Genomic DNA, 55,026 nt, shown 5'->3' with positions numbered 1-55,026 from the left:
CCCGGGGCGACGGCCCGTCGCTCGGCGACGCCTGGCTCACGCGACCCGTCGCGGTCGCCGAACTCGCCGCCGTCGAGGCGCTCGCCGACCACGACCTCGACCGCGCGACGCGCGTCGCCGCCGCCGGTCCACTCCGACTGTTCCTCGACGAGTGCCCGGCGTGCGGCGGCGACGTCGTGGAGACCACGACCGTCGAGTGCTGCGGCGGCACCGCCGGCGCCGGCGCCAGCCCCGACCACGTCCTCGCGTGCAGCGACTGCGACAGCAGGCTGTTCACGCTCCCTGACCCCGAGTGACGGAGGCGCGGAGCGCTCCCCCTGCCGGCAGTCATCGCGTCCGCTCGTGCGGTCGTCGTGCCCGTGCGCGCTCGACGCATCGCCGACCCAACACTTTTGACGTGTAGGGTGAGCTACTGGTATGTCAACGCACACGACACCGGACGGCTCGACGCTCGAGTACGGACCAACCGCGGTCGCCGGCCGAACCGCCCTCGTCGGCGTCCTCGCCGGGCTCGCGTTCGGCGCACTCATCCAGTTCCAGCTCGGTCGGATGACCGCCATCGGCGCGATGTACACGCTCGGCGACCCCTCACTCACCGTCGGCTGGGTCGCACACCTCTTCCACGCGGCGCTCTTCGGCGCGTTCTTCGGCGTCCTCGTCGACACCGGCGTCCTCCGCGAGCACGCCACCGAACTCGCGCCGAGCGTCGCCCTCGGCGCGGCCTACGCGACCGCGCTCTGGCTCGTCAACGTCGGGCTCGTCTGGCCGCTCTGGCTGAACGCCGTCAGCTTCGGGACCGACCTCCCCGTGCCGAACGTCGCCGTCATGCCGCTCGTCGGCCACCTCGTCTGGGGCGTCCTGCTCGGCGCCGGCACCGCCGTCGCGCTCGCGCGCTGAGGAAAAACCGGTTCAGGAGAGGAGTTCGACGAGCAGCGCCTTCTGGACGTGCAGGCGGTTCTCGGCCTGCTGCCAGACGAGCGACCGCTCGCTCTCGATGGCGGCGTCGGTGACCTCCTCGCCGCGGTTCGCGGGCAGACAGTGCATGAACTTCGCGTCCGCGGCCTCGAGGACGTCCTCGGTGACGGTCCAGCCGTCGAAGGCCTCGCGCTTCTCGTCGGCCTCGCCCATGCTCACCCAGACGTCCGTCTCGACGACGTCCACGTCCGAGATCGCTGCCTCGAAGTCCGTCGTCACCGTCGGCGCGGAACCGACTGCGGCCGCACGCTCCAGGACCGAGTCCGGGAGCCCGTGGCCGTCCGGCGTCGCTATCGTGCAGTCGACGCCCGCCATCGCGCACGCGACCGCGAACGACGCGGCGACGTTGTTCCCGTCGCCGACCCACGCCACGGAGACGTCCGCGAGGTCGTCGAACGTCTGCTTCAGCGTCAGGACGTCCGCGAGCGCCTGGCACGGATGCGCGTCGTCCGTGAGCGCGTTCACCACCGGGACGTCCGCGTACGCCGCGATCGTCTCCAGGGACGCGTGGTCGAACGTCCGGATGGCGAGCGCGTCTGCGTACCCCGAGAGCGCTCGCGCCGTGTCCTTGAGGGGTTCGCCGTGCCCGAGGTGCGTCGCGTCCGGCCCGAGGAACACCGCGTGCCCGCCGAGCTGGGTCATCCCGGTCTCGAAGCTCATCCGCGTTCGCGTCGAGGGCTTCTCGAACAGCATCCCGAGCGTGTGCTCGGGGAGGTCCCGGTGGGGGTTCCCGGCGGCGAGCATGTGCTCGTAGTTCGCGGCCTCGTCGAGGACGTCGTGGAACGTCTCCACGCTGAGGTCGTCCACGTCGAGGACGTGGCGTGGTGGCTCTGGACTCGATCCGTTCGGCGCGTCTGGCGTCGGTGTACTCATGATAGTGTGGTCGTCCGCTGGTGGTTACTGGAGGTCGCTGGCGACGGATTCGAGGACCGCGACGGCGCGGTCGTAGTCGGCGAGCACGAGGTGTTCGTCGGGCGAGTGGTCGAGCGTGGAGTCGCCGGGGCCGTACGTGGCCACGGGACAGTTCCACGCCGCGTCGTAGAGGTTCGCGTCCGCGGTCCCGGTCTTCCGGAGGAGGCTCGGGTCGCCGCCAGCCTGCCTGATGGCGGTCCGGAACACGCGGCCGAGCTCGGAGCGCGGGCTCGCGACGTGCGGCGGGATGGCGTCGCCGAACTCGACGACGCCGCGCTTGGTCACCTTGTCGACTGTCGCCTCGATGTCGTCCGCGTCGACCCCCGGGGGGATGCGGAACTGGCAGTCGACGGTCGCGGTGACCGCGTTCCCGCCGGGTTCCGTGCCGGCGTCCACCATCACGGGCTTGACCGTCACGGACTCGAACACGCTCGCGTCGTCGCCCGCACTGGCACCGGGGCCGAGCGGGCTCTCGAAGGCGTCCTTGACGTCCTCGACCCACGCGGTCGCGTGCTCGACGGCGTTCAGGTCGGGGAGCGACGAGTGCGCGGCCTCGGTCGCGACCTCGTACGTCGCCGCGACGAACCCGCGGTAGCCGAGCGTGAGCGCCGACCACCCGGAGGGCTCGCCGTTGATGACGACGTCGGGGGCGTCCCGGTCGGCGACGAGGTGGTGCGCGCCACGGCTCGTGGTCTCCTCGCCGACGACGCCGACGAACGACACGCCCGTCTCGACGGCCGCCACGGCCATCGCGGCGAGCGGCCCGGTCGCGTCGACGCTCCCGCGCCCCCACAGCAGCGCGTCGTCGTCGACGAGCGCGGTGCCGTCCGTGGGCAGCGTCACGTCGTCGCCGCCGGCGTCGTTCACGACCGCTTCGGCGTCCGTGAGGTTCGCGTCGGCGTTCGTGAGACAGGTCGGGACGTCGCCGGGGACGGTGTCGACGTGACTCGTGAGGAGCACCGAGTCGTCCGCGGGCGCGCGGACGTTCCCGACGTCGTCGAGCCACACCTCGCGGCCGTGGGACTCGAAGAACGCCGCGAGGCGCTCGGCGGCCGCGGCCTCCTCGCCCGTGGGCGAGGGCGTGGCGACGAGGTCCGCGACGAGTTCGCGCGCTTCGGCCGCGGAGACGTCCGCGGTCGCGACGCCGCCGTCAGCCGCGTCGGCGGTAGCGCCGGTCGCGTCCGCGTTCGCCATCAGGCGGACACCCCCGCTTGACTCGGCATCAGGCGGACACCTCCGCGAGCACGTTCGCGAGCGCGTCGACGACCTCGTCGGCGTGCGCTTCGGTCGCGGTCAGCGGCGGGAGCAGGCGCACGACGGTGCGGCCCGCGGGGAGCGCGAGCACGCCCTCCTGGATGGCGAGGCCCTTCAGGAGGCGGTTCGCGCCGCGCTTGACCTCGACGCCGACCATGAGGCCCTCGCCGCGGACGTCGCGGACGGGGAGCTCCGACAGTTCGTCCTGGAGGTGCCCGCCGACGTCGGCTGCGTTCGCGGCGAGGTCCTCGTTCTCGACGACGTCGAGCGTCGCGGTCGCCGCCGCGGCCACGAGCGGGTTCCCGGAGAACGTCGACCCGTGGCTCGCGGCGCCGTCGGCGACCCAGTCCGCGCACACGGTCGCGCCGAGGGGCAGGCCGCTCGCGAGGCCTTTCGCCGCCGTCAGGATGTCCGGCGTCACGTCCCTGGACTGGCACGCCCAGTGCGTGCCGGTGCGGCCGACGCCCGTCTGGATCTCGTCCAGGACGAGTGCGGCGCCGGCGTCGTCCGTGACGTCCTGTGCGGCCTGCAGGTAGCCCTCGGGCGCGGGATGCACGCCACCCTCGCCCTGGACGGGTTCGAGGATGACCGCCGCGGTCTCCTCGTCCACCGCGTCGGCGAGCGCGTCCTCGTCGCCGTAGTCGACGAACTCGACGCCCGGCATCACGGGCTCGTACGGCGCCTTGTACTTCGCCTTCCACGTCGCCGCGAGCGCGCCCATCGTGCGGCCGTGGAACGCGCGCTTCGCGGCGACGACCTTCTCGCGGCCCGTCGCCGAGCGCGCGAACTTCAACGCCGCCTCGTTCGCTTCCGTCCCCGAATTGCAGAGCCAGACGTTGTCGAGGCCACCGGGCGCGAACTCGGCGAGGCGCTCGTAGAGCACGTCGCGCGTCGCGTTCCCGTAGCTCGCCTGCGCGTACAGCAACTCGCCGGCCTGGGACTTGACGGCGTCCACGACCTCGGGGTGACAGTGCCCGGCGGGCGTGCACGCGTAGCTCGCGCCGAAGTCGAGGTACTCGGTCCCCGAATCGTCGTAGAGGTGGACGTCCTCGCCGCGCTCGATGCTGATGGGTTTCTCCGAGAACACGAACCCGCTCATTGCGCCGACACCTCCGCGTCAGCGTCGTCCTCGGCCGTGTCGTCCGACTGCAGCGCACTGGGGAGTATCGTCGTCGCGTCGCCGTCGAGCGCGCTCGTTACGGGTGCGTCCGCGTTCGCGGTCGCGACCGCGACGCTCGCCGCACCGCCCTCGAGCGCCTCCTCGGCCGCCATGACCTTCTTCGTCATGAACCCTTCAGCGGCGTCCTCGAGGTCGCTCCAGTCTTCGGGTGTCGCGACCTCGTCGATGCGCGTGCTCGCGTCGTCGGGGTCCGCGTAGACCCCGGAGACGTCCGTGAGGACGACGAGGTCCGCGCCGAGCGCGCCAGCGATGGCCGCGGCGGCACGGTCCGCGTCCGCGTTCACGGGCAGCCACTTCGCTCGCGGCTCCTCGTCGTCGCCGCTCGCGCTGTCCGAGGCGCTCCGCGCCTCGCGGTCGCCGTCCTTCCCCGCCATGGGGACGGTCGCGACCGGGGTGTATCCGCCCGCGAGCAGCGTCTCGAGGAGGTCCGCGTTCACTTGCTTGATGGTCCCGGAATGGTCGCCGCGACGGATCTTCTTCTTGCCGTCCTCCTGGACGCGGACCGCGGACTTCCGCGGGCCGGCGAGGAGCTTCCCGTCGACGCCGGACAGTCCGACCGCGTCCACGCCCTCGTTCAGGAGGCCAGCGGTGAGGTCGGTGTTCAGTTTGCCGGGGAGCACCATCTCGAAGACCTCCATCGTGCGCTCGTCCGTGAACCGCCCGACGACCCCACTGGGGGTCTCCACGTACTCGGGCTCCTCGCCGAGCGCCTCCAGAGTCTCGTCCACCGCGGTCGAGCCGCCGTGAACGACGACGACTTGCTCTCCACTGGCGACCAGTTCGGCCACGTCAGCGAGCGCCCCATCCGGGTCGACGGCGCGCGCGCCACCGATCTTGACGACCGTGGTCATCTCAGGGACTCCCCACGGGGTGCAGGCCCGCGAACTCGAGGCCGGCGGTCTCCTCGAACCCGAGCGCGACGTTCGCCGCGTGCACCGCCTGACCGGCGGAGCCCTTGACGACGTTGTCGATGGCGGAGAACACGACGATACGCTCGTTCGACGCGTCCAGTTCGAACCCGACCTCGGCGTGGTTCGTGCCCGCGACCGCCTTCGGTTCCGGGTAGCGGTACGTCCCGGAACCGCCGGCTTGCATGCGGACGAACGGTTCGTCGTCGTACTCGCCGCGGTACGCTCCCCAGAGGTCGCCGTTGCTCACCGGGCCGTCGGGGAAGACGTGACAGGTCGCGCTCGCGCCGCGAACCATGTCCACGGCGTGGCAGGTGAACGAGACGCTCGTGCCGAGCCACTGCTCGATCTCGGCCTCGTGCCGGTGGCCGGTGGGCGCGTACGGGCGGACGACGCCCGAGCGCTCGGCGTGACTGGAGGCTGCGCCGCCGCCGGCGCCGCCCTCGCTGGACCCGACCTTCACGTCCACGACGACGTCCGCGCCGTCGAGGATGCCCGCTTCCGCGAGCGGGTAGAGCCCGAGGATGGTCGCGGTCGCGTTACAGCCACCCGACGCGATGACGTCCGCGCCCGCGAGGTTCTCGCGATTGACCTCGGGGAGCGCGTACTGCGCGACGTCGAGCTTCCCCGGGCAACTGTGGCCGTCGTACCACTCGTCGTACTGCGCCTCGGTGTCGAGACGGAAGTCCGCGGAGAGGTCGACGACGAGTTCCGCGGCGTCCTGGTACTCGTCGATGTGCTCCATCGTGACGCCGTGGGGCGTCGCCGTGAACAGCACGTCCACGCTCTCGAGGTCGCCGGGCTGCGAGAAGCGCAGGTCCGTCCCGCGCAGGGGCGGGTGGACGCTCCCCACGCTCTTCCCGGCGTACTCGCGGCTCGTCGCCTGCGAGAGCTCGAACTCGGGATGCCCGGCGAGCAGGCGCAGGAGCTCGCCGCCCGCGAACCCGCTCGCGCCGACGATACTCGCCGACACCGCCTCGCTGTCGACGTCGACGTCGCCCGTGGGCGTTGCAGCCATCAGTCCGACACCTCCGCGACCGCGTCCTCGACGTCGGCGTCGCCTCCAGCGGCGTCGGCCTTCGCCTCGAGCCAGTCGACGACCTTCGAGGGAACGTCAGTGTCGACGGCCTCGTTCAGGGCCTTGAACTCGACGGTGTGGTTGACCTCGTGGACCGTATAGTTCCAATCGGTCTGGTCGCCGTCGGTTTCCATCAGATCCACGCCCAGCAGGCCGCCGCCGACCGCGTCGCTCGCCATCTCGACGAGCTCCAGAGCCTCGTCGTCGAGCTCGAACGGTTCGGTGTCCGCGCCCTTCGCGGCGTTCGTCAGCCAGTGGTCGCCCGAGCGCGCCATCGCCGCGATGGGCTCGCCGTCGACGGCGAGCACGCGGACGTCGCGACCGGGTTTCTCGACGAACTCCTGGACGTAGAAGACCTTGTGCTCGTAGTGCCCGAGCGTCGCCTTGTGCTCGAGGATGGCCTCCGCGGCGCTCTTCGAGTCGATCTTCGCCATCAGGCGCCCCCACGAGCCCATCACGGGCTTCAGGACGCAGGGGTAGCCGAACTCGTCGATTATCTCCATCGCCGCGTCCGTCGTGAACGCCGTCTTCGTCGTCGGCGTCGGGACGCCCGCGGCCGCGAGCGCGAGCGAGTTCTCGACCTTGTCCGCGCACGTCTCCGCGGTCGCCGCGGAGTTCACGACGGGGACGCCGTACTGCTCGCAGAACTTCGTCGCGTACAGGCTCCGCGAGGTCGCCATGCAGCGGTCGACGACGAGGTCGAGGTCGTCGAACGCCTCAGGGGCCTCGGTGAGGTCGAACGTCTGCTTGCGGACGTCGATCTTCGTGACGTCGTGCCCGCGGTCGCGCAGCTCCGAGAGCAGGAGCTTCTCGTCCTGCCGGATGCGCGAGTAGAGGACGCCGACGTTCACGTCGTCCACCTCGCGTTCGCGGTCTGCGTGGTATCGTCGTCGAGCATCGTCTGGTGCGTGGTCGTCTTGGGGTGTATGGTGGCTGTCGTCTGCACGCTCACTCCCCCCAGTCCTCTTCCAGCTCGGGGGCCTTCTCGAGGACCGGCGGGGAGACGTCTATCACTTCGAGCTCTGCGCCGCAGGTGGTGCAGTCGACGATCTCTCCGGCTTCCGCGTCGTCGTGCAGCGCCACGTCGGCGCCGCACTCGGTGCATGTCGTCATCGTACCCGGTACTCCCGGCGCGAAGAACATAAACCTTCCGAACTTACCAAATATATTATACTACGTAGAGACCACTCTAACGGTGCTGAGAAAGCAAAATTCGCCATCGAACCCGAACCACATATCAGGTTACTTTGAATAGCTGCCCCGTGGTGGGGCTGGTGGCAGTCGGCCTCGCACGCCTCGCAGGTCGACCACGTCCGTCGTCGCCGCCACTCCTGTGACGAGCGCCGTCTCAGACATAGTCGGACACCTCGTCCTGGAGCGTCTCGTGCGCCAGCGCGAGCGCGTCGCGCTTCCCCGTGACGGCCTCCTCGTCCGCAGCGAGCGCGTCCGCCGCGTTCGCGACCTGGGACGCCACCGCCTCGGGGGCCGGGCCGCCGACCGAATCGCGCATCGCGACGTTCGCCGCGGGGTCGAGCGCGTCCGCGACCGTCGCTTCGTCCACGTACGTCTCCATGGACTCGCCGAGGACGTCCTCGACGACCGCCGCGATAGTGTCGACGCTCGGCGCCGACCCATCCGCCTGCTCGCTCGCCGTCGCCAGGACCTCGTGGGCCTGCCGGAACGGCACGTCAGCCATCGCGAGCACGTCAGCGACCGCCGTCGCCGTCGAGAACCCTTCGCCAGCAGCCTCGGCGAGCGCCTCGCTCGGCCACTCGGCGGTCGCCACCGCACCCGCCGCGACCGACGTCGCCTCGGTGACCGCATCCACGGTCGACCACACGTGCGGCGTCGCCGACTGGAGGTCGCGGTTGTACGCACGCGGCAGGCCCTTCAGCGTCGACAGCAAGCCATTGAGTCCGGCGCTCGCGTCGCCCGCGGTCGCGCGAACGAGCTCGAGCGTGTCCGGGTTCTTCTTCTGGGGCATGATCGACGAGGTCGACGAGTACGCGTCGTCGAGCTCGACGAACCCGCGGTTCGCGAAGATCACGAGGTCCTCCGCGAGCCCCGACAGGTGCGTCGCGACGCTCGCGAGCGCCGACGCGACCTCCACGAGGTGGTCGCGGGCCGCGACCGCGTCCGTCGCGTTCTCGACGAGTCCCGCGAACCCGAGCAGTTCCGCGGTACGGTCGCGGTCCACGTCGAACGGCGTCCCCGCGAACGCCGCCGCACCCAGCGGGGACTCGTTCACGCGCTCGTACGCGTCCAGCAAGCGGTCGGCGTCGCGAGCGAGCGCGCCAGCGTACGAGAGCGCCCAGTGCCCGACCGTCGTCGGCTGCGCCGACTGCAGGTGCGTATAGCCCGGCATCAGCGTCTCGCCCTCCGCGTCCGCGACCTCGACGAGCGCCGCACGCGCGTCGTTCACCGCGTCGAGCGCAGCGAGCACGTCCTCGCGCAGGCGATAGCGGATGCACGTCGCGACCTCGTCGTTCCGCGACCGCGCGGTATGCATCTTCCCGCCGACGTCGCCAGCGATGGCGATGACCTTCGACTCGATCGCCTCGTGGACGTCCTCGCCATCGGGCAATTCCTTGTGCTCCTCGACCTCCACGACGTTCAACGCCTGCAGTATCTGGCCGGCCTCGTCGTCGCCGACGATACCCTGTTCCGCGAGCATCACGACGTGCGCGCGGTCGACCGCCAGGTCCGCCTCGAAGATGCGTTCGTCCGCCGCCATCGACGACAGGAACCCGCGCGCCGGCCCGCCACTGAAGCGCTCGCCGCGGACCGCCGTCCCGCCGTCCGTCGCACCCGAGCCAGTCCCGCCGACAGCGTCGCCGTCGGCGCCCTCGCCGAGCGCGTCCCCGGTGCTATCGCTGGCGTCACCGGTCGTCTTCGCCGTGCGGTTGTCGCGGAACTCCGTCATCAGTCGTCAGCAGTGAGCGTCGTCTCCTCGGTCGACTCCTCGGACTCGGTCGCCGAGCCAGCCGAGTTCGCGAGACGGTCCTGGAACCCGTGGTACTTCGCGACGCCCGTCGCGTCCGCCTGCTCGATACCGTCCACGGTCGACGTGTCGAACGACGCCGCCGACTCCGAGTACACCGCGTGCTCGCTGTCGCGACCGACCGCGCGCGCCTGGCCCGCCGCGAGCTTCACCGTCACCGTCCCCTCCGTCTTCTCGCTCACGACGTCGAGGAACCCACCGAGCGCCTGCGAGAGCGGCGAATGCACGAGGCCCTCGTAGGCCTTCTGCCCCCACTCGTCGTCCACGGTCGCCTTGAAGTCGCGCTCGTCCTTCGTCAATACGAGACCCTCCAGGGACTCGTGCGCGGCGTGCAGCACGGTCGCGGCGGGGTGCTCGTAGTTCTCGCGCACTTTGAGGCCGAGCATGCGGTCCTCCATCATGTCCGTGCGGCCGACGCCGTACGCGCCGGCGAGCGCGTTCAGGTACTCGATGACCGCGACCGGCTCCCCGGTCGCGATGGCGCTCTTCGCCTCGTCCGCGTCAGCGGCCGCCGTCACCGCGTCCGCGGCCGTCTCCTGCACGGACTCGGGGCCCTCGAGCACCGAGACGCCCGTCGGGAGCCCGTTCGCGAACCCGATCTGGACGAGCGTCGGCGCCGTCACCTTGCCGGGCTCGGTCGTCCAATCGTAGATGTCCTCCGGCGGCACGTACGCCGGGTCCTCGAGATCCTTGCCCTCGACCGAGCGACTCCAGAGGTTCGTGTCGATACTCCAGTCGCCCTCGTTCCCGCCCTCCACCGGGAGGTCGAGTTCCGCCGCGTACGCCTGCTCGAACTCGCGCGTCAACCCGAGCTCGCGAACCGGTGCGATGACCGCCATGTCCGTGTCGCGCCACACCGCCTCGAAACGCAACTGGTCGTTACCCTTCCCCGTGCAACCGTGCGCGACCGCGTCCGCGCCGACATCCTGGGCGACCTCGGCGATCGCCTCCGCGATGACCGGGCGCGCGAGCGCCGTCCCGAGCGGGTACCCCTGGTAGGTCGCGTTCGCCGTCACGGACTCGAAGCAGAGGTCCGCGAACTCGGCCTTCGCGTCGACCACGTAGTGCTCGAGGTCGAGCGCCTCGGCGGTCTCCTCCGCCTCCACGAACTCCGCGTGAGGCTGGCCGACGTCGACCGTGACGCCCACGACCTCGTCGTACCCGTAGAGGTCCTCGAGGAGGGGGACGCAGACCGTCGTGTCGAGGCCGCCCGAGAACGCGAGCGCGACCGTGCCCCCGTCTACCTTCTCTACGTGCGTCGTGTCGAGGTTGTCTTCCGCGTACTGTGCGCCGGTGGCTGCCGTGTCGTCGTGCGTGGTATCGTCGTGTGTCATGTGGTGTCGATGTTCGTGACGGCGGAACCCCCGCCGTCGAAGTGGTCGAAGTGCAATGCGCCGCGAGTCGAGAAAGTAGTGTAAGTGGCCCTAACGGGCCGGTCGCGGCGTTCGAAGGGACACGGCAGCACCGCTCGCGGAGACCGCGAACGCAGACGTACGGTGCTGAACCATCGTGAAGATACATACTGGGTACATACTACTAAAGCTTGGCGGGCCGGCAAGGCTTGACCGCCACACGTGCACGATAACTCGTCACACACTACCGTGACTTTGCCGGGTCTTTAAGCCGATAGCCCCAGTGAGACCGCATATGCTCGATAATCGCGCCGGAATCGAGGTCGAGGACCTCCTCAAGATCGTCCTCGTCCTCGTCGTCGTCTGGATCGTCCTCGAGATACTCGGGATGATACTCGGCACCATCGGCTGGCTGCTCGGCCCCCTCCAGCCGCTCCTCGGTGTCGTCATCCTCATCCTCATCGTCCTCTGGCTGCTCGACCGGCTCTGAAACCACACGACATTAGGCCGCACCGACGCAACGAACGCACGTGTACAGCCTGAACGTCCCCGTCCCGGGACGCGTCCGCCGGCTCGCGAGCGACCTCCACCCCCAGCTCGTCGAGTTCGCACACCACCCCAGCGACCACACGCTCCTCGCGAAACGCCTCGACGCCAGCACGCCCAGCGACCGCCACCGCGTCCAACGCCAGGTACGGAACGCACTCGGCGGCCTCCCGCCGTTCGCCGTCCGCATCGACGGCATCGACTACTTCGCGAACCCGACCTCCGGCACCGGCCCCGTCGTCTACCTCACCGTCGACTCCCCCGGCCTCCAGGACGCCCACGACCGCCTCGTCGACGAACTCGGGAGCCTCCCAGGTCTCGGCGGCGACGACTACGTCCCCCACGTCACCCTCGCCCGCGACGGCCCCACCGACGCCGCCGAACGCGCCGCCAGCATCGACGTCGAATCAATCGAATGGACCGTCGAACGCCTCGAATTCTACGACGCCCACCTCGAGGAACCAGCCGGCGAGATACGCCTCCCCGCCTGAAGCACCCAAGCCACCGTAGATTATGCCACTCGACACCGTTCGCCCGGTATGGCAATCGTCGCAGAGATCCTGCTCGCCGACCCCACGCTCCCCCTGGTCGACCTCGCGCGAGCGCTCCCGAGCCCCGAGATATCGGTCGCCAACACCGTGCCACTCGAAGACGGAACGCATCTCGTCACCGTCAGCGTCGACGACGAGTCCAGAGCGGTCTTCGAGCGAGAGCTGGACGCACAACCCGAACTCACCGACGTCGCGCCCATCGGCCAGACCGCAGACGGCTGGTTCTACCAGGTGACCATCGACGGCGCGTCCGACCTGTTCGCCTCCCACAATCCCTCGGAGTTCGAAGGCGTGCTCCTGGAGGCCGCGGTCACCGGTGAGGGACTGCGAGAACTGAAGGTGTTCTCGAACTACGAGGCGTTCAGCACGCTCCGAGACAGATGCGAGGTGCACGGGATCCCCTTCGAGCTGTTGAACATCGCATCCGACCCCGAGAACCCCGGCGAACGCGACAGGTTCGGACTCACCGAGAAGCAGTACCGGGCGCTCTCCATCGCATTCGCGGGCGGCTACTACGACTCCCCGCGCGGGATGTCGACCCAGGAACTCGCCGCCGAACTCGACATCACCGCTCCCTCCGCGTCGGACCTCATCCGTCGCGCCGAACAGCAACTCATCAGTCAGACCCTCGGCCCCGAACAGTATTTAAACGAACTTACAGTCTAGCGTGGTTCTCTCCTCGGTGCAGCCAGTACTCTCGGGTGATGTCAGAGATAGCCGACGACGTCGCGATCGTCACCGGTGCGTCCTCCGGAATCGGTGAAGCAACCGCCGAAGCGCTCGCAGCCGAAGGCGCAACGGTCGTCCTCGCCGCTCGCCGCGAAGACGAACTGCACGCGCTCGCCGACCGCATCGAGTCGAACGGCGGCGACGCCCTCGTCGTCCCCACCGACGTCACCGACGAGGACGACATCGACTCCCTCGTCGAGACGACCACGGACGAGTACGGTCGCATCGACATCCTCGTCAACAACGCCGGCGTGATGCTCGTCGAACCGCTCGAACGCGCCCAGCGGTCGAACCTCCGGCAGATGGTCGAGGTCAACCTCCTCGGACTGATGAACCTCACCCACGCTGCGCTGCCGGTCATGCAGGACCAGGAGACGGGGCACGTCGTCAACGTCTCCTCGGTCGCCGGTCGCTTCGCCTCCGAGAACTTCAGCGGGTACAACGGGACGAAGTTCGGCGTCAACGGATTCACCGAAGCACTCCGGAAGGAGGTCACGACCCAGCACATCCGGACGACGGTCGTGGAACCCGGCGCGGTCGAGACGGAACTCCCGACGCACATCACCGACGACCAGATACTCGAAGAGCTCGCCGACATAGAGATGCCCACGCTCGACCCCGAGGACATCGCACGCGGCATCGTGTACGCCACGACCCAGCCCGAGCACGTCGACGTGAACGAACTCCTCATCCGGCCGACCGGACAGACGTAGTCCGAGGGTACCGGCACGCCATCCACCGCCACCCCTCACGCGCCACCACCCCTCTCTCCAGCACGCTACTCGCTTCCGCGCCACGAACCGGACCGGCCGCTGCGTTGGATACTACGCGACCAGCTTCGACTCGACGTCGAACGCGACGCCCGTCATCTCCTCGGAGACCGTCCACAGTCGGTGTGCCGTCTCGTGGTCGTACGACTTCGCGTTCGACGTGACCCGAGTCGGACTTCCTCGCATCTCCATGAAGCCGTCCGGGCCGAAGTAGTGACCGCCATCGACGTTCTCGGCGGTTGCGGCGTAGAGCGTCGGCAGCGCACCCTCCGCGGCCGACTGCCCGAAGATAGCGTTCCCGATGCGACCGAGTACCCGCCGAGCGAACGAGGTCCCCATCTCGGAGTCACCGGCCTGGAGTCCGGTCGCCGACCAGCCCGGGTGTGCCGCGACGGCAATCGTATCGAGGTCACCCGCACGGAGTCGACGGTCGAGCTCGTAGGTGAACAGCAGGTTCGCGAGCTTGCTCCGGCCGTACGCCTCGAATCGACTGTACGACTCTCTGCGATCGAGGTCGTCGAAATCGACGTCGCCGTTCCGGTGAGCCCCACTGCTCACGGTGACGACCCGCGTCTCCCCGTTCGTCTCCACGATGCGATCCAGGAGCAACCCGGTGAGCGCGAAGTGCCCGAGGTGGTTCACGCCGAACTGGCGTTCGAACCCGTCCTCGGTCGTCGAATACGGCGGAAACATGACGCCCGCGTTGTTGACGAGCACGTCGAGACGGTCGAACGCTGCCTCGAACTCGGACGCGAACGAGCGAATCGAATCCAGACTACCCAGGTCGAGCTCGAGGACGGTCACCGACGCGTCGTCGACGGCCGACTCGATCTCTCGCCGCGCCCGACTCGCCCTGTCGAGGCTTCGACAGGCCATGACGACGTGCGCGCCCTTCCGGGCGAACGCGCTGGCGTTCTCGAACCCGAGTCCGCTGTTCGCGCCGGTGACGACGACCGTGCGACCCGACTGGTCGGGCATCGCTTCCGCGGTCCACTCTCCTGATGGTCTCTCCGACGTCATTACGACGTCCAATGCCGAGCGAAGCGGAGAAACTGATGCTAACCTGAAAGCCCATTTTTATGCTCTCGGGCTTGCGACAGCCCCCGCCGCGGGCGACGGTCGACGCGGGACTTCATCGAGGCGAACGCGACGACGCCACGCTACCAGAGGTGCTCGCGGAGGAACTCGCGCTGCCGTCGCTCGTAGCGGTCGCCCCAGTCGCCAGCGTACGGCGTCACGTGCGCACCGCCCTCGCCCGTCACGAGCGACACCGGCATCCCCGCGTCCTCGGCCGCCGCGACGTACCGCTCGGCCTGCCGGTACGGGACGACGCGGTCCGCCGTCCCGTGATACAGGAGCGCCGGCGCGTCGCTCGCGTCCAGGTGCGTGACCGGCGACGCCTGCGTCCGCTGAGGCTCGCACGCCTGGTCTTCGCAGCCGAGGAACCGGCGGACGAGCGTCCCGCCGACCCCACCGTCCTCGACCCCGAAGTCGTACACGCCACTCACCGACACCACGCACGACGCGCGCGCCGCGCGAGCGCTCACGCCCGCCGGCCGCAAGTTCGAGACGTCCGGAGCCGCCGCAACCAGCGTCGACAGGTGCCCGCCCGCCGACTCCCCCGTCAACCCGACCGCATCCGGGTCCACGCCCAGCGCGTCCGCGTGCTCGCGGCACCACGCCATCGCCGCCACCACGTCCCGAACCGGGCCCGGGAACGACGCCTCGTCACTCAACCGATACCCGACCGACGCGAACGCAGCCCCCTCCGAGAGCGGCACGCGCCTGAACCGCCCACCGCCCTTCGATCCGAACGCCCACGCCCCACCGTGGACGTGCACCACGAGCGGCACCGGCCCCTCCACGTCCCGCGGCCGATAGTAATCCAACAACAACCGCCCGTCCTCCGTGTCGCGGAACTGCACGTCCCGGTACACCGTCGCCAACTCCGTCTCCGCATCCGGGTCCCCGAGCAGCTCCGACTCCGCCGTCGCGGTCTCCGTCAGCGTCTCCGTCACCGACGTCGCCCGCGTCGTCGACCCACCGTCGGTCGCCGTCCCCGTCGTCCCAGTACCACGCCCCGCACACCCGGCCACGCCAGTCGCCCCAGCGACCCCGAGCGCCCGCAGCCAACGCCGTCGCTCCCAACCCATCGTTCCACCATACCGCCGACTCGAACAAAGACGCACCGGTCGCAGAAACGCAGATCGCGGGCGAGTGGTCCGGGCCGTACGCGCCACAACCACCTTTTGTCGACCCGCTCCCTGCGGCTCACGGACTCCGTCTGTTCACCATCGAGGCGACTCCGTCGCCTCGCTTCGCTCGCGGGTCGCAAAACGCGGGCGAAAAGCCAACGCGGAAGCTCAGGGCGCGGGCGGGCCGTCGGGCCCGTACGCGTCCATGTCTTGATAGAAGTTCAGCATCGCGAACTTGAGTTTCGTCGGGCCGATGTCGACCATCTCCTCGCGCTCGTGGCTCGGGAACGTATCGTGGACGCTGTACTTCCCCATCTCGTGCTCGCTCTTCGCCGTGTAGCGTTCGTCCAGCAGCACGCGCACGCCGAAGTCCTCCGGCGACCGGATGACGCGGCCGAGCGCCTGCCGGGTCTTCCGGACCGTCGGGATCTCCACCGCGTACCGCCAGCCGTCCTGCTCCGGGTCACGGTTCCCGAACGCCTCCCCGTACGCGCGCTGGACCGCCTCAGCCCGGTCGTCGAGATGCGGGTACGGCACGCCGACGACCACGACCGACCGCGCGTCGTCACCGTCGAAACTCACGCCCTCCGCCAAGGTCCCCCAGAGCGACGTCAACAAGACTGCATCGTCGTCGTTCGTGAACGCCGTCCGCGCATCCTCCGCACTCACACCCGCCTCGTCCAGGTACACCGTCGAATCGACCTTCGGGTGCTCGCGGAGCCGCTGCGCGTACCGCTCCGCCTCCGCGTAGTTCGGGAAGAACGCCAGCGTGTTCCCCGGCGTGAACCGCACCACGTCCGCGAGCGTCTCCCCGTACCGCTCCTGCACGGGAACCTTGTCGCGCTTACTCGCGAACAACGCCGGCGTCCCCACCGCGAACGTCCGCCGACGCTCCTGCGGGAACGACAACCCGTACTCCATCTCCACCGGCGACTGCAGCCCCAGGACCTCGCCCGCGACGCCGAACGGCTGCAAGGTCGCACTCATCAGGACGTTCGCGTGCGTCTCCCCGAACAACTCGCTCGTCACGTCCTGCGGGATGCACGTGTACAACTCCACGCGCCCGTACACGTCGTCGGTTCCCTGGTCGCGCCGCACCGCCGACACCGGGTACTTCCCCTGCTCGGTCGACTCCTGCATCCACGACCCCACGAACCGCGCCGCCTGCAAGGTCTGGCACTCCTGGCGCGTCGTCGCCTCCCCGCGCTTGTACGCCTCCTCGTACTCGTCGTCCAACTCCTGGCCGAACTGCACCGCCGCCTCCAAGTCCTGCTGGTAGCCCTGGCCCGTGTACCCCTGGAGGAACGCCATCGTGAGGTCGTCGCGGCCGTCGTCGTTCGCGATAGTGACGTCCTCCCAGTCCTCGCCCACGCGCTCGCGCTCCCCGAACCCCATCGCGTCCTCGTACGTCTCCACGAGCGCATCCCGGAACGCCCCGAGGACGTTCGACGCACGGTCCGCACGCGGGTCGTCGCTGTCCGCGGACTCCTCCAGTGCACTGTCGAGCGTCTGCTCCGTGAGCGTCCGCGTCGCGTGGTCTCGCGCAGCGTCCTCGACGTTGTGCGCCTCGTCGAACACCGTGATGACCTCCCCGGGGTCGCGGCCGAGCCACCGGAAGAACTGCTCGCGGATCATCGGATCCAGGAGATGATGATAGTTCGCGACGACGAGGTCAACGCCCTCGATGCCCTCCTTCAATAGCTCGTACCCACAGAACCCCTGCGCGCCCGCGTGCTCGAAGATCTCCTCGGGCGTCCGCACGTCCGAGAACAACCACTCGTAGAACCCGTCCGTGTCCGCAGTGAGATTCTGGAGGTAGTGATCGCAGACGTTCGCGTCGTCCACGTCCTCGATCGCACCCTGGAGGGACTGGATCTCGTTCACGACCGCCGCCCGTGCCTCCTGGGCCTCCTGCGCGGCCTGCGAGCCGTCGTCGCCCTCGCGGACCTCCTCCAGCAGCTCCTCCTGGCGCTCCTCCAACTGCTCGACGTCCTCGCGCTTGTCCACGAGGTCACGCGTCGTATCCCGTAACGCCTGGCACTCCTCGTACCCGACGTCGATGTGGCACATCGACGCCTTCCCCTTGAACACGACCGCGCGAATCGCCTCCTCGCGCGTTATCTCGCTCGCCTCCGTCACGAACTGACGCATCTGCTGGTGGACGTCCGTCGTGATGACCACCGTCTTCCCCGCCTCCCGCGCGTACTCGAGCGCCGGCACGAGCGCCGACAGCGTCTTCCCCGTCCCACACGCCCCCTCGAAGAGGACGTCCTGGCCACGCGAGAGCGCGTTGTAGATGCGGTCCATCGCCTCCCGCTGGTTCGCGTACGGCTCGTCGTACGGGAAGAACCGCATGTACGCGTCCGTGTCCGCAGTCACACCAACGCGTTGCGCGCAATCAGGCAAAAGGGTTCGCCCGACTGCTCGCACGAGCATCCGGCGGCCTCCAGGCCGCCGGTTCTCCTCGAGGCGTGCGAGCATCCACATCCGCGGTCCGCCAGGGCCGCGGTTCCTGTTCGGACGCTCGCACGAGCATCCGACGTCCGCGAGGCCGCCGGTTCTCCTCGAGGCGTGCGAGCACGAGTCGCTGGAGGCTCGGAGGTTCCTGGTTCGCGATGCCGCGGTATCACTCGTGGGAAGGCGGCTTACAGGTCCGCGCCGACCGCGTCGGTGACGGTGTCGAACCCGTCGCGTTCCAGTAACTCGACGAGTCCGCGGTTGATGTCCCGTGCAAGTCCTGGGCCCTCGTAGACGAGTGCCGTGTACAACTGGACGAGCGATGCGCCTGCGCGGATCTTCGCGTACGCACCCTCGGCGTCCGACACGCCACCGACGCCGACCACGGGGACGTCCGTGCGCTCGGCGACGAACCGCACGAGTCGCGTCGACGCATCCTCGATCGGTTTCCCGGACAAACCGCCGGTCTCACTCGCGTGCGCGCTCGCGAGAGACTCCGGGCGGTCGGTCGTCGTGTTCACCGCCACCACGCCGTCGAGGTCGAACTCGTCGACGAGGTCGAGCGCGTCCTCGAGCGCCGGCTCGGGGAGGTCCGGCGAGAGCTTCACGAGGAGCGGACTCGCGCCCGCCTCGACCAGCTCGCGGAAGATCGCCGCCAGCTCGTCCTTGTTCTGGAGGTCGCGGAACCCCTCCGAGTTCGGGCACGACACGTTCACGACGAAGAAATCACCGCCCTCGGCCACGCGCTCGTACGTGTACCGGTAATCGGCGGGTGCGTCAGCCATCGACGCCACCTCCGACTTCGCGAGGTTCACGCCCACCGGGACCGACGCCGCCACGTCCTCGCGGAGGCGTCGCCCCACCGCGTCCGCCCCCTGGTTGTTGAGGCCCATCCGGTTCACGATCGCCTCGTCCTCCCGCAGACGGAACATCCGCGGGCGCGGATTCCCCGGCTGGGCCTCCGCAGTCACCCCACCGACCTCGACGAACCCGAACCCAAGCGCTGCCAGGCCACCAACGACCCCCGCGTTCTTATCGAACCCGGCAGCCACACCGACCGGATTCGGGAACGACTCACCGAACGCCGCCACCCGCAACCGGTCGTCGTCCACCACGAACCGCCGCCGCAGGACCGACGCGACAGGCGTCCCGTCGACCGCACGCAGCGCCGACTTCCCGACCCCATGCGCCGTCTCCGCCGGCAACGAGAACAACAACGGCCGAACGGCGTCGTAGAACGTCATCAATCGTCACGCGGCGGCGAACGTGCATAAACGTCCCGGGAACTGCCCGCACGAGCATACGGCGCCCGCTCGGGCGCCGTTTCTGGGGTGACTGCCCGTACGAGCGCATCCGACGTCCGCCAGGACGTCGGTTCGGCGGTGGAGCGAGAATCGACTGTGAGAGCATCCGGCGACCGCCAGGTAGCTAGTGGTCTCAGAGAACCCGCATACCGAGGGACGCGTCGCTCGCTGGGTGACGGTGCGGAGGATACGACGGCGACTGGTACGTTAGAACTCGTGTTCGACTTCGTCCTGGTCGGCCTTCTGGATGATTATCTTCCCATCCCGTACGCGCACGAACACCTCATCGCCGATGTCCATCCCCGCAACCGCCAGTTCGTCCTCGTGGAGGTTGATGTGGACGTTGTGGTACTCGCCGTTCTCGTCTTTCGCGCCACTCGGGCTCAACTTCTTTTTCCGTACCATCGCCGAGGTCTAGTTCGACTGTTCGCTACAGCACGTACTTAAGTGTTTTCTACACCGCAGGCGTCGGGGTGACCGCGCGCGAGCAATCTCAGCCCCGTATCACCCCCGATTCCAGCCGATATCACACCCCTGTTACCCCCTCCCTTTATCAATGGTTCCGTCGCCGTCCCCCGATTCCGGGGATATCTTTATGGTTGGCCGTGTGTTCCTTTGGCATGGAGCGAAATCATGGTACGTGAAGATGGAAAGCGCAATTTCGCGCTTCGAGACCAGAGTGGCGAGGAAACCAGCGTGTTCTCAGGCAACACGCCCCGACAAGCAGCACTGAAGGCAGCACGACGCCTCGAACCAGCACAAGGCGAAGAGAACGCCGAGAAGACCGAACTCCGGCTCCGAGAGAAAGGCACCGACAAAGTCCACATCTACGACGGCTGGGCCTGGAACGAACAAGCCCCAGACGACAAACCCGACTGGATGCCCGACGAGATCACCGAAGCCAACGTCTCGAAGAAACGGATCGAACACCTCGAAGAATAAAACTCCCCCGCCTTTCTCGACCGACACGCATACGACCCCCGAGGGCGAACCTCGCCACCGCGCGGGCACCACCCGACCCGACCGACCGCACCACGCGTGGAATGACCCGTCGGCCTCCACCCGCGCGACACAACACACCACCAGCAGTCGGTACGTCCCACGCACCAGCAACCACCGCCAGCAGTCGGTACGTCCCACGCACCAGCAACCACCGCCAGCAGTCGGTACGTCCCACGCACCAGCAACCACCGCCAGCAGTCGGTACGTCCCACGCACCAGCAACCACCGCCAGCAGTCGGTACGTCCCACGCACCAGCAACCACGGCGTCGACAACCAACCACACCTCACGCACGCGAAAGACCACGAAACTACCAACACAGCGCAGCTACAGGTCCAGCCGCTCCCCAGCCGCCACCAGTCACACTCGACGCCGAACCACCCCAGGGCCAACACCGACCCGGACCCAGCCGGACACACACGCCCCGTTCCACCCCCAGCATCCAACAGACACGCCCCACACCAACCGATCCCCTCCCTGGGCCACCACCACGCGTCACCTCACCGACGCTCATTCATATAACTCATCACGCGTACGCGCGGACCAGGAAACCATGCGAAACCGCCCCACGTGAACCCGATGACAATGGCCGAACGGAACGACGGCCTTAAATGTATCACTCCCATCGGTATAGATGCGAACAAGGTGGCGCACGACGCCACCCCCTCCGGCCGCGACCCGGCACGGAGGCAGGAACGCCCCGGTCCACACACGGGACATCAACGAAACGACGCCCTTAAGTAAAACAGGCGATTTTGTTGTGACGTGAACGCCCCGCCGGAATGAACTTCGGCGTTGGGCGAGTCCGACGCCCTTAAGTGGACACGGGGATTCGGATACGACGCACACGACACACCGAGATTCGGGGCACGTTCAACTCGTGCCCCAATCCCGGACGTGTTCGGCGAATACCACTCGCCGAACGGAGCAACTCCGAAGGGCTTATGTCCCTTCCCGGAATATGCTCAAGTCCGGAAGGAAATGAGGATTCCGCCCCTGCGGTCCGCCGTCAAGACGGAATCTGATGTTAGCCCTGGTAGTTCGGTGACGCCCGATCGGCCGACTCGATCTGGATCACCGAACTCGGACCACGCAATGCAATAGATGGAACACACTCTATTCGAGTGTGTCCCGCCATACCCCCCGAGCCTTGAGCTCGGGACCATTCCGGTTGATCCTGCCGGAGGCCATTGCTATCGGAGTTCGATTTAGCCATGCTAGTCGCACGAGTTCATACTCGTGGCAGATAGCTCAGTGACACGTGGCCAAACTACCCTATGGATCAGAACAACCTCGGGAAACTGAGGCTAATTCTGAATAACGCTCTATGCCTGGAATGGCTTGAGCCGGAAATGCTACGGCGCCATAGGATGTGGCTGCGGCCGATTAGGTAGACGGTGGGGTAACGGCCCACCGTGCCCATAATCGGTACGGGTTGTGAGAGCAAGAGCCCGGAGACGGTATCTGAGACAAGATACCGGGCCCTACGGGGCGCAGCAGGCGCGAAAACTTTACACTGCACGACAGTGCGATAAGGGAACTCCGAGTGCGAGGGCATATCGTCCTCGCTTTTCTGTACCGTAGGGAGGTACAAGAATAAGGGCTGGGCAAGACCGGTGCCAGCCGCCGCGGTAACACCGGCAGCCCAAGTGATGGCCGATATTATTGGGCCTAAAGCGTCCGTAGCCAGCTGAACAGGTCCGTCGGGAAATCTGCTCGCTCAACGAGCAGGCGTCCGGCGGAAACCAGTCAGCTTGGGATCGGAAGACCCGAGGGGTACGTCTGGGGTAGGAGTGAAATCCCGTAATCCTGGACGGACCACCGGTGGCGAAAGCGCCTCGGGAAGACGAATCCGACGGTGAGGGACGAAAGCTAGGGTCACGAACCGGATTAGATACCCGGGTAGTCCTAGCCGTAAACGATGCTCACTAGGTGTGGCACTGGCTACGAGCCAGTGCTGTGCCGTAGGGAAGCCGTGAAGTGAGCCGCCTGGGAAGTACGTCCGCAAGGATGAAACTTAAAGGAATTGGCGGGGGAGCACTACAACCGGAGGAGCCTGCGGTTTAATTGGACTCAACGCCGGACATCTCACCAGCTCCGACAGTGTGCAGTGACGGTCAGTGTGATGAGCTTACCTGAGCCACTGAGAGGAGGTGCATGGCCGCCGTCAGCTCGTACCGTGAGGCGTCCTGTTAAGTCAGGCAACGAGCGAGACCCGCACGCCTAATTGCCAGCAACACCCTCGTGGTGGTTGGGTACATTAGGTGGACTGCCGCTGCTAAAGCGGAGGAAGGAACGGGCAACGGTAGGTCAGTATGCCCCGAATGAGCTGGGCAACACGCGGGCTACAATGGTCGAGACAATGGGATGCAACCCCGAGAGGGGGCGCTAATCTCCGAAACTCGATCGTAGTTCGGATTGCGGACTGAAACTCGTCCGCATGAAGCTGGATTCGGTAGTAATCGCGTTTCAGAAGAGCGCGGTGAATACGTCCCTGCTCCTTGCACACACCGCCCGTCAAAGCACCCGAGTGGGGTCCGGATGAGGCCACCTAACGGTGGTCGAATCTGGGCTCCGCAAGGGGGCTTAAGTCGTAACAAGGTAGCCGTAGGGGAATCTGCGGCTGGATCACCTCCACTGACCGGGACCAACCCACACCGGGTTGGCCCACCTTTCCGAGTTCGGTTTTCCACCGAATCGCCCGATTGGGCACCTTTGAACTACCAGGGCTAACTATCCTCCCGAGAGGGAGGTGGGCCCATAGCTCAGTGGTAGAGTGCCTCCTTTGCAAGGAGGATGCCCTGGGTTCGAATCCCAGTGGGTCCATGTACGTTCAAGTCGTCCCGAACCAATCCCCTTAAGTGGGAGACGGAGAGAGGAAGACTTGACGACGACTGATGCACCACTCCGCGCAAGCGTGAGTGGGAAGGGTCGAACGTCCGCCTGGCAACTACCAGGGGACGTGATGAAGCCGCGTGTAAGCACAATCCAGACACAAACTGGACTCGTACCATCGAGTCAACAACATTCCAACAGACGTGGCTACTGTGCCAACTGGTGGATGGCTCGGCTTGAGAGCCGACGAAGGACGTGCCAAGCTGCGAAAAGCCTGAGGGACCCGCACGGAGGGTAAGAACTCAGGATCTCCGAATGGGAATCCCCACCGCAATTGCTTCGCGCAATGGGGAACGCCGAGAACTGAAACATCTTAGTATCGGCCGGAAAAGAAAGCAAGACCGCGATGTCGTCAGTAACCGCGAGTGAACGCGACCCAGTCCAAACCGAATCCCTCACGGGACATGTGGTGTACGGACTGACAACCAACAACAGAACATCTGCACGAAGTCTCCTGGAACGGAGCGCGACACAGGGTGACAGCCCCGTAAGACAGACTAGTACGTTGGGCGTCAGCTCCAGAGTATCGGGGGTTGGATATCCCTCGTGAACCACGCGGGCATCGACCGCGAAGACTAAACACTCCTCAAGACCGATAGCGAACAAGTAGCGTGAGCGAACGCTGAAAAGCACCCCACAAAGGGAGGTGCAATAGGGCCTGAAATCAGTTGGCGATAGAGCGATGGGGCACACAAGGTCCACGAGAAAACGACACGGGCGCGAGCCCGCAGTAGGAACTCGTGGAAGCCGGTGTTCCATCGTGCGTTTTGAAAAACGAGCCAGGGAGTGCATCTGTCTGACGAGTCTAACCAGCTTCTCGCTGGGAAGGCGCAGGGAAACCGATACGACCGCAGCCCCATTCGGGGCCAGGGTCACCGTGTTCAAGCGCGGGGAGTCAAACGGATGCGACCCGAAACCAGATGATCTACGCCTGGGCAAGGTGAAGCGTGCCGAAAGGCACGTGGAGGCCTGTTAGCGTTGGTGTCCTTCAATACCCTCGCGTGACCTAGGTGTAGGGGTGAAAGGCCCATCGAATCTGGCAACAGCTGGTTCCAATCGAAACATGTCGAAGCATGACCTCTGCTGAGGTAGCTCGTGGGGTAGAGCGACCGATTGGGAGATCCCACTTCGAGAGAAGTGGGCCTCCCTGTCAAACTCCAAACCTACGAGCGCCGTCGACGCAGGGAGTCCGGTGTGCGGGGTAAGCCTGTGCACCATGAGGGAGACAACCCAGAGCCGGGTTAAGGTCCCCAAGTGTGGATTAAGTGCGATCGAAGGTGGTCTCAAGCCCTAGACAGCCGGGAGGTGAGCTTAGAAGCAGCTACCCTCTAAGAATAGCGTAACAGCTTACCGGCCGAGGTTTGAGGCGCCCAAAATGATCGGGGCTCAAATCCACCACCGAGACCTGGCCGCACCCATCATATGGGTGATCGTGTAGATTGGCGCTCTGTATGGGTGGAAGCACGGACGAGAGTTCGCGTGGACCATACAGTGACGAAAATCCTGGCCATAGTAGCAGCGTTAGTCGGGTTAGACCCCCGACGGCCGAAAGAGCAAGGGTTCCTCGGCAATGCCGTTCAGCCGAGGGTTAGCCGGCCCTAAGTCCAACCGTAATTCGACTTGGACGAACCGGGAAACTGGTTAATATTCCAGTGCTCGTATGCAGTGAACGCCGACGCCTTAGAGACAGTCGAGCTGGGCCTTCGCCCAGTCGAACCGTGGAAATCCGTGGACGCCGTAATGGCAGGAAGCGGACGAAGCACGGGATAGCGAAAGTCGACCGTATCCGGGGCCCGTGAAAAGGCAAGCATACGAACCGTACCGAGATCCGACACAGGTGCTCTAGCCGAGAACGCTCAGGCCTGTCGGGAACAACCGACGTCAGGGAATTCGGCAAATTAGCCCCGTAAGTTCGCGAGAAGGGGTGCCTGCCTCGGAGAGAGGCAGGTCACAGTGACCAAGAAGCTCCGACTGTCTAGTAACAACATAGGTGACCGCAAATCCGAAAGGACTCGTACGGTCACTGAATCCTGCCCAGTGCGGGTATCTGAACACCCAGTACAATGGGACGAAGGACCCGTCAACGGCGGGGGTAACTATGACCCTCTTAAGGTAGCGTAGTACCTTGCCGCTTCAGTAGCGGCTTGCACGAATGGATCAACGAGAGCTTCGCTGTCCCGACGTTGGGCCCGGTGAACTGTACGTTCCAGTGCGGAGTCTGGAGTCCCCCAGGGGGAAGCGAAGACCCTATAGAGCTTTACTGCAGGCTGTCGCTGAGACACGGTCGTTAGTGTGCAGCATAGGTAGGAGCCGTTACACAGGTACCCGCGCTAGCGGGCCACCGAGGCACTAGTGAAATACTACCCACTAATGACTGTGACTCTCACTCCGGGAGGAGGACACCGGTAGCCGGGCAGTTTGACTGGGGCGGTACACGCTTGAAAAGATATCGAGCGTGCCCCAAGATCACCTCAATCGCGTCGGAGACGCGATGAAGAGCGCAAGAGCATAAGGTGGTCTGACAGTGTCATTCCCAACGAGTGACACTGACGTGAAAACGTGGTCTAGCGAACCAATTTGCCTGCTTGATGCGGGCCATTGCTGACAGAAAAGCTACCTTAGGGATAACAGAGTCGTCACGCGCAAGAGCACATATCGACCGCGTGGCTTGCTACCTCGATGTCGGTTCCCTCCATCCTGCCCGTGCAGCAGCGGGCAAGGGTGAGGTTGTTCGCCTATTAAAGGAGGTCGTGAGCTGGGTTTAGACCGTCGTGAGACAGGTCGGCTGCTATCTACTGGGGGTGTTATGGAACCTGACGGGAACGCTCGTATAGTACGAGAGGAACTACGAGTGGTGACCACTGGTGTACCGGTTGTCCGAGAGGGCATGTGCCGGGCAGCTACGTCACACGGGGTAAGAGCTGAACGCATCTAAGCTCGAAACCCACCTGGAAAAGAGGTTCCGCTTGAGAGTCCTCATAGAAGATGAGGTAGATAGACTCGGGGTGTACGCACCAAGGCAACGAGGTGTTGAGCCCGCGAGAACTAATCACTCGAGCCACCATTCATTCGGACTGTGTGCTGACTCGTGCTGTGCGAGTCCAGGTGTTAACTGGATTGTGCTTACATTGCGGCTGACGTACCGACGTTGGCGTACCATGGATCGTTCCCGTGGGTCGGCGTTGAGGCGGCCAGAGCGGTGGGGTGACACCCGTACCCATCCCGAACACGGAAGTTAAGCCCATCTGCGTACCGGGGAGTACTGGAGTGCGCGAGCCTCTGGGAAACGCGGTTCGCTGCCTCGCTATTCATACTTTGAGCCTGCCACCCCTGTTGTGGGGTGGTGGGCTTTTTGTCTTTACAGAGGGAGTGGTGATGCTGTGGTTGGGTTGTGCGTGTGTGTGTTGTTCGTGGAGTGGTGATGCTGTCCTGGGTTGTGCGTGGGTGTGTTGTTCGATGAGTGGCGATGCTGTGGTTGGGTTGTGCGAGTGTGTGTTGTTCGATGAGTGGCGATGCTGTGGTTGGGTTGTGCGTGGGTGTGTTGTTCGTGGAGTGGCGACGCTGTCGGTGAAGTTGCGTGCGTAGGGGACAGCTGTGGGCCTCGTCCTCCCCAGCCGACGGCTCGCTCACGGTGTTCGCTCGCCGTCCCTCGCGTGTGTGTGCGCGGCCGGGCTCCCGGTGGTCGCCGGTCGCGCTCGCTCGCGCGCCGTGCCGGTGGTGGGGGGTGGTTTCGTGAGGGTGTTCCGCTATGCTTAAATTCGGTGAGTCGGTAGGTGTGAGTGCGCCAAGGTGGCAGAGTCCGGCCGAACGCAGCGGCCTGCAGAGCCGCACCCCCGCCGGTTCAAATCCGGCCCTTGGCTTCTTTGTGTGTTCGTTGGTGAGCGCGTGCTGTGTGGGTGGTGTTGGTGGTTGTGTGGTGGGTGTGTCGTGGTGAGTTAGAAACCGTTATACCGAGTGCGTACTTCGCTTCGGTTATGCAACGACGAGCAGCGGCGGCGTACATCGCGTTCTTCCTCGTGATCGCTGCCGGGTCGTACGCGTTCATTGCGACGGCGGACGCGCCTGCGATCACGATCAGTGGTGATGATGTCCGCGAGATAGAGGCGGGCGATACTGTCACTGTGGATGAGCGGACGTATACGGTCGCTGAAGTGAAAGCTGAACAGCAGGAGGGTGGTGGTCACGGTGGTGGTGGTGGCCTCAAGTACACTGTCCGTTTCGAGTGGACGAACGATTCTGCGCGGTATACGGAGTCGTGGGCGGCGAATTCGACTGTCGAGTTCGAGAATCAGACGCGTCGTGTTCTGGTGGAGAACGGGACGGATCGGTTCGAGCTCCGCTGGGAGCCGACGGCGCAGTTCCGGCCGGCGTGGAGTGATGGGGTTCTGTATATCGATAGTGAGCCCGAGCAGGGTGGTCGGCAGGACGTTGCGGTGACGTCGTATATCGCGAATTCGTCGAACGAGTCGGTGCAGTCGGTGGCGTTCTCGGAGAGTGATTCGTTCGAGCGTGCTGGGAATCGGACGACGATTGCGAGCGTCTCGAATACGAGTGTCGTGTTGGAGTGGACTGCGCCGCGGACGAATGCGTTGTCCACGACGAACAATCAGAACATCTCGCTGAACGAGCAGCCGTACGTCGTTCACTTCAAGAACAACGATACTGTTCTGCTTGGTGAGGGGCAGGCTGCACGTGAGCAGTTGCAGGATGCGATCCGTACGAATGATCGGTTCCACGACCGCATCAATGGTGTCTGGGGTGTGACGATCGGGAGTGGGAGTGTGTTCGTGCTCCTCATCGCGCTGGCGTTCCTCCCGCGGAAGGAGTAACGCGCGCGTTCGTTTGTTGTCGGCAGCTGTTCGCCGTTTTTTTTTTATTCTGGTTCTCGGGTGCGTGGTCGTTCGTTGTTGGTCTGACTTGCAGAGTCTAGTCTTCGATAGCTACTGCGCTCCTCACGTCTGGTCGAGGCAGAGGCGGACTGGGAGCCACGTGATTCGAATCTAGACGTGCTCTCCCTGCGTTCGCTGCGCGCGACTGGAAGGATTCACGTCCCTCGGCTCCGATTCGCGCTGCTCACCGTCGTTCGCAGCGCGAAGTAGCGGGCCGGGAGGGACTTGAACCGATGCGAGACGGTCACCCTCGCTTCGCTCGGGTGCTGCGACTCGCAGGGTTCAAGTCCTCGATGGCCGCTTCGCTCCTCACGTTCGTTCGTCGCAGAAGCGGGCCGGGAGGGACTTGAACCCCCGACCGTCTGGTTAAAAGCCAGACGCTCTGCCGGACTGAGCTACCGGCCCTTGCTCCTCAGTTTCGGACCCGTGTATTTAAGGGTTGTCGATATAGGGGAGAACGCTTAGGGCGATGCTGGGTGAGCGTTCGTGCATGGATGGTTTCGAGGTGACGGAGGCGGGCGAGGTGCGGTCGATGCTTTCGTCGTTCGTGGAGTATGCGTCGACGCCTGGTGAGGAGGCGGCGGTCGTTGCGTGGTTCGAGCGGCGTCTCGACGATTGGGGGTTCGAGACGGTGACGTGGGAGGCTGATGCGAGTGTGCTTGCGGGGCATCCGTCGTTCCCGGACGACCCTGCGGAGATCGACGTTGATGGGCGGCCGAGTGTCGCTGGTGTCTTCGAGGTTGGGGACCCTGCGGCGGGGCGGACGCTCGTGTTGAACGGGCACGTGGATGTCGTTCCTGCGGGCGAGGGGTCGTGGTCGAGTCCGCCGTTCGAGGCGACGTGGGTGGACGGCGAGTTGACGGCGCGTGGTGCGGCCGACATGAAGGGTGGGTTGGTCGCGGCGGTGTTCGCTGCGCGCGCTGCTGTCGAGCGTGCTCGCGAGAGCGGGCTCGATGGTCGCGTGGTCGTGGAGGCGGTCGCTGGCGAGGAGGAGGGTGGTATCGGGGCGGGGATGGCGGCGCTCGAGTCGCCGTACGCGTTCGAGCGCGATGCGTGCATCGTCGCGGAGCCGACGGAGTTGGCGTGCGTGACTGCTGTCGAGGGGAGTTTGATGGGTGAGATTACGTTGGAGGGGCGGAGTGCGCATGCGGCGACGCGGTGGCGCGGCGAGTCGGTTCTCGATCACTTCGAGCGTGTTCGCGAGGGGCTTCGGGCGTTCGAGCGAGAGCGCGACGAGGCGGTGACGGACGCGCGGTACGAGCGGTTCCCGATCAAGTGGCCGGTGAACGTCGGGACGGTGCGGGCGGGCGAGTGGGCGTCGTCGGTGCCGGCGGCGTTGTCGGCGGGCGTCCGCGTGGGCGTCGCGCCGGGCGAGACGGTTGCTGGTGTCGAGGAGGCGCTCCGCGAGCGGTTGCGGTTGGTCGCGGACGCGGATGCGTGGACGCGCGAGCACCCGCCTGGTTTCGAGCGTGACGGTATCCAGTTCGAGGCTGCGGCGGTCGATGCGGACGAACCGGTGGTTGGCGCGCTTCGTGGGGCGATGCAGGCTGCGGGGTTGGACGACGAGCCGCGTGGGGCGACGTACGGTGCGGATTCTCGACATTACGTCGCGGCGGGGATTCCGACGGTCCTGTTCGGGCCGGGGAGTATCGACCAGGCGCACTTCCCGGACGAGACGATCTCGCTCTCGGAGGTTCGTGCGGCTGCGGACGTGCTCGCGGACGCGACGGTGGCGTTCCTCGCGAACGAGTAGGGTCAGCGCTGGGTGTTGGTCTCGTAGCGGTCGGGGTCGTATGCGGCGAGTGCGTCGGCGAGGACGCTGCCGGGGGGTCGGCCTTCGAGTGCGGCTTGCCGGCGGAGTTCGGAGTACGTGGCGAGCGGGAGGTCGACGTCGAGGTGTCCGGGTGTGATGCCGTGTGCGCGGAGGGCGTCCGCGATGGACGTGTCGTCGTCGACGTCGCTGGCGATGGTGCGGACGTCGCGGACGGTGAGGTCGGCGTCGAGGATCGCCCAGGCGAGGTGGAAGCGTGCTTCGCCGGCGAGGCGCGCGACGTGTTTCGCGGCGGTTGGGGCGATGTCGCCGCGGGCGACGTGCAGGCGGACGGAGCGTGGGAGGTCGTGGACGCGCGCCCATTTTCGGATGAAGGAGATGCTGGCTGCGCCGTCGGTGCGTTCGGCGGCGATCTTGTACGAGCCGACGCCGCGGACGAGTGCGGCGCAGGCGGCGGCGCCGCGGAGGACGTAGACGTGGTCGTCGTCGCCGACGCTGCTGGTTGCGAACCGGGCGACGGTGTCGGCGGCGAGCGCGACGCTTTCGGGGTCGTCGGGGTCGAACTGCACGGCTTCTTCGGGCGTCTGCCCCGTGATGTCGGGGTCGCCGCGGATGACGGGTTTGCCGACTGGCGATTGGCGGTCGGCGCGGGGGGCGTCCTCGTCTGGCATCGAGTTGTGGTTGGGGGCGTGGTGAGAAAAGTCGTGGGTGCTAGTCGTCGCGCGTCTCTGAGAGGTGCTCCCAGATCTCGGTGCAGCCGGCGCCGGGGTCGACGTCGCGGAGGTGTGCGTCGTCGCGGTCGCCGCTGCGGTCTTCGTCGTGGTCGTCGCTGGTGGCTGGGTCGTCCTCGATGGGTTCTGGTTCGGTGGTTTCTGCTTCTGGTTCGGTGGTCTCTGACTCGGGGTCGGTGGTTTCGGGTTCGGCCATCGTCATGCGTCCTCGTCGTGGAGTTCGGGGGCGACGTCTGCGGGCGGTGCGACGCTGGTTGGTCTCGTGGTCGTGGGGTGGTGTGGCTGGTCGTTGTCGGGTGGGTCGTCGGTTGGCGTGTCGGTGGGGGTCATCGGGTCGTCGTATGTGGTGGGTGTGGTTAAACGAGTTCGTGGTGTCACTCGTGACCGGGGCTCCCGGGTACCGGACGATGTTCCCGGTATCTCGGTCGGGCGAACTGGCGGGAAATCGCGTGCAGTGAGTGGGTTCGTGGTGGTTCGTGGTGTCGTGGACGACACGGAGGTTTGCGGGCCCCGATGGGACCAAACCCGAGCGGCGTCGAGGGTGGGTATGCCGACTGAATTGCGCGTGCTGGACGATGGTGCGTGGGTGTCCGTCGACAACGAGCGGCGGGTGCCGACGAGCGATATCTGGCGGTTCGCGGCGACGGATTTCTGTGGGTGTGCGACCGCGTTCGTGCTCCTGGAGGCGTTCACGCGCGTGAGCGTCACGGGACGCGAGGTATCGGTCGACGGCGTGGGTCGGTGCGTGGACTGCGGCGAGAAGCGGACGTTCTCGGGGTTGGGCGTCGGGCGTGTACTGGACGGGTCGTTCCGGCCGTATCCGCCGGATGCGGTGCGTGCGCGGAGCGAGCCGTCTGTCTGAGTCGGGTGGGTGTTGTCCGTCCGCGTCACGGCGCGGTCGGGGTGTGCAAGTTTCGCCGCTTTTGCGGAGTACCGGGGAGGTATGACGAGACGATTGCGGGTATGACCCCGTGGCGCGTGGCTTCGGGTACGAATGGCGACGGACGTCGAGGAGTGGAAGGCCGAGGTGTACGGGACGGACATCCGCGAGCACGTCGAGCGCTTCGCCGAGGAGGGTTGGGCGTCGATTCCGGAGGACGAGCGCGACGCGTGGTTCGAGCGCTTCAAGTGGTACGGCTTGTACCACCAGCGCGCGGGCCAGGAGTCGTACTTCATGATGCGCATCGGGACGCCGAACGGCATCCTCGAACCCGGCCAGCTCCGCGTCGTCGGCGAGGTCGCGGAGGAGTACGCGACCGGTCCGGTGGAGAATCCCGAGTTCGGCGCGTCGTGGTGCGACTTCACGACTCGGCAGGCGATCCAGTTGCACTGGATCAAGGTCGAGGACATCGTCGAGGTCTGGGACGCTCTCGAGGGCGCGGGCCTGTCGACGGTGCAGGCGTGCGGTGACTCGTGGCGGAACATCGTCGGCTGTCCGGTCGCGGGGAAGGACGAGCACGAGCACGTCGACGCGCTCGAGACGGTGTACGCGTTCCAGGACGAGTTCAAGGAGAACGACCGCTACGAGAACCTCCCGCGGAAGTGGAAGGTCGCCGTCACGGGCTGCCGCGAGGGCTGCGGGCAGGGCGAGATCAACGACCTCGCGTTCGAGCCCGCGACGAAAGAGGGCGTGAAGGGGTACAACGTCCGCGTCGGCGGCGGGCTCGCGCGGAACGAGCCGCGGCTCGCGCGCGACATCGACGTGTTCGTGCCCCACGAGCGGGCGGCGGCGGTCGCGGACGCGGTGTCGGCGCTGTTCGAGGAGTACGGGAACCGCGAGGACCGGTACTCGGCGCGCATCAAGTTCCTCGTCGACGAGTGGGGCGCCGAGAAGCTCCGGAAGGTGCTCCAGGAGGAGTTCGTGGACTTCGAACTCCAGTCCGCGGGCGAGGACTTCCGCGACGAATACAGCTATAACGCGGGGCGCGAGGGCGACGGGCACGACGACCACGTCGGCGTCCACCCGCAGGCGGACGGGAAGAACTACGTCGGCCTGAACGTTCTCGTCGGCCGGATGGGGACCGAAGACGTCCTCGAGCTCGCGGACCTCGCCGAGGAGTACGGTTCGGGCGAGCTCCGGCTCACGCAGCGCCAGAACGTCGTCGTCACGGACGTCCCCGACGAGAACGTCGACGACCTCCTCGCAGAGCCGCTGCTCGAGGATTACTCGCCGAACCCCGGCCCGTTCATGCGGGGTTCTATCGCCTGTACGGGCACGGAGTTCTGCTCGCTCTCGATCGTGGAGACGAAGAACCGCATGGTCCGCTACGCCAGACACCTTCGCGACACGGTCGAGTTGCCCGAGGAGGTCGAGGACTTCCACGTCCACCTGTCGGGGTGCACGGCGTCGTGCGCGCAACCGCAGATCGCGGACGTCTCGCTGCGCGGGATGAAGACGCGGAAGGACGGCGAGCCCGTGGAGGCGTTCGACCTCGGGCTCGGCGGTGGGCTCGGTGAGAACCCGCGGTTCGCGGACTGGGTCGGCGAACGCATCCCCGCGGACGAGGTCCCCGGTGCGATCGCGAACCTCGTCGAGACGTACAAAACGGAGCGCGAGGGCACGGAGACGTTCCGTGACTTCGTCGAGCGCCACGACGAGGACGAACTCGAGGAACTCGTCGAACCCGAGGAGACGAGTTACGAGGATCACTTCATGCACAACACGAAGCGCACGTGGTACCCGTACGCGGAGGACGACGAGATGGCGGCGTCGCCCGCGCCGACGGACGGCGACGGCGTGCCGCTGGACGCGGCGGCCGAGGACGACTCGGCGCCCGCGGACGACTGATGACGGGAGTCACGTCGGCGCCCGCGCTCGTGGAGGTGCGCTGATGGTCGGACGACTGATGAAGGTGAACGCGTACACGACGCTCGACCTCGTCGACGCTCGCGTCCGTACCGCGGACGACGAGACGACCGGGCTCGGCGTGGCGAACGCGACGAGCGCGCGCGAGAACCCCGAGCACGTCCGACTCCAGTTCGAAGCGGACGACCAACCTGACGGGGTCGCCGCGCACGTCGACGAACTCGAGCTGTCGCCCGAGCAGGCTCGCGAACTCGCCGCGGACCTGGAGTCGCACGCGGCGAAGGTCGAGGCGGCGGCGCAGGCGAACGACGAGGACTGACCGCGCCGACCTCTACGTTTTTGTGTCGTCGGTTCGACCGGGTGGAGCGTGCTGGACGTCGAAGAGGCACGCGCGTGGCTCGGCAGGACCGCGGCGGTGGTCGCGGTGGTCGCGCTCGTGCTCTTGGCTCTCCTGGCGGTGCTCGCGTCGGTCACGACGCCCGTTCAGCACTGTCCGCCGCTCGGGAACGGCGGCGCGCAGCGCCTCGGCGAGCCCGTGGACGCGGTCGCAAACGGATCCGAGGCGGTCTCGGTCGTCCGCGAGCACCTCGCGGACCGGCGCCTGGCGACGACGAGCGAACCAGCGTCGACTTCGACGACGGCGGGGACCGAGCGCACCGATGCCTCGACATCGACGATGGCTACGACGACCGTACTGGACGTCGGTGGGCACTTCCGCGGGAGCGAGCAGGTTCACGGGGACGTCGCTCCGAACGGGGAGACCCCCGTGCACTTCCACGTGCACGTCGACGCCGGGCCGTCGACCATCGGGTACGTGGTCACCGCGGACGGCGACCTCTATCGCATCATCTACGGCGATTGCTGACGCGTACGTGGAAGAACGGGACCGCGGTCAGTCGCCGTGCACGAGGTCGGTGACGTCGTCGGAGAACTGTGGGCGGAGCGTGAGGCGGGCGTCGCAGCGCGGGCAGTGGACGGCGACGCCGTAGCTCCGCTGGCGCTGCTGCCAGTCGCCGTCGGCGGGGGCTTCGCGGTCGCAGTCGGGACAGAACAGCGTCGCCTTCGGTGGCGTCGCTGGAGGCGGTTCGTGGCTCTCGCGTCGCTGGAGGGACTCCTCTGCGGTCATGAACGAGGGTAGTGGCTGGAGGCGTAAATACTTCCTCTGAGCCTGTTTCACCATACCAAGCGTCCGGTTCTCGCGTGCGAAGCCCTCTCTAGCGACGGCGGTGCTGGCGTCGGATTCGGGGGACGCGCGTGCGGCGAGCGCGCTGGCTACCCGAGGGAGACGTCGAGGTAGAGCATGACGACGACGCCGACCATGAGGCCGAGGGTGGCGACGCGTTCGTGGCCGCCCTGGTGGGTCTCGGGGACGATCTCGTCGCTGATGACGAACAGCATCGCGCCGGCGGCGAACCCCATCGCGTACGGGAGGAGGGGGGCGACGAGTGTGACGGCGAGTGCGCCGAGGACGCACAGCGGTATCTCGACGACCCCGGAGCGGACGCCGGTGAAGACGGCGTACGCGCGTTTGTCGAACCCGGCGTTGATGGCGGCGACGGAGACGGCGAGGCCTTCGGGGACGTTCTGGATGCCGATGGCGAGCATGAGCGCGAGCGCGTCCGCGAGCGCTGCGGTGCTCTCGGCGCCGGTGGCGTTCGCGGCGTTCCCGAACCCGACGCCGACCGCCAGTCCCTCGGGCATGTTGTGGAGAGTGATTGCGAGGATGAACAGGACGACGCCGGCGACTTTCGACTCGTCGACGGGGCTGTCGGCGGCGTCGTACCCGACGTCGTCGCGGCGCTTCCCCGTGAGGAGGTAGTGCGCGTGCGGGACGAACCGGTCGGCCTGGTCGAGGAACGCAGCGCCGAGGAGGACGCCGAACAGGACGGGGAGGGGGTCGCCGCCGGCGGCGTCGATCCCGGGGAGGATGAGGCTCGTGAACGCGGCGGCGAGCATCACGCCCGCGGCGAACCCGAGCGCGCCGTCGAGCGCGCGCTCGCTCGGGTCCTTCACGAACAGGACGAGCGACGCACCGAGGAGGTTCAGGCCCGCGATGACGAATCCGCCGACGAGCGCCTGCACGAGCACGTTGTCGCCGACGAGATTCACGAAGAAATCGGTGGCCGCAGTCATTCGTCCGGCCGGACGCCCGCACGCGACTTGAAGCTATGGCACCGGCGACCCGGTCGTCACCCGTCGGTGACGGTTATCGTGAACGACTCTTCGACCTCCTCGTCGTCGCCGCCGGCGGCCGCGACGCCGTACTCGCACTGGCCTGGTGACGCGTCCGGTGCGACGTCGACGGGAACGGTGACGGTGACGTCGCGTCGTCGCTTCCACGTCCAGATCTGGGGGTAGGAGTCCATCACGCCCGCGGTTGGTTCGGGGTCGAGTCGGGCGTCGTTCAGGCGCAGTTCGACGCCGGCCGTCTCGTGACAGTACGCGGTGAACTGACAGCGCCGAATCGCGGTCGTCCGGACGACCAGCGTCGCGCTGTCCCCTGGTTCGAGCGTCGGCTCGTCCCCTTCGACGGCGAGCGATTCGGTCGTCGACCGAGCGGGAGCACCGGTCCAGCCGAGACACCCGGCGGTCGCCCCGACTGCCAGGGCGCTCGACCCAGCGAGGAACGCACGACGGTCCATACGCCACGTAGCGAGGCTGCTTTCAAGAGTTCACCTCTGGCTGAAACGACCGTTTTCCCCACCACCGGCCGGACCGGACGACCAAAGTCCCTCGGACCTGTGTCAAGCCGCGTCGTCGAGCCGTCGGACCTCCTCGTCCGTGAGGTCGATGGCGCTCGCGGCGACGTTCTCCTCCAGGTGCTCGATGCTGGACGTGCCCGGAATCGGGAGCGTGACGTCGCTGGTGTGCAGGAGCCAGGCGAGCGCGATCTGCTCGCGCGAGGCGTCGTGTGCGTCGGCGATCTCGTCCACTGCGTCGTCGTCGTCGAGGTCGCCGGCGGCGAGCGGGTACCACGGGATGAACCCGGCGTCGTTGTCCTCGCACCATTCGAGGACGTCGCGCTCCTCGCGATAGCTGAGGTTGAAGCGATTTTGCACCGTGGCGACGTCGACGACGTCGCTCGCGCGCTCTAACTGCTCCACGGAGTAGTTCGAGACGCCGACGTGCTCGATGACGCCCTCGTCTTGCAACTCGGCGAGCGCGTGCAGGGAGTCCTCGACGTCGACGTCGGGGTCGGGGCGGTGGTGCTGGTAGAGGTCGATGCAGTCGACGCCGAGGCGGTCGAGGCTCGCGAAGTGCGCGTTCTTCAGGTAGTCCGGGTCGCCCATCGGCTTCCACTCGCCGTCGCGGTTCCGGAGCAGGCCGCCCTTGGTGGCGACGAACACGTCCGGGTCGTCGTACGGATGCAGCGCTTCGCGGATGAGGCGCTCGCTGACGCCCGGGCCGTACGAGTCCGCGGTGTCGACGAAGTCGACGCCGACCTCGGTCGCGCGGTGGAGGACGTCGCGCGCGGCCTCCTCGTCCTCGGGCGGCCCCGTGATGCCCTCGCCGCAGAGCCGCATCGCGCCGAACCCGAGCCGGTGTACCTCGTCTGTCCCGCCGATGGCGAACGTGTCGGAGTGGTTCTCGACCATACCACGAGTGTCGGCCGCCGCGGCCGTATGGCTTCGTGAAGCCGGACGCGTTCGCCGGAACCGCCGCCAGGCCGGCGTCGAGGCGGTGCCGCGAGCCGAGAGGCCTTGAGTCGCGAGCGAGTACGGGAATACATGAGTGGTTGGTCCGAGTCCGACGTGCCGGATTGCAGCGAGATGACGGTGGTCGTGACGGGCGCGAACAGCGGTATCGGTCGCGAGGCGACGCGGGTCCTCGCGGCGCGCGGCGCGACCGTGGTGATGGCGGTCCGGAGCACGGACCGCGGCCGTGACGCCGCCGAGTCCATCCGCGACGAGATCGCCGGGCGCGGCACGGCGACGCCGGGGAAGCTGGACGTCCGCGAGTGCGACCTCGCGGACCTCGACTCCGTTCGGTCGTTCGCCGAGCGCGTCCGCGAGGACTACGACGCGCTCGACGTCCTCGCGAACAACGCGGGCGTGATGGCCATCCCGTACAGCGAGACCGCCCAGGGGTTCGAGAAACAGTTCGGCGTGAATCACGTCGGGCACTTCGCGCTCACCGAGCATCTCCTGCCCGCGCTCGCGGCGAGCGACGGCGAGGCGCGCGTGGTCACGCAGTCAAGTGGGCTGCACGAGCGCGGTGACGTCGACTTCGAGCGCATCCGTCCCCGGAGCGCGGACCCGGTGGACGAGCCCGAGCGCGGGTACGACGAGTGGGCGGCGTACGCGCAGAGCAAGCTCGCGAACGTCCTGTTCGCGCGCGAGCTCGACGCGCGGCTCGACGACGCGGGCGTCGAGGACGTGACGAGCGCGGCGGTGCATCCCGGGTACGCGGCGACGAACCTCCAGAAGCGCGGCCCCGAGCAGCGCGGGTCCGTGCTCCGGAAGTACATGATGGAGGCCGCGAACGCGGTGTTCGCGCAGTCCGCGGCCGACGGCGCGCTCCCTTTGCTGTACGCCGCGACCGCGCCCGACGTCGCCGGTGGCGCGTACTACGGCCCCGGCGGGTTCATGAACATGCGCGGCAGCCCGGAGCGCCAGGAGCCGAGCGCTCGCGCGCTCGACGACGACCTCGCGCGCCGGCTCTGGGAGGCGAGCGAGGAACACACGGACATCGAGTACGAGTTCGACGCGCTCGCGGCCTGAGGCGTCACCGGTCGCCGCCGACCACGACTACTCGCCGGCGGCGCAGTTGTTCGGGCCGAGCTCGAGCTCGAACGCCTCGCTGTCGTCGACGTCCTCGCGGCCGAGGTTCGCGGCGATGATGGTCTCGTAGTTGTTCGGCCGCGGCGGCATGCCGTCGAGGATGGCGTCCACGAAGTCCTCGCGGTCGCGCCGGAACGCGGGCAGGCGCTTGCGGAGTTCGCCGAGCGTCGCGGCGTACGTGCCGTCGTCGCGCGGACTTGCGGTCTCGCTCGTGTGCCCCGGCGCGACGAGGACGTCGTCGTCGAACTCGGCGATGTCCTCGATGGTGTCGTATAGCTGGCTCGCGGCGTCTCTCGCGCCCTCGTCGCCTTCTTCGAGATCGGGGCGGGCGACGCTATCGGTGAATATCGTGTCGCCGGTGAGGAGGACGTCGCCGATGCGGAATCCGAGCATCTCGGTCGTATGGCCAGGGAGTGCGACCGCCTCGACGGCGACGTCGCCCACGTGAAGTTCGTCGCCGGCGTCGACGTAGTCCGCGTCGCCTTCGTACCCGCGCTCGGCCGCACCCCGTGGGACGAGCGCTGTGGCGTCGGTGGCGTCGGCGACCGCGGTGACGCCGGAGACGTGGTCCGCGTGCACGTGCGTGTCAACGGCGTGCACGAGCGAGGCGTCCTGGTCGTCGGCCGCGGCCGCGTACTCGTTCGCGAACGCACGCAGCGGGTCGACGACCATCGCCTCGCCGTTCGAGACGATCATGTACGCGAGACACCCCGAGCTGGGGCGGACGAACTGGCGGACGACGGCCTCGTCGGGGAGGAACTCGCTCGCGAGCGGTGTGGACTCGTAGAGGCCCGCCCAGCCGCGCATCCCGTCGTCGAGCGCGACGATGTCGTAGCCCTCGCGCGTGAGGAACTCCGCGACGTACAGGCTCGAGATGCCCTTCGCGCAGCACGTCACCATCGGCGCGTCGTACGACTCCGGGAGCGCTTCGAGGAGCGCCTTGGGGACGCCGCCCGCGGGGTCGTCGCCGTCCATGAACGCCGTGAACGGGACGTTGATTGCGGTGACGTTCTCGCCGTCGATGTGCCAGGACTCGTAGTCGTCCGGGCGGCGGGTGTCGAGGACGACGACGTGCTCGTCTCGGTCGACTCGCGCCTTGAGTTCGGCGGCGCTGACGAGCGGGACGGTGGCGTCGAGGTCGGGGAACTGACCGGACATATCTGGGGGAACGCGACCGAGACGGAAAAGTGCGGTGCGTACACATCTGGGTCCCGGTCGTGGGTGAGTGCGACCGCTGGCTACAGCGAGCCGCGGAGGACCTTCGCGGCGGTGAGGATGGGGTCCCAGACCGGGGAGAACGGTGGGGCGTACGCGAGGTCGGTGCGTTCGAGGTCGCCGACGGTCGTCTCGGCTTCGAGCGCGGTGGCGACGGTGTCGATTCGGACGGCGGCGCGGTCGGTGCCGGCGATGGCGCCGCCGAGGAGGCGTTCGCTGTCGCGGTCGGCGACGAGCGTGACCGTGGTCTCGGCGGCGCCCGGGTAGTACCCCGAGCGCGAGCGGGTCGTGATGGTCTCTTTCACGGGGTCGAACCCGTACGAGCGGGCTTCGTCGAGGTCGGTGATGCCGGAGCGGCCGACCTCCATGTCGAACGCTTTCGTGACGGCGGTGCCGGCGATCGACCCGACGGGTTCGCGGTCGGCTGGGGAGACGCCCCCGTGCCCGCTCCCGTCGCCGTTGTCGCCGGCGTCGTGGTCGGTGCGGGCGACGGTGGTGCCGACGGCGCGGCCGGCGCGGTTCGCGGTGAGGCCGAGGGGCACCCACGTCGACTCGCCGGTGACGGCGTGAGTCATCTCGGCGCAGTCGCCGGCGGCGTACACGCCGTCGACGTTCGTCGCGCCGAAGTCGTCGACTGCGACCGCGCCGCTCTCGCCGAGCGCGACGGGCGTGTCTTCGAGAAGGTGCGTGTTCGGCCGGACGCCGATGCCGACGAGCGCGAGCTCGCACTCGAGGGTCGTCCCGCCGGCGCATTCGAGCCCGGCGACGCGACCGTCGCCCGTCGAGGCTCCTGTATCGTCGACGAGGCGTGCGACCTCGGTGTCGAGGTGGAGGGTGACGCCGTGGTCCCGAAGGGTCTCCTCGACGCGTTCGGCGATGGGATCGCCGAAGGACTCGAGGACGTGACTGGGGCGCTGGAAGAGGTGGACGTCGAGGTCGTGCGCGCTGAACGCTTCGGCCATCTCCACGCCGACGTACCCGCCGCCGACGATGGCGACGGTCTCGGGTGGTTCGAGCGCGCCGCAGCGTTCGACGCGCTCCCGGTCGACGTATTCCTCGCCACCGACCGCGGCGAGGTGGTCGGCGTCGGGGTCCATGAGGAGCGCTCTCGTCGCGGCGGCGTTGTCGAGGCCGTGCATCGGGAGCGCGGCGTCGAGTTCGTGACCCTCGATGGGGCTGGTGACGGCGTGCGCGCCCGTCGCGACCAGCAGGTCGCTGTACGGTTGCTCGAACTGGCCGTCGGGACCGTCGACGCCGACGGTCCGCGCGTCGGTGTTCACGCCAGTGACCTCGTGTTCGCGCCGCAGGTCCACGCCCCGTTCTTCGACCTCGTCGGGCGATAGCGACAGGAGGTCGTCGAGCGTCTCGACGACGCCTTCGACGAAGTACGGCGTCCCGCAGTGCGCGTACGATATCCAGCGTCCCTTCTCGAACACGACGACGTCGCGCTCGGGCGCCTCGCGTTTGGCCTTGCTCGCGGCACTCAGTCCTGCGGCGTCTCCGCCGACGACGACGAACGGGTCCGGCATACCACACGCGTCGCTCGCCATCGTGAATACGTTATCCCCGGAATCGCCCGCCGCGTGCACGACCGCGGGTCGCTGTCGGCGGATCTCCCAAGCGTGAAGCGTCCGCTCCACGACACCGACGGTATGCGCGGTCTCAGACCGATGCTGTTCGGTATCGCGATGACGCTCTCGAGTGGGTTCGTCGTGGTCCACGACCTCGTCTGGTACGGCCGGTACAGCCGCGAGTACGGCCCGTTCACCGGGCTGGCGTACCTGGGCGTCGTCCTCGGGTTCGCGGTCGTCGCCGCCGGCTTCCTTTACGGCGTCGCGACGAGTCCTGCCGCGGGGCGGACCGAGCGCGGGGAGGACTGAGGTCGACGACGAGGCCGCTTCAGACGACGGCGTCGCTTGCGTCGACGGGCGTCACGGAGTAGTCGACGGTCGTGGTGCCCTTGGTCGCGCGGACCTTCCCGACGAACGCGGAGATCTCCTCGAGGCTGCCTTCGAGGACGAACAGCTCCATGCACTGGTGGTCGCCGACGTGATTGTGGAAGTTCGACTTCACGAGGCCCTCGTACTCGTGGCGGAGGTTCATCATGCGTTGCTCGGCGTTCGTGGTCTCGAAGTCGAAGAGGACGGTGATGACGCCGATGAGCTGGCGGTCCTCGAGTTGCTTGTCCTCGAACTCGCCGAGCAGGTTCCGCGCGCCTTCGCGGAGGACCTCCGACCGCCCGGTGTAGCCGTGTTCGTCGGCGAACTCGTCGATTCTGTCGAGCAGTTCCTGGGGCATCGAGACGCTCGCAACCGTCATGATACTAACGTAGACGGTCTCAGTTAATAAGGATTGGTAATCCGTGGGGTTCGTCGGTCGACGAGGCGGCGGCCGGTTCGAGTCGCTTCAGGCGGTCCCGGAGCCGTCACCGGGTTCGTCGGTCCGCTCGTCGCTCAGCCAGCCCGCGCCGAAGGCGAGGACGCCGACGACGGCGGCGGCCGCGACCGCGGTCGTCGTCTCGAGCGACACGACGTCGACGTAGACGAACGCGCCGACGCCGACGAGCGCGAGGCCGAACGCGCCGACCGCGTCGACCGCCCAGCGCGCCGGGCCGGCGAGCTCCTCGACGAGGAGCGCGACGGCGACGAACGCGAGGATGCCGGCGAGCGCGCCGGCGCCGACGCCGACGATGCCCGCGCCGATGTCCGCTGTGGGCGCGAGTGCTTCGATGACCGCGACGGCGACGACGCCGAACGCGACCACGGCCGAACCTGCAGCGACGAGGAGACGGTGGAGTATCATACCTCTCTAGACGCGTCCAGCGCACACATACTCGGAGTATGGGTCTCAGGGGGTGAGAAACGCGGTCGGGCGCTGGCGTCCGGACGTTGGTGGCGACGATGCCGACGGTGGCGACGATGCCGACGGTGCCGACGTGGTCACAGCGAGACGACGTCGCCGACGGCGGGTGCGCTGGCGTCGTAGCCGTCGTCGCGGAGGTCGGCGGCGAAGCGCTCGCAGTCGTCGCCGTGGTTCACGAGCACCTCGCTGTCGCGGTACGCGTCAAGGAACTCGCGGACGCCGGCTTCGTCGGCGTGCGCGGAGAAGTCGTACTGCTCGACGCGCGCGCTGACGGGCAGCCGGCGGCCGTCGAACTCGGCGCTCCCGGTCTCCAGCAGTTCCCGGCCGGGCGTGCCTTCGACCTGGTAGCCCGTCATCGCGACCAGGTTCGTCGGGTTCGGCGCGACCTCGGGGACGTACGTCATCGCTGGGCCGCCCGAGAGCATCCCGCTCGTCGTGACGATGGCGGCCTTCTGCTCGCAGATGCGCTTGCGTTGCCCGTCCCGACCGGTGACGAACCGGGCGTGGCTCGTCGCGCGCTGGAGGGCGTCCGCGTCCCGGACGAAGCCGGGGTGGTGGCCGAGCATCCGCGTCACGTCCTTCCCCATGCCGTCGACGTAGCACGGGACGTCGTGCGCGTCGCACACGAGCAGCATCTCCTGGGTGCGGCCGATGGCGAACGCGGGGACGACGACGGTGCCGCCCTCCCAGAGGGTCTCCTCGACGCGCTCGACGAACCGGCGTTCGACCTCGGCTCGCGGGTCGTGCTCGACGCCGTAGTACGTGGATTCGCAGAGGACGACGTCCGCGTCCGGGCGCGCGGTCGTCCCGGGGACGAGACGTTGCGAGTCGACGTGGAAGTCGCCCGTGTACAGGAAGCGTGTCTCGCCGTCGTCGATCAAGACGTGCGCGCTCCCGGGGATGTGGCCGGCGTCGAACAGGGTCACCTCGTATCCGGCGGCCTCGAAGGGCTCGCGGTAGCCGTGCGTCTCGGATACTTGCGTGAGTCGCTGGACGTCCGTCTCCGTGAACGGACACTGGAGGGTGCCGCCGTGGAGTTTCAGGGTGTCGCGAGCGAGCGTGAGAGCCAGTTCTCGCGTGGGGGGCGTCCAGTGCACGGGCGGCCGGGCTTTCCCGGAGAGCAGCGCGGGGACCGCGCCCGCGTGGTCGAGGTGGCCGTGCGAGACGACGACGGCGTCCGGGTCCGGCGTGTCGACCGGCGTCTGCATCGGCGTCCCCGTCAGGAGCCCGAAGTCGAGGAGGAGCGAGTCGTCGACGAGGATGGCACTCCGGCCGACTTCGCGGGCACCACCGAGGAAGCGAACGTCCATGCTGCGTTACCCGAGGGAAGTCACCGAAGCCACTTGCGTTCGTCGTTCGGCGAGTCGTCGCGAGCTAATCCGCGTTCGCGTCCGGGAACGCGCTCGGGTCGGTGGTGACGGGCGTCGGGCCGTCGTCGCCGACGCCGGTGGTGACGATGAGGCGCATCCCGCGACGGACGCTCATGTCTATCTCGTGCACTTGATCCTCGGGGAGGAGGACGAGGCGGCCGGCGGTCGGGTTCGGGCTGTTCGGGAGGAAGACGTTGTAGACGTCCTCGCCGGCGAACTCCTCGACCGAACTCGGACTCTCGCCGGTGACGAGGCCGATCGAGTACACGCCCTCGCGCGGGTACTCGACGAGGACGACGCTCTCGTAGGCGGTTTTTCGTTCGACCAGCGAGTCCGCGACCTGCCGGATGTTCAGGTAGATGGTGGAGAACAGCGGGATGACGTTCACGATGCGGCCGACGTTCCCGAACAGGTGCCGGCCGATGCTCTTCTTCGCGAGGTAGCCCAGGAGCGTGATGCTCGCAACGATGATGGCGGCGGCCAGCAGTTGCGCGGCGACCCTGTCGTTGGCGGTGTACCGCGTGAGTTCCGTCCCGGCGACGAACGGGTCGACGAACTGGAGCGACCAGTTCACGAGGAGCCGAAGGACGTACAGCGTGAGCGCCAGCGGCGCGATGAGTATCATGCCGGAGACGAAACTGCTCTTCAGTGCGTCGGTGACTCGCATACCGACGTATCGGGGTGGACGTGGATAGGGATGCTGGCGTCGCGCCGCCGGGGCGAGGGCCGGCCCACTTTCAAGCGGGCGCCGAGCAACGTGGTGGTATGAACGCAGTCTCGACGCTCGTCCCGTCGTTGCTCGCCGTCGCCGTGCTCGTCGTCGTCAGCGCGTTATTCTCCAGTAGCGAGTCCGCGTTGTTCTCGCTCACCGACGACTGGGTGACGGGGCTCGCCGCCGACGGCGAATCGACCGACGAACGCACGCTGCGAGCGCTCCTCGACGACCCGCATCGACTCCTCGTCACGATACTCGTCGGGAACAACGTCGTGAACGTCGCCATCTCCAGCATCGTCACGCTCCTCGTCGCCGAGTTCGTGCCCTCGGGGCTCGCGGTCGTCGTCGCGACGCTCGCCGCGACCGTCCTCGTCCTCGTGTTCGGCGAGATAGTCCCGAAGGCGTACGGGCTCGGGCACGCCGAACAGTGGAGTCTCCGCGTCGCCCGCCCGCTCTCGCTCGTCGAACGCGCGCTCGGCCCGGTCGTGACGGTGTTCGACGAGAGCACGCGCCGGCTGACGGGCTTCGTCGGCGGCGACCAGCGCATCGAGGAGCCGTACCTCGACGAGTGAGACGACTCGGTCTCGTCGGTCGACGAGCGAGAACCGCGGCGTCGTCGGTCGAGGCGTCGCTAGTTCAGCGTCCAGAACCCGACCGTGAGGTACGTCGCGAACAGCACCCACGCGAGGTAGGGAAGCATGAGCGCGGTCGCGCGGCGGTCGACGCGGTCGAACAGCGCCATCGTGGCGAGGATGGCGACGTCGAGTGCGAGGATGACCGCGAGCCCCGCGGCGGGCGACTGTGCGCCGAAGAACGCGAACGACCAGGAGACGTTCAGCGCGAGCTGGACGCCGAACGCGGCGAGTGCGCGCGTCCGCATCGGGTGGTCGCGTCGACGGTAGACGAGGTACGCGGCGGCGCCGATGGCGGCGAACAGGGCGGTCCAAACCGGCCCGAACACCCACGATGGTGGCGTCAGCGGCGGCGCGGCGAGCGTCGGGTACCAGGACGCGACGTCGCCCGCGGTGAACGCCGCGGGGAGCCCGCCCGCGAGGTTCGTCGCGACGATGGCGGCGAGGAGCCCGGGGACGTCCCCTCGGTCGAGGTCGTCACCGACGGGTGCGTCGACGGACGGCGTGCCCATACCGATTTACACGCGTTCCTTCCGGATAAAACGACCGTGCAAGCGGTGCGGGGACGGACGGCCGTCGGACTGGTCCCCTCGGGGCCGTTCACCCGGCGACCGGGGTTCGCGCTCGTCGAGTCGATGGAATTACTGTCGCCGGCACCCTGGCTGCTGGCGTGTACCAGGGGTCGCGTCGCGCGGTCGTGAATCCGGTGAGTGGCAGCGGCGACCACGCGGAGTACGTCGAGCGCCTGCTCGTCGGGCGCGGGTTCGAGGTCGAACGCACCGGGGGCGAGGGCGACGCTGTCGCGTTCGGGCGGGACGCGGTCGCGGACGGCGTCTCGGAGGTCTGCGTCTGCGGCGGCGACGGCACCATCAACGAGGTCGTGCGAGGGCTCGCGGACGCGGGCGGACTCGGGGACGTGACGCTCTCGGTCGTCCCGGTCGGGACCGCGAACCTCCTCGCGGGCAACATCGGAGTCCCGGACATCCGTACCGGCGTCGAGGTGGCGGACACCGGCGACGTCCGGCGGGTCGACGTCGGGTTCGCGGACGGCGAGCCGTTCCTCGTCTCCACCATCGCGGGGTTCCCGGCGGACGCGAGCCTGTCCGCGAGCAGCGACCTGAAGGCGCGCCTCGGCCCGCTCGCGTTCGTCGTCACGGGCGCGCAGGAGGCGATCGAGTGGAACGGTATCGACATCGAACTGGAGGCGGACACCGACGCGGGGACCGAGGCGTGGACGGGCGAGGCGCTGTGCTTGCTCGTCGGGAACGCGCGCCGGTTCGTCGCCGAGGGCGGACAGGGAGACATGGAGGACGGCCTGTTCGACGTGGCGGTCGTCGAGCAGATGCCGGCGGCGAACGCGGTGGCCGAGGCGCTCGGTCAGCGACTGCTCGGGCAGGACACGCCTGGCGTGACGCACCTGCAGGCGAGCAACCTCAACGTCACCGCCGACAACCCGATCCGGTTCAGTCGCGACGGCGAGCTCGCCGAGCACGACGGTCTGGACCTGTCGGTCCGCGAGGGCGCGCTCGACCTCCGCGTCGGCGACGCCTACGACCCCGACCCGGTCTGAGGGCGGGGTCGAGCGACGAGAGCGGGCTCGTTCACCCGCTGGTGGTCTATCCGAGGAGGTACTTCAGCCAGGAGTTGTTCTGGACGACGTCGAGTCGCTCGATGCGTGCGTCGAGCCCGAGGATGCGGCCGGCGCCGAACGCGCCGAGCCCGAACAGGAGCACGGCGTACACGATGTGGTCGTCGACGACCCAGCCGTGCGCCAGCGGCAGCCCGGCCATGAGGCCGCCTTCGAGCGCTGCGGCCCAGTAGAACAGCATCATGATGGCGCCCCAGAACGCGCTGAATCGGACGAACGCACCGAGGATGAGCGCAGCCCCGGCGAGTGTCAGGCCCCACATGTTCAGCATGTCGATGAGGGGGCTGCCTGCCATGTCCATCCAGAGTCCGCCGAAGGGGTTGCCTTCGGGGACGGCGTTCTGGAGGAAGCCCGCGGCCGTCCAGTCGTTCGCGGGGTCCCCGTCGAGGTACGTGACGAGTTTCGTCACGCCACCCTGGAACAGCACCCAGCCCATCACAACCCGCATGAGGAACATCGAGTACCCGACCCAGTGCTCCGAGTATTCGAACGTGACGCCGCGACCGAAGATCTCCGTCTCGAGTCTGTCTTGCGTTGCCATGCATGTGGCCTGTCACCAACCAACGGTATAATTGATGCAGTTCTTTCATATCTGCCGGAGCGGCGTTAGAACCGTCTTAACCGGACGAAATGGGCCCTGAAGGCGAATACAACTGCGACGCGGAGCTGTCGTACCGAACGAGTTAGGACACCGAACAGGTTAGGCTGGTTCGGCCGTGGATCACGCCGTCCGGCGGCTGGTTCGGGCGTGGGGGACGCCTGCTGGTTCACGCCACGCTACCGGTACGGGTCCTTCCCGACGTCCGGTGGGCGGCGGATGGTGAACTGCGCGTACCGGTTGCCGTACGCGAGCGCGAGCGACCCGACCCACCAGTTCCAGCGTTCGACGGCGTCCGTGCAGTCGTCGGGCGCGTCCGAGAGGTGGTCGACGATGACGTCCGCGGTCAGGTCGCAGCCGGCGTCCTCGCGATAGTATCCGCTGTCCCGGAGGTCGACGGCCTGGCGAACGACCACGCGAGACTCGCCGCCGTACTCGCGTTCCAGTTCGAGCTCCAATCGACCCGGCTTCACGATACCAGATACGAGCGCGGCCCCCATACGTGCGTCGGCCCACGGACTCTCCGAGCATCCGGCGGCCGCCAGGCCGTCGGTTCGGGTGGAACCGACTCACCGAGCGTCCGGGGGCTTCTCGACTCTCCTAGCGTCCGGCGGCCGCCAGGCCGCCGGTTCGGGTGGAACTGACTCACCGAGCGTCCGGGGGCCTCTCGACTCTCCGAGCATCCGGCGGCCGCCAGGCCGCCGGTTCGGGTGGAACCGACTCACCGAGCGTCCGGGGGCTTCTCGACTCTCCCAGCGTCCGGGGGCCGCCAGGCCGCCGGTTCCGTTGCGGTCGCTGTGCGGTGGCGGTGGGGGTGCGACGGCGGTGGTCGCAGTTGCGGTGCGGAATCGCTGCGGGAGCGGGCGTTGCGCGGTTGTTCGCGTTGATGTGGCCGTGAGCTGGGTTTCGATGGTGTTTTTTACGCGCTCCGTCTGAGTCCTTCTATGCCTAGTTTCAACGTCGTGGTTGGCGACCCCGAGTCGGGGCTCGCGCACCAGCTCGAGGTCGATGGACAGGATGCGAACCGTTTCGTCGGGAAGACGATCGGTGACGAGGTCGACGGCGGCGCTCTCGGACTCGACGGGTACACGCTCGAGATCACGGGCGGGAGCGACGAGGCTGGTCGCCCGATGAGCGGCGACGTCGCGGGCCCGAACCTCAAGGAGGTCCTGATGAAGGAGGATGGCGTCGGCTACAATCAGGACCGCGACGGGAAGCGAAAGCGCCTCACCGTCCGCGGGAGCGAGATCAGTGACGCGGTCGTCCAGATCAACGTCACCGTCGCCGAAGCCGGCGAGGAGTCCGTCGAGTCCCTTCTCGGGCTCGAGGACGACGAAGACGAAGCGGACGAGTAACGCCGTTCCCGGAGTCGGTGCGTCGTAGGTTTCCTGAGGGCGTCGCCCTCGGCGCGCATCGGACTCCTGCTTCTCGAACTCGATAGCGGCGCGTCCGGCGTGGTCGTTGCGACCCGACGAGCGCTGTCGTCGCGTCGTCGTCTCGGCGGCGAGTACGGTCGGAATCGGGCGTGTGCGTGTTCTCGGAGTTGATTCGTCGGGAGCGACGGGTTTAGGCGTCGCCGTCACGCAGAGGTCGTATGGCCGACCGCGTTTCTTCGGATGCCGTGCCGACGGTGCGAGCGACGCTCGTGAAGCACGGTGCGATGGATCGGTTGCGGGTGGAGATACCCGCGGACGAGATGGATCGGTTCCCTGCTGGGGAGGTCGTGCGGGTGGTCGTCGACGGCGACACGCGTCACGCGGAGATCAAGCGGCATCTCACGGACGACACGTACCTGCTCGCTGGTGCGTTCGACACGCCCGACGAGGCGCGCGACCGCTCCGGCGAGGACCGCCTGGCGGCGTGGTGCGAGGACGTGAACCGCCAGCCGGGCGGGTCCGTGCTCGTGGACGTCGTCGAGGAGGGATTCCTGTACGGGCTGCGTGCGCCCGGTGAGAAGTCGTTCTACACGGCGCACGAGGCGCCCGACGAGAGTCTCGCGGACATCGCGGAGCAGGTCGAACGCGGCGAGTGATGGTCGTTCGAGCGGTCAGGATCGAGCGCCGTCGACGAGCGCGTCGGGCGACTGGGGTCGCCACTCGGGGAGTGGGTCGAGTCGAGTAGAAGAGGGTGTGCTAGAGGCGAGGGAGGAACGAGTACAGCAGGAAGCCGAAGGCGAGGTGCTGGACCATCGTGCGTTCGACGGTCTCGCGGACCTCGCGTTCGCCGTCGATGGAGTACTCCTTCGTCCGCACCTTCTTGTGCATCTTCAGGATGTCCTCCTCCTCGAGCTGGTGGAGGCTCGGGTACACCGTTCCGGGGCTGAGTTGTGCGTCGAACAGCCGCGTGAGGTCGGAGATGAGTTCCTTCCCGTGGGTCTCGCCGCGGAGCGAGATGAGCATCAGGAGGATCTCGTCCAGGTTCTCCTTGACGATGTCCTCCTCGAAGTCGACGTCGTCGGTCGGGAGTGCCGCCCGGACGTCGTCGAGCATTTCGTCGAGCTCGCGCTCGACGGTCTTGTCGTCCGCCTTCGGCGTCGACCCGATGAGCAACTCCACCTCGTTGCTCTCGTCGGTGTCGTTCGTTGCCGATGCGGTCAACTCGTTGAACACGCTTTGTGCGTTGTCGGATTCCTCGTACATCAGTCGTCACCTTCCCTCCGAACCGGCCTCCCCCTGAGACACGACCCACGTACCCACGTAGCGTGTCAAGAGACCGTTCCAGAGTACACTCGTACATTGTAGCTATCCCACATAAGTGGTGTGGCCGTTATATGGTAAGTGACAGGTTTATTCCGGCGGCTCCGAGCGTAGACTAACTGTCTCGAATATGGTCTAATCGTCTTCTATATGGGGTATATGGTGGGTTCTGTGGAATCGAGACCCGACTCAGAAACTAAAAACGAATAGTTAGTGTATACGTAATCTGTCTTAACCTCGTGCGTGAGCGTGAATCACAAGCAGGAGATGGGTGCGAGCCAGAACCACGCCCACGCGAGCTCGCTCACGCCCGCGAGCGCACGAGCGACGACTCAATCGTCGCCGATCGCTTCGATGACCTCCTTGCGCGCACTCCGATCACCGAGTTGCTTGTCCACGCGCCGCTCCGCGAGCCGCGCGAGCATCAGGTGCTCCTCGAGGTCGTCCCCCGCGATCTTCGCGACGTACTTCAGCGACCGCGCGTGCGTCCCGAACGGCGTCCCAGAGAGCGTCTCGAGGGGATACTCGAGCGTCGCCGGCTCGTCGTACTTCTTGTTGTGGATCTCCGAGAGCGACAGTCCGCGGATGTACCGGATCATCTCCTCGCGGACCTCGCTCGATATCCACCCGAGGCGCTCGTAGTACCGCAGACAGTTCAGCGCGCCACTCGTCCCGAACGTCTCGCCGAGATACCGAGCCCACTGCATCGTCGTCTCCATCCGGTCCGCGGACTGCGATATCGAACCGAGATACGGTTTCTCGCGCTCCATCCTTGCACGAACACACCACCGCCGTCCACTTCAAGCGTCGCGTGAAATCGAGACCTGAGTCGTCCCCCGGGGAACCGTCGCCGGAAGGCGGTTAGACCGTGATGAGGGCGTCGACGACCATGCGCGTCACGACCGCGGTGAGCGCGCCCGTCCACGTCAGCATCACGAAGTGCACGTACCCACTCACCTGGTGACCGCGGTCACTCACGCGCACCATCACGGACGACAGGAGCGCGTTCAGGAGGACCGTCAGGAGCAGGAGGAACTCGATGACCTGGAGGTCGTATCCCTCGACGTTGATGAGGAAACTCATCCGACCGAGGTCACCCATCTCGTCCATGATGGTGATCATCATCTCGACGGTCTCCAGTCCGACGAAGAACGCGAACACCGACGCCGCCGTCAACCCGTAGAGGACGCCGATGAGCGTCGTCGTCGCCTGCTTGCGTTGCTCGCGGACCTTCATGACCTCGCTGTGGTTCCGCGAGATGACCTGCCCGAGGTGCTTCGGTTCGCCACCCATCCGACGCCCCTCGACGTACATGTCACCGAACTTCTGGATGAGGAACGACCCGGTCTCGGCGGCGAACAGATGCCACGAGCGCGTGGTGTCGATGCGCATGTGCAGGCGCTTGTAGAGGTTGTCGATGTTCTCCGTGAGCGCCCCGAAGTCCTTTTTCCGGAGCGATTCGAGGACGCTCCCCGTCGAGGACTGCTTGACGGACTCGACCGCGCCGAGCGCGCGCACGAAACTCGGGAACTCCTCGTCGCGAACCTGCACGCGCCGTTCCTCGCGCCGAACGCTCCACCCGGGGATGATGAGTGGCGTCACCGGGAGCGCGACCATCACCGGCAACGGCAGGACGTCCGTCGAGACCGGCGCGTACCCGAGGAGGACGACGCCGACCGCCGCCGCCAGCACGATAGACAGCCCGATACCGAGCGCGAGCCGCGCCTTCACGTACCCGAGCGGGTACGTCAACGACTCCGGTTCGCGGTACCACAGCGGGTCGTTCGGTGAGATGGTGTGGACCGCGTACACGAACCCGGCCTGGACGATGACGAACAGCCCGATGACGGCGCCGACCGCTATCGTCGGGTCGATGCCGACGATGACCGGGATGACGATCGCGAACACGAGGACGAACGCGGTCGACAGCATCATCGACAGGTACAGCTCCTTCATCACGTCGAGCTTGTTCAGGTCCGCCTCGTACCGGATGACGAACTGCTGGATGATGGAGTCCTGTTCGTCCATCAGGAACTCGCTTATCTGCTGGCCGCTCCCGACCGTGTACGCGAGGCGTTCGAGGAAGTCGCTGAGGAGGTCGGAGTTCACCTGGTTCGCGCGCATCCGGCACGCGTCGTCGAGACTCTGATTCCACGTGTCGACGAGCGCGACCAGGTGCCCCATCTCGTCGGCGAGCGCCTGGTACTCCTCCTCGCCCGCCAAGGTACGGAAGATCTGGACGCGATTGATGTTCGTCATCGACAGGACCGTGATGTGCGTGAGGAACAGGTGGAACCGCTGCCGTATCTGTTTGCGACTCCGGTCCTGGACGGCTTTCGGGTAGAGGAGTGCGGCGAACACCGCGAACACGCCGAGGCCGACGAGTGGTCCGGCGACCGTGAGCGGGAGCGAGACGATGAGCGCCGCCGCGATCGACCCGACGGCGAACAGGACGGACGGCAGCACGACCACGAGCAGGTACGTCCGCATCGGCATGTCCATCCGCCGGTAGGACTGCTGGAGGTCCTCGAGGACCGTTCGGATGGATATCTCGCTGTCCGGTTGTGCTGCCGTCGACATGATGTTACATCGTCACGCTCTGCAATCCAGTGATGTCTATCGGGAGGCCCTCCATGCCGTCCCGCTGGTAGCCCTCGATGGCGTCGTTGACCTCGTGATACCCGAGGACGTCCGCGTCGATGAGTTGGCGGATGATCTCCGCGCGCCGGTCGAGTTCGTCGTATATCTTCCGCGTGTCGTTGTACCCGAGTAGCGTCGCGATCTGCTCCTCGAGGACGTACGAGTTGTTCCGCCCCGTGAACTCGACGTTGTCCTCGCGCGGATCCCAGTTGAACGCCTGGCGCGTGATGACGCCGTCCTCGTAATCGGAGTATCCCTCGATCTCCTGCACCGAGGTGACTCGGCGGAGGACGTCGTCGCCTTGCTTCACGCGGTTCTGGAAGAGCGCGACGTCGCAGTTGTCCATGAACGTCTCCGGGACGTTGATCGGGGCGCCCGTGAACCGCTGGATCATCGAGACGATATCCGACGCGTGGAACGTGAGCATCACGGGGTGGCCCGTCTGGGCGGCCTGGAACGCCATCTGGCCTTCCGCACCACGAACCTCTCCGACGATGATGTAGTCCGGGCGCGACCGGAGTGCGGCCGCGACCAGGTCGAACATGTCGACGTCGCTCGACTCGTCCTCGCCCTGGCCCTCCCTGGTGAGGAGTTGCTGCCACGTGTCGTGGGGTGGGATGACCTCGGCGGTGTCCTCCGCGGTGTATATCTTCGAGTCCTGCGGGATGAACGACAGGCTCGCGTTCAGCGTCGTCGTCTTCCCCGAGGCGGTCTCGCCGACGACGAACACCGTCTGCTCGTTCTCCAGGCAGAGCCAGAGGTACGCCGACAGTTCGGGGGACAGCGTCCCCCACTTCGTGATCTGGAATATCGACAGCGGGATGTCGTCGCCCTGGCGGATGGTGAGCGACGGGCCCTTCACGGAGACGTCGTCGGAGTAGATGATGTTGATACGCGACCCGTCCGGGAGCGTCGAGTCCACGATCGGGTTCGAGTCCGAGATGGGCGAGTCCATCCGTTCGCCCATGTTCCGCAGCCACGTGTTGAACGCGTCCGGGTCCCCGAAGTCGACGTTCGTCTCCACCATCCCGAACGTCCCGTGGTCGATGTTGCACTGGTGCGGCCCGATGACGTGGATGTCCTCGTTCTGCGGGTCCTGCATCACGGGGTTGAGCGGGCCGAGGCCGACGATGTCGCGCTGGAGGTGGTATCGGAGCGCTTCGTACGTGCGCTGGTCGACCGTGACGGACCCGCCGAGCCCACCGGAGAGCGACCCGATGGCGCCACCGACCGACACCACCTCGTCGAGGAGTGCATCCAGGTGCGCCTCGAACTCGTCGTCGTCGTTCGGCGCCGGCCGCGAGACGCTCCGGTCGAGGATGCGTTGGCGCGCCTGCGCGTACACCTCGCGCTGCTGTTCGTCGAGTTGCGGTTCGATACAGTAGTACGTCGTACTCACGCCGAGGTCGCCGTACACCTGCACGAACACCTCGTCACTGATGCGATAGCAGACGTTCGGTCGGTCCGCCTCGTAGTCGCCGACGTTCTCGACGAACAGCGGGTACTCGCCGAACTCCGCGTGGAACTCCGCCAGGTGATTCTGGAGGTGCGGGTAGTCGTCGGCGTGCTCGCGCAACTGCGTCGTCATCCGCTGCGTGCCGTGTTCTGACATAGGTGTGTTAGGCGATCGTCCGGTTCACGATGGTCAGTCCACGCCCCTGCTGGACGTTGAACGCGATCCCGTCGTCAACTGGCTGCTTCATGTTCGAGAACCGGCGGACGCGAACGTTCCGCCGGATCTCCTGTCCGACCTCCTCCGTCTCGATCTGCATGAAGACGTCCGCGGTGCTCCGGATCGGGCGCAGCGCGCGCTCGGTCGTCGCCTCCGGGTCCGCGGTCAGGACGACCGTCTTCCCGCGGCTCGTCATGCCCTGCAGGAACGTGAGGACGCTCTCCATCTCGTGGTCCTCGTCGCCGTGCGCGGCGATCGCGTCGAACCGCGGGTCGTTCCGGAGGAACGCACTGAACGCGTCGACGACGATGACGTCGCCCTGCCAGAGCGTGCTCGGTTCCGTGAGCTTCGACAGGAGTTCGCGGCGGTCGCCGCCGCGGTGCGTGTCCACGTCCGCGTGCAGGAACAGCACCTGCCCGGAGAGCATGTGTTCGACGATGTCGTACGACAGCGAGTGCATCTGCTGCATGAAGTCCGCGGCCGTCAGCTCCGTGGACACGTACGCGATGTACGTGTCCTCCTCGGCCATCCCGTAACACATCCGCTGGGTCCACACGGACTTCCCGGCGCCGTCGACGCCCTCGATGAGCACGAGGCTGCCTTCGGGGATGCCGCCGCCGACGGCGTGATTCACGCGGTCGGTGTCCTCCAGGCCGAGCGAGTAGTGACCGTTCACCTTCATACGTAGAAGGTGAACACCTCCCGGTCGCCGTTGATTACGAGTACGACGCGGTGCTCGCCCGGCGACAGCGACTCGTCGACCTCGAGACGTAGCACCGTTCCCGGCCGCCAGCTCGACCCGTCGAGGACGGTCAGTCCCTGGTCGCTCGCGGGGACGTACTGGCCGTCGACGAGGACGTCGATCTTCCCGGGTTCGTCCGGGAGCGTGTTC

55 protein-coding genes, 3 tRNA genes and 3 rRNA genes (2 of these 61 only partly in view) are annotated in these 55,026 nt (G+C 67.1%); 24 read left to right on the top strand and 37 right to left on the bottom strand.

Annotation, left to right across the window (positions count from 1 at the left end; genetic code table 11):
• Together ACZ48X_RS11235 and ACZ48X_RS11230 are read left to right on the top strand one after the other, a co-directional pair.
• Window positions 1-296, top strand: partial view of a DUF8054 domain-containing protein gene (locus tag ACZ48X_RS11235; protein WP_336349634.1) — the 3' portion only. 571 nt of this gene lie to the left of the window's left edge; 296 of the gene's 867 nt are visible here — the last part of the coding sequence; its start codon lies beyond the left edge, outside the window; it ends in the stop codon at window positions 294-296.
• 121 nt (window positions 297-417) lie between these two features.
• Window positions 418-897 (top strand): hypothetical protein, encoded by a 480-nt coding sequence (locus ACZ48X_RS11230; protein ID WP_336349635.1) that lies wholly within the window; start codon window positions 418-420, stop codon window positions 895-897.
• Window positions 898-909: 12 nt separating this feature from the next.
• Here the strand turns inward: ACZ48X_RS11230 and argF are convergent, their stop codons facing one another.
• The 9 genes from argF to argG all read right to left on the bottom strand — a co-directional run bounded on the left by argF (window position 910) and on the right by argG (window position 10,642).
• Window positions 910-1,848 (bottom strand): ornithine carbamoyltransferase, encoded by a 939-nt coding sequence (gene argF / locus ACZ48X_RS11225; protein WP_336349636.1) that lies wholly within the window; start codon window positions 1,846-1,848, stop codon window positions 910-912.
• Window positions 1,849-1,872: 24 nt separating this feature from the next.
• Window positions 1,873-3,081, bottom strand: coding sequence for a [LysW]-lysine hydrolase (locus ACZ48X_RS11220; RefSeq protein WP_336349637.1), 1,209 nt, complete (start codon window positions 3,079-3,081; stop codon window positions 1,873-1,875).
• A 28-nt stretch (window positions 3,082-3,109) separates the two neighbouring features.
• Window positions 3,110-4,240: an aspartate aminotransferase family protein gene (locus ACZ48X_RS11215; RefSeq protein ID WP_336349638.1), complete on the bottom strand. Its 1,131-nt coding sequence runs from the start codon at window positions 4,238-4,240 to the stop codon at window positions 3,110-3,112.
• Window positions 4,237-5,172 (bottom strand): acetylglutamate/acetylaminoadipate kinase, encoded by a 936-nt coding sequence (locus ACZ48X_RS11210; protein ID WP_336349639.1) that lies wholly within the window; start codon window positions 5,170-5,172, stop codon window positions 4,237-4,239. Before ACZ48X_RS11210 ends, ACZ48X_RS11215 begins: the two co-directional genes overlap by 4 nt.
• Before the next feature lies 1 nt (window position 5,173).
• A complete protein-coding gene (gene argC / locus ACZ48X_RS11205; protein ID WP_336349640.1) occupies window positions 5,174-6,247 on the bottom strand; it encodes an N-acetyl-gamma-glutamyl-phosphate reductase in 1,074 nt (357 codons plus the stop codon).
• Entirely contained in the window at window positions 6,247-7,158 is a 912-nt protein-coding gene (lysX, locus tag ACZ48X_RS11200; protein ID WP_336349681.1) for a lysine biosynthesis protein LysX, read from the bottom strand. Before lysX ends, argC begins: the two co-directional genes overlap by 1 nt.
• Before the next feature lie 97 nt (window positions 7,159-7,255).
• Window positions 7,256-7,420, bottom strand: a complete 165-nt coding sequence (gene lysW / locus ACZ48X_RS11195; RefSeq protein WP_166042218.1) for a lysine biosynthesis protein LysW — start codon at window positions 7,418-7,420, stop codon at window positions 7,256-7,258.
• A gap of 235 nt (window positions 7,421-7,655) precedes the next feature.
• Window positions 7,656-9,230 carry an argininosuccinate lyase gene (argH, locus tag ACZ48X_RS11190; RefSeq protein WP_336349641.1) on the bottom strand — a complete coding sequence of 525 codons (1,575 nt, stop codon included), beginning with the start codon at window positions 9,228-9,230 and terminating at the stop codon, window positions 7,656-7,658.
• On the bottom strand, window positions 9,230-10,642 hold the full coding sequence (gene argG, locus ACZ48X_RS11185) for an argininosuccinate synthase (RefSeq protein ID WP_336349642.1): 1,413 nt from the start codon (window positions 10,640-10,642) through the stop codon (window positions 9,230-9,232). Before argG ends, argH begins: the two co-directional genes overlap by 1 nt.
• A gap of 313 nt (window positions 10,643-10,955) precedes the next feature.
• On the opposite strand from argG, the gene ACZ48X_RS11180 reads away from it, so the two are divergent.
• The 4 genes from ACZ48X_RS11180 to ACZ48X_RS11165 are packed head-to-tail and all read left to right on the top strand — an operon-like array spanning window position 10,956 to window position 13,199.
• Window positions 10,956-11,150, top strand: coding sequence for a DUF7554 family protein (locus ACZ48X_RS11180; RefSeq protein ID WP_336349643.1), 195 nt, complete (start codon window positions 10,956-10,958; stop codon window positions 11,148-11,150).
• Window positions 11,151-11,190: 40 nt separating this feature from the next.
• Entirely contained in the window at window positions 11,191-11,697 is a 507-nt protein-coding gene (locus ACZ48X_RS11175) for a 2'-5' RNA ligase family protein (protein ID WP_336349644.1), read from the top strand.
• 48 nt (window positions 11,698-11,745) lie between these two features.
• Window positions 11,746-12,423: a helix-turn-helix domain-containing protein gene (locus ACZ48X_RS11170; protein ID WP_336349645.1), complete on the top strand. Its 678-nt coding sequence runs from the start codon at window positions 11,746-11,748 to the stop codon at window positions 12,421-12,423.
• Between the two features lie 38 nt (window positions 12,424-12,461).
• The gene (locus tag ACZ48X_RS11165; RefSeq protein ID WP_336349646.1) at window positions 12,462-13,199 is read left to right on the top strand and encodes an SDR family oxidoreductase; all 738 of its coding nucleotides are present in this window, start codon (window positions 12,462-12,464) and stop codon (window positions 13,197-13,199) included.
• A gap of 111 nt (window positions 13,200-13,310) precedes the next feature.
• On the opposite strand, the gene ACZ48X_RS11160 is transcribed toward ACZ48X_RS11165, so the two are convergent.
• From ACZ48X_RS11160 to ACZ48X_RS11140, 5 genes are all read right to left on the bottom strand, one after another.
• Window positions 13,311-14,276, bottom strand: coding sequence for an oxidoreductase (locus ACZ48X_RS11160; protein ID WP_336349647.1), 966 nt, complete (start codon window positions 14,274-14,276; stop codon window positions 13,311-13,313).
• Window positions 14,277-14,416: 140 nt separating this feature from the next.
• Entirely contained in the window at window positions 14,417-15,409 is a 993-nt protein-coding gene (locus tag ACZ48X_RS11155; protein WP_336349648.1) for an alpha/beta hydrolase, read from the bottom strand.
• Window positions 15,410-15,619: 210 nt separating this feature from the next.
• Window positions 15,620-17,806: an ATP-dependent DNA helicase gene (locus ACZ48X_RS11150; protein WP_336349682.1), complete on the bottom strand. Its 2,187-nt coding sequence runs from the start codon at window positions 17,804-17,806 to the stop codon at window positions 15,620-15,622.
• 290 nt (window positions 17,807-18,096) lie between these two features.
• A complete protein-coding gene (locus tag ACZ48X_RS11145) occupies window positions 18,097-19,152 on the bottom strand; it encodes a quinone-dependent dihydroorotate dehydrogenase (RefSeq protein ID WP_336349649.1) in 1,056 nt (351 codons plus the stop codon).
• Window positions 19,153-19,419: 267 nt separating this feature from the next.
• Window positions 19,420-19,617, bottom strand: coding sequence for a hypothetical protein (locus ACZ48X_RS11140; protein WP_166042207.1), 198 nt, complete (start codon window positions 19,615-19,617; stop codon window positions 19,420-19,422).
• 228 nt (window positions 19,618-19,845) lie between these two features.
• Between ACZ48X_RS11140 and ACZ48X_RS11135 the strand changes: the two genes are divergently transcribed.
• The 7 genes from ACZ48X_RS11135 (at window position 19,846) to ACZ48X_RS11105 (ending at window position 27,937) form a co-directional block, all read left to right on the top strand.
• Window positions 19,846-20,154: a non-histone chromosomal MC1 family protein gene (locus ACZ48X_RS11135; protein ID WP_323677795.1), complete on the top strand. Its 309-nt coding sequence runs from the start codon at window positions 19,846-19,848 to the stop codon at window positions 20,152-20,154.
• Window positions 20,155-21,377: 1,223 nt separating this feature from the next.
• Window positions 21,378-22,850: ribosomal RNA gene (locus ACZ48X_RS11130) — 16S ribosomal RNA — on the top strand.
• Between the two features lie 117 nt (window positions 22,851-22,967).
• Window positions 22,968-23,039, top strand: a tRNA-Ala gene (locus tag ACZ48X_RS11125).
• A 207-nt stretch (window positions 23,040-23,246) separates the two neighbouring features.
• Window positions 23,247-26,175 (top strand): 23S ribosomal RNA (locus ACZ48X_RS11120).
• A 116-nt stretch (window positions 26,176-26,291) separates the two neighbouring features.
• Window positions 26,292-26,413 (top strand): 5S ribosomal RNA (gene rrf, locus ACZ48X_RS11115).
• The 16S, 23S and 5S rRNA genes sit together here with 2 tRNA genes alongside, the layout of an rRNA operon.
• Before the next feature lie 478 nt (window positions 26,414-26,891).
• Window positions 26,892-26,968, top strand: a tRNA-Cys gene (locus ACZ48X_RS11110).
• Window positions 26,969-27,082: 114 nt separating this feature from the next.
• Window positions 27,083-27,937, top strand: coding sequence for a head-tail joining protein (locus tag ACZ48X_RS11105; protein WP_336351100.1), 855 nt, complete (start codon window positions 27,083-27,085; stop codon window positions 27,935-27,937).
• Window positions 27,938-28,328: 391 nt separating this feature from the next.
• Here the strand turns inward: ACZ48X_RS11105 and ACZ48X_RS11100 are convergent.
• Window positions 28,329-28,402 (bottom strand) — tRNA-Lys (locus ACZ48X_RS11100).
• 85 nt (window positions 28,403-28,487) lie between these two features.
• On the opposite strand from ACZ48X_RS11100, the gene ACZ48X_RS11095 reads away from it, so the two are divergent.
• Window positions 28,488-29,750, top strand: coding sequence for a M20/M25/M40 family metallo-hydrolase (locus ACZ48X_RS11095; protein WP_336351099.1), 1,263 nt, complete (start codon window positions 28,488-28,490; stop codon window positions 29,748-29,750).
• A gap of 2 nt (window positions 29,751-29,752) precedes the next feature.
• Here the strand turns inward: ACZ48X_RS11095 and ACZ48X_RS11090 are convergent, their stop codons facing one another.
• The 3 genes from ACZ48X_RS11090 to ACZ48X_RS11080 are packed head-to-tail and all read right to left on the bottom strand — an operon-like array spanning window position 29,753 to window position 30,829.
• Window positions 29,753-30,439, bottom strand: coding sequence for a DUF7119 family protein (locus ACZ48X_RS11090; RefSeq protein ID WP_336351098.1), 687 nt, complete (start codon window positions 30,437-30,439; stop codon window positions 29,753-29,755).
• 40 nt (window positions 30,440-30,479) lie between these two features.
• Complete coding sequence (locus ACZ48X_RS11085; RefSeq protein ID WP_336351118.1) at window positions 30,480-30,695, bottom strand: hypothetical protein; 216 nt, start codon at window positions 30,693-30,695, stop codon at window positions 30,480-30,482.
• 2 nt (window positions 30,696-30,697) lie between these two features.
• On the bottom strand, window positions 30,698-30,829 hold the full coding sequence (locus ACZ48X_RS11080; protein ID WP_336351097.1) for a hypothetical protein: 132 nt from the start codon (window positions 30,827-30,829) through the stop codon (window positions 30,698-30,700).
• A 217-nt stretch (window positions 30,830-31,046) separates the two neighbouring features.
• Here ACZ48X_RS11080 and ACZ48X_RS11075 point away from each other — a divergent pair, with 217 nt between their 5' ends.
• The 4 genes from ACZ48X_RS11075 to ACZ48X_RS11060 all read left to right on the top strand — a co-directional run bounded on the left by ACZ48X_RS11075 (window position 31,047) and on the right by ACZ48X_RS11060 (window position 34,170).
• Window positions 31,047-31,361, top strand: coding sequence for a DUF8134 family protein (locus ACZ48X_RS11075; protein WP_336351096.1), 315 nt, complete (start codon window positions 31,047-31,049; stop codon window positions 31,359-31,361).
• A 132-nt stretch (window positions 31,362-31,493) separates the two neighbouring features.
• Window positions 31,494-33,287 (top strand): nitrite/sulfite reductase, encoded by a 1,794-nt coding sequence (locus tag ACZ48X_RS11070; RefSeq protein WP_336351095.1) that lies wholly within the window; start codon window positions 31,494-31,496, stop codon window positions 33,285-33,287.
• A gap of 43 nt (window positions 33,288-33,330) precedes the next feature.
• Window positions 33,331-33,624, top strand: a complete 294-nt coding sequence (locus ACZ48X_RS11065) for a DUF6360 family protein (RefSeq protein WP_336351094.1) — start codon at window positions 33,331-33,333, stop codon at window positions 33,622-33,624.
• 48 nt (window positions 33,625-33,672) lie between these two features.
• Window positions 33,673-34,170 (top strand): hypothetical protein, encoded by a 498-nt coding sequence (locus tag ACZ48X_RS11060; protein ID WP_336351093.1) that lies wholly within the window; start codon window positions 33,673-33,675, stop codon window positions 34,168-34,170.
• Between the two features lie 27 nt (window positions 34,171-34,197).
• Here the strand turns inward: ACZ48X_RS11060 and ACZ48X_RS11055 are convergent, their stop codons facing one another.
• The 4 genes from ACZ48X_RS11055 to ACZ48X_RS11040 form a co-directional block, all read right to left on the bottom strand.
• Window positions 34,198-34,431, bottom strand: a complete 234-nt coding sequence (locus ACZ48X_RS11055) for a DUF8106 domain-containing protein (RefSeq protein WP_336351092.1) — start codon at window positions 34,429-34,431, stop codon at window positions 34,198-34,200.
• A gap of 146 nt (window positions 34,432-34,577) precedes the next feature.
• On the bottom strand, window positions 34,578-35,438 hold the full coding sequence (locus ACZ48X_RS11050; RefSeq protein WP_336351091.1) for a ZIP family metal transporter: 861 nt from the start codon (window positions 35,436-35,438) through the stop codon (window positions 34,578-34,580).
• A 56-nt stretch (window positions 35,439-35,494) separates the two neighbouring features.
• A complete protein-coding gene (locus ACZ48X_RS11045; RefSeq protein ID WP_336351090.1) occupies window positions 35,495-35,947 on the bottom strand; it encodes a hypothetical protein in 453 nt (150 codons plus the stop codon).
• Between the two features lie 102 nt (window positions 35,948-36,049).
• Window positions 36,050-36,901, bottom strand: a complete 852-nt coding sequence (locus tag ACZ48X_RS11040) for an aldo/keto reductase (RefSeq protein WP_336351089.1) — start codon at window positions 36,899-36,901, stop codon at window positions 36,050-36,052.
• A gap of 132 nt (window positions 36,902-37,033) precedes the next feature.
• On the opposite strand from ACZ48X_RS11040, the gene ACZ48X_RS11035 reads away from it, so the two are divergent.
• A complete protein-coding gene (locus ACZ48X_RS11035) occupies window positions 37,034-38,026 on the top strand; it encodes an oxidoreductase (protein WP_336351088.1) in 993 nt (330 codons plus the stop codon).
• A gap of 27 nt (window positions 38,027-38,053) precedes the next feature.
• Here ACZ48X_RS11035 and ACZ48X_RS11030 read toward each other — a convergent pair whose 3' ends face one another.
• Both ACZ48X_RS11030 and ACZ48X_RS11025 read right to left on the bottom strand, forming a co-directional pair.
• Window positions 38,054-39,244, bottom strand: a complete 1,191-nt coding sequence (locus ACZ48X_RS11030) for an MBL fold metallo-hydrolase (protein ID WP_336351087.1) — start codon at window positions 39,242-39,244, stop codon at window positions 38,054-38,056.
• A gap of 80 nt (window positions 39,245-39,324) precedes the next feature.
• Complete coding sequence (locus ACZ48X_RS11025; protein ID WP_336351086.1) at window positions 39,325-40,830, bottom strand: FAD-dependent oxidoreductase; 1,506 nt, start codon at window positions 40,828-40,830, stop codon at window positions 39,325-39,327.
• Window positions 40,831-40,953: 123 nt separating this feature from the next.
• On the opposite strand from ACZ48X_RS11025, the gene ACZ48X_RS11020 reads away from it, so the two are divergent.
• Window positions 40,954-41,181 (top strand): hypothetical protein, encoded by a 228-nt coding sequence (locus ACZ48X_RS11020; protein WP_336351085.1) that lies wholly within the window; start codon window positions 40,954-40,956, stop codon window positions 41,179-41,181.
• Between the two features lie 19 nt (window positions 41,182-41,200).
• Here ACZ48X_RS11020 and ACZ48X_RS11015 read toward each other — a convergent pair whose 3' ends face one another.
• The 4 genes from ACZ48X_RS11015 to ACZ48X_RS11000 all read right to left on the bottom strand — a co-directional run bounded on the left by ACZ48X_RS11015 (window position 41,201) and on the right by ACZ48X_RS11000 (window position 44,200).
• Complete coding sequence (locus ACZ48X_RS11015; RefSeq protein WP_336351084.1) at window positions 41,201-41,620, bottom strand: CopG family ribbon-helix-helix protein; 420 nt, start codon at window positions 41,618-41,620, stop codon at window positions 41,201-41,203.
• An 87-nt stretch (window positions 41,621-41,707) separates the two neighbouring features.
• Window positions 41,708-42,103, bottom strand: coding sequence for a DUF8147 domain-containing protein (locus ACZ48X_RS11010; protein ID WP_336351083.1), 396 nt, complete (start codon window positions 42,101-42,103; stop codon window positions 41,708-41,710).
• A 137-nt stretch (window positions 42,104-42,240) separates the two neighbouring features.
• Window positions 42,241-43,473, bottom strand: coding sequence for an MBL fold metallo-hydrolase (locus ACZ48X_RS11005; protein ID WP_336351082.1), 1,233 nt, complete (start codon window positions 43,471-43,473; stop codon window positions 42,241-42,243).
• Window positions 43,474-43,537: 64 nt separating this feature from the next.
• Window positions 43,538-44,200: a DUF502 domain-containing protein gene (locus ACZ48X_RS11000; RefSeq protein WP_336351081.1), complete on the bottom strand. Its 663-nt coding sequence runs from the start codon at window positions 44,198-44,200 to the stop codon at window positions 43,538-43,540.
• 98 nt (window positions 44,201-44,298) lie between these two features.
• Here ACZ48X_RS11000 and ACZ48X_RS10995 point away from each other — a divergent pair, with 98 nt between their 5' ends.
• Entirely contained in the window at window positions 44,299-44,820 is a 522-nt protein-coding gene (locus ACZ48X_RS10995) for a DUF21 domain-containing protein (RefSeq protein ID WP_336351080.1), read from the top strand.
• A 59-nt stretch (window positions 44,821-44,879) separates the two neighbouring features.
• Here ACZ48X_RS10995 and ACZ48X_RS10990 read toward each other — a convergent pair whose 3' ends face one another.
• Window positions 44,880-45,392: a TspO/MBR family protein gene (locus tag ACZ48X_RS10990; protein ID WP_336351079.1), complete on the bottom strand. Its 513-nt coding sequence runs from the start codon at window positions 45,390-45,392 to the stop codon at window positions 44,880-44,882.
• 158 nt (window positions 45,393-45,550) lie between these two features.
• On the opposite strand from ACZ48X_RS10990, the gene ACZ48X_RS10985 reads away from it, so the two are divergent.
• Window positions 45,551-46,450 carry a diacylglycerol/lipid kinase family protein gene (locus ACZ48X_RS10985; RefSeq protein ID WP_336351078.1) on the top strand — a complete coding sequence of 300 codons (900 nt, stop codon included), beginning with the start codon at window positions 45,551-45,553 and terminating at the stop codon, window positions 46,448-46,450.
• A 46-nt stretch (window positions 46,451-46,496) separates the two neighbouring features.
• On the opposite strand, the gene ACZ48X_RS10980 is transcribed toward ACZ48X_RS10985, so the two are convergent.
• Together ACZ48X_RS10980 and ACZ48X_RS10975 are read right to left on the bottom strand one after the other, a co-directional pair.
• On the bottom strand, window positions 46,497-47,069 hold the full coding sequence (locus tag ACZ48X_RS10980; protein WP_336351077.1) for a DoxX family protein: 573 nt from the start codon (window positions 47,067-47,069) through the stop codon (window positions 46,497-46,499).
• Between the two features lie 236 nt (window positions 47,070-47,305).
• Window positions 47,306-47,599: a hypothetical protein gene (locus tag ACZ48X_RS10975; protein ID WP_336351076.1), complete on the bottom strand. Its 294-nt coding sequence runs from the start codon at window positions 47,597-47,599 to the stop codon at window positions 47,306-47,308.
• Between the two features lie 471 nt (window positions 47,600-48,070).
• Between ACZ48X_RS10975 and ACZ48X_RS10970 the strand changes: the two genes are divergently transcribed.
• Window positions 48,071-48,481, top strand: coding sequence for a 30S ribosomal protein S6e (locus ACZ48X_RS10970; protein WP_336351075.1), 411 nt, complete (start codon window positions 48,071-48,073; stop codon window positions 48,479-48,481).
• 239 nt (window positions 48,482-48,720) lie between these two features.
• Entirely contained in the window at window positions 48,721-49,158 is a 438-nt protein-coding gene (locus ACZ48X_RS10965) for a DUF7112 family protein (RefSeq protein ID WP_336351074.1), read from the top strand.
• A gap of 100 nt (window positions 49,159-49,258) precedes the next feature.
• Here ACZ48X_RS10965 and ACZ48X_RS10960 read toward each other — a convergent pair whose 3' ends face one another.
• The 6 genes from ACZ48X_RS10960 to arlG all read right to left on the bottom strand — a co-directional run.
• The gene (locus ACZ48X_RS10960) at window positions 49,259-49,765 is read right to left on the bottom strand and encodes a PadR family transcriptional regulator (RefSeq protein ID WP_336351073.1); all 507 of its coding nucleotides are present in this window, start codon (window positions 49,763-49,765) and stop codon (window positions 49,259-49,261) included.
• 389 nt (window positions 49,766-50,154) lie between these two features.
• Window positions 50,155-50,592, bottom strand: a complete 438-nt coding sequence (locus ACZ48X_RS10955) for a FlaD/FlaE family flagellar protein (protein WP_336351072.1) — start codon at window positions 50,590-50,592, stop codon at window positions 50,155-50,157.
• Window positions 50,593-50,683: 91 nt separating this feature from the next.
• The gene (flaJ, locus tag ACZ48X_RS10950) at window positions 50,684-52,402 is read right to left on the bottom strand and encodes an archaellar assembly protein FlaJ (RefSeq protein WP_336351071.1); all 1,719 of its coding nucleotides are present in this window, start codon (window positions 52,400-52,402) and stop codon (window positions 50,684-50,686) included.
• A 4-nt stretch (window positions 52,403-52,406) separates the two neighbouring features.
• Window positions 52,407-54,074: a type II/IV secretion system ATPase subunit gene (locus tag ACZ48X_RS10945; protein WP_336351070.1), complete on the bottom strand. Its 1,668-nt coding sequence runs from the start codon at window positions 54,072-54,074 to the stop codon at window positions 52,407-52,409.
• A 7-nt stretch (window positions 54,075-54,081) separates the two neighbouring features.
• Window positions 54,082-54,816, bottom strand: coding sequence for an archaellum protein ArlH (gene arlH / locus ACZ48X_RS10940; protein ID WP_336351069.1), 735 nt, complete (start codon window positions 54,814-54,816; stop codon window positions 54,082-54,084).
• Window positions 54,813-55,026 carry the final stretch of an archaellum stator protein ArlG gene (gene arlG / locus ACZ48X_RS10935; protein ID WP_336351068.1) on the bottom strand. 239 nt of this gene lie beyond the right edge of the window, so only the last 214 of its 453 coding nucleotides appear in the window; the start codon falls outside the window, past its right edge; it ends in the stop codon at window positions 54,813-54,815. Before arlG ends, arlH begins: the two co-directional genes overlap by 4 nt.

The sequence above is a fragment of the Halorubellus litoreus genome (assembly GCF_055378595.1).
Note: the sequence above shows the minus strand (reverse complement) of the source record. Positions and strands in the feature narration are given on the sequence as shown.

Coding starts and splice junctions, on each gene's coding strand:
- ACZ48X_RS11230 (WP_336349635.1), top strand. CDS start 418: ATGTCAACGCACACGACACCGGACGGCTCGACGCTCGAGTACGGACCA.
- argF (WP_336349636.1), bottom strand. CDS start 1,848: ATGAGTACACCGACGCCAGACGCGCCGAACGGATCGAGTCCAGAGCCA.
- ACZ48X_RS11220 (WP_336349637.1), bottom strand. CDS start 3,081: ATGGCGAACGCGGACGCGACCGGCGCTACCGCCGACGCGGCTGACGGC.
- ACZ48X_RS11215 (WP_336349638.1), bottom strand. CDS start 4,240: ATGAGCGGGTTCGTGTTCTCGGAGAAACCCATCAGCATCGAGCGCGGC.
- ACZ48X_RS11210 (WP_336349639.1), bottom strand. CDS start 5,172: ATGACCACGGTCGTCAAGATCGGTGGCGCGCGCGCCGTCGACCCGGAT.
- argC (WP_336349640.1), bottom strand. CDS start 6,247: ATGGCTGCAACGCCCACGGGCGACGTCGACGTCGACAGCGAGGCGGTG.
- lysW (WP_166042218.1), bottom strand. CDS start 7,420: ATGACGACATGCACCGAGTGCGGCGCCGACGTGGCGCTGCACGACGAC.
- argH (WP_336349641.1), bottom strand. CDS start 9,230: ATGACGGAGTTCCGCGACAACCGCACGGCGAAGACGACCGGTGACGCC.
- argG (WP_336349642.1), bottom strand. CDS start 10,642: ATGACACACGACGATACCACGCACGACGACACGGCAGCCACCGGCGCA.
- ACZ48X_RS11180 (WP_336349643.1), top strand. CDS start 10,956: ATGCTCGATAATCGCGCCGGAATCGAGGTCGAGGACCTCCTCAAGATC.
- ACZ48X_RS11170 (WP_336349645.1), top strand. CDS start 11,746: ATGGCAATCGTCGCAGAGATCCTGCTCGCCGACCCCACGCTCCCCCTG.
- ACZ48X_RS11165 (WP_336349646.1), top strand. CDS start 12,462: ATGTCAGAGATAGCCGACGACGTCGCGATCGTCACCGGTGCGTCCTCC.
- ACZ48X_RS11160 (WP_336349647.1), bottom strand. CDS start 14,276: ATGACGTCGGAGAGACCATCAGGAGAGTGGACCGCGGAAGCGATGCCC.
- ACZ48X_RS11155 (WP_336349648.1), bottom strand. CDS start 15,409: ATGGGTTGGGAGCGACGGCGTTGGCTGCGGGCGCTCGGGGTCGCTGGG.
- ACZ48X_RS11150 (WP_336349682.1), bottom strand. CDS start 17,806: ATGCGGTTCTTCCCGTACGACGAGCCGTACGCGAACCAGCGGGAGGCG.
- ACZ48X_RS11145 (WP_336349649.1), bottom strand. CDS start 19,152: ATGACGTTCTACGACGCCGTTCGGCCGTTGTTGTTCTCGTTGCCGGCG.
- ACZ48X_RS11140 (WP_166042207.1), bottom strand. CDS start 19,617: ATGGTACGGAAAAAGAAGTTGAGCCCGAGTGGCGCGAAAGACGAGAAC.
- ACZ48X_RS11135 (WP_323677795.1), top strand. CDS start 19,846: ATGGTACGTGAAGATGGAAAGCGCAATTTCGCGCTTCGAGACCAGAGT.
- ACZ48X_RS11105 (WP_336351100.1), top strand. CDS start 27,083: ATGCAACGACGAGCAGCGGCGGCGTACATCGCGTTCTTCCTCGTGATC.
- ACZ48X_RS11095 (WP_336351099.1), top strand. CDS start 28,488: ATGGATGGTTTCGAGGTGACGGAGGCGGGCGAGGTGCGGTCGATGCTT.
- ACZ48X_RS11090 (WP_336351098.1), bottom strand. CDS start 30,439: ATGCCAGACGAGGACGCCCCCCGCGCCGACCGCCAATCGCCAGTCGGC.
- ACZ48X_RS11085 (WP_336351118.1), bottom strand. CDS start 30,695: ATGGCCGAACCCGAAACCACCGACCCCGAGTCAGAGACCACCGAACCA.
- ACZ48X_RS11080 (WP_336351097.1), bottom strand. CDS start 30,829: ATGACCCCCACCGACACGCCAACCGACGACCCACCCGACAACGACCAG.
- ACZ48X_RS11075 (WP_336351096.1), top strand. CDS start 31,047: ATGCCGACTGAATTGCGCGTGCTGGACGATGGTGCGTGGGTGTCCGTC.
- ACZ48X_RS11070 (WP_336351095.1), top strand. CDS start 31,494: ATGGCGACGGACGTCGAGGAGTGGAAGGCCGAGGTGTACGGGACGGAC.
- ACZ48X_RS11065 (WP_336351094.1), top strand. CDS start 33,331: ATGGTCGGACGACTGATGAAGGTGAACGCGTACACGACGCTCGACCTC.
- ACZ48X_RS11055 (WP_336351092.1), bottom strand. CDS start 34,431: ATGACCGCAGAGGAGTCCCTCCAGCGACGCGAGAGCCACGAACCGCCT.
- ACZ48X_RS11050 (WP_336351091.1), bottom strand. CDS start 35,438: ATGACTGCGGCCACCGATTTCTTCGTGAATCTCGTCGGCGACAACGTG.
- ACZ48X_RS11045 (WP_336351090.1), bottom strand. CDS start 35,947: ATGGACCGTCGTGCGTTCCTCGCTGGGTCGAGCGCCCTGGCAGTCGGG.
- ACZ48X_RS11040 (WP_336351089.1), bottom strand. CDS start 36,901: ATGGTCGAGAACCACTCCGACACGTTCGCCATCGGCGGGACAGACGAG.
- ACZ48X_RS11035 (WP_336351088.1), top strand. CDS start 37,034: ATGAGTGGTTGGTCCGAGTCCGACGTGCCGGATTGCAGCGAGATGACG.
- ACZ48X_RS11030 (WP_336351087.1), bottom strand. CDS start 39,244: ATGTCCGGTCAGTTCCCCGACCTCGACGCCACCGTCCCGCTCGTCAGC.
- ACZ48X_RS11025 (WP_336351086.1), bottom strand. CDS start 40,830: ATGCCGGACCCGTTCGTCGTCGTCGGCGGAGACGCCGCAGGACTGAGT.
- ACZ48X_RS11020 (WP_336351085.1), top strand. CDS start 40,954: ATGCGCGGTCTCAGACCGATGCTGTTCGGTATCGCGATGACGCTCTCG.
- ACZ48X_RS11015 (WP_336351084.1), bottom strand. CDS start 41,620: ATGACGGTTGCGAGCGTCTCGATGCCCCAGGAACTGCTCGACAGAATC.
- ACZ48X_RS11010 (WP_336351083.1), bottom strand. CDS start 42,103: ATGATACTCCACCGTCTCCTCGTCGCTGCAGGTTCGGCCGTGGTCGCG.
- ACZ48X_RS11005 (WP_336351082.1), bottom strand. CDS start 43,473: ATGGACGTTCGCTTCCTCGGTGGTGCCCGCGAAGTCGGCCGGAGTGCC.
- ACZ48X_RS11000 (WP_336351081.1), bottom strand. CDS start 44,200: ATGCGAGTCACCGACGCACTGAAGAGCAGTTTCGTCTCCGGCATGATA.
- ACZ48X_RS10995 (WP_336351080.1), top strand. CDS start 44,299: ATGAACGCAGTCTCGACGCTCGTCCCGTCGTTGCTCGCCGTCGCCGTG.
- ACZ48X_RS10990 (WP_336351079.1), bottom strand. CDS start 45,392: ATGGGCACGCCGTCCGTCGACGCACCCGTCGGTGACGACCTCGACCGA.
- ACZ48X_RS10980 (WP_336351077.1), bottom strand. CDS start 47,069: ATGGCAACGCAAGACAGACTCGAGACGGAGATCTTCGGTCGCGGCGTC.
- ACZ48X_RS10970 (WP_336351075.1), top strand. CDS start 48,071: ATGCCTAGTTTCAACGTCGTGGTTGGCGACCCCGAGTCGGGGCTCGCG.
- ACZ48X_RS10965 (WP_336351074.1), top strand. CDS start 48,721: ATGGCCGACCGCGTTTCTTCGGATGCCGTGCCGACGGTGCGAGCGACG.
- ACZ48X_RS10960 (WP_336351073.1), bottom strand. CDS start 49,765: ATGTACGAGGAATCCGACAACGCACAAAGCGTGTTCAACGAGTTGACC.
- ACZ48X_RS10955 (WP_336351072.1), bottom strand. CDS start 50,592: ATGGAGCGCGAGAAACCGTATCTCGGTTCGATATCGCAGTCCGCGGAC.
- flaJ (WP_336351071.1), bottom strand. CDS start 52,402: ATGTCGACGGCAGCACAACCGGACAGCGAGATATCCATCCGAACGGTC.
- ACZ48X_RS10945 (WP_336351070.1), bottom strand. CDS start 54,074: ATGTCAGAACACGGCACGCAGCGGATGACGACGCAGTTGCGCGAGCAC.
- arlH (WP_336351069.1), bottom strand. CDS start 54,816: ATGAAGGTGAACGGTCACTACTCGCTCGGCCTGGAGGACACCGACCGC.